We start from the raw sequence: 57,671 nt of genomic DNA, 5'->3' as shown, positions 1-57,671 counted from the left end.
CACATCGTAGAGCGTGTAGCTCCCCTCCTCTAGCCCCAGCAGATCGACCGGCAGGCTGAAGGTGGCCGTGCGCTTGCGCGCGCCGATCTTCAGCAGGCCCAGCATATGCGCGCCGCCGTAGCTGCGCAGCACCGCGAACACCTGGGGGTCGTCGCAGGGCACCGCGTTGTAGGCCGTGCTGCCGTGGCACAGCAGCGGGTGCCTGACGCGGGCATTCAGCAGCATCTGGATGAAGTCGCGGTCGCAGTCCTCCTGGCCGCAGCGGATGATCGGCACGAAGCCGCAGAACACCAGCCCGGCCAGCGCGATCCGGCTGAGCAGCGAGCCGCGCAGGCCATCGGCCAGCGGGTTGAGCAGCCAGGTGCGGTAGCTCTCCACAAAGGCGGCGCGGGCCACGCCCAGCGGCTGGATGAGCGCCGCATCCTCCAGCCAGCGGCCCAGCTCCTCGGGCGGCACGCGGTTGAGCGCGGCGTGCATAAACTGGTGGTGAACCAAGTCATCCACCACCATGTCGGTGGTGGCCTCGCCGGATGGCCCGCCCATGGTGGTGAGCAGAGCCGCATCGGGGCTGCGGGCCTGCAGGGCCGCGTGCAGCCGCCCGATGAACTGCACCAGCGCCATCGAGCCTGCGCTGGCGTCGGAGAGCTGGGGGGCCACCCAGGCCTCGCCCGAGCGGGGCAGGTAGGTGACGATGGCGCGGAAGCCATCCACCTGGTAGGCCTCGGCCTGGGCCAGCGACTGCTCGAACCAGTAGGCCTGCAGCTCGGGGTTGGCCCAGTCGAGCCGGTAGCCCTCGCCGCCCTCCAGCAGCTGCAGCGAGGCCGCGTCCTCCTCGCGCCAGAACCAGTCGGGGTGGTCGCGCACATAGGGCGAGTCGGGCGAGCAGCCGATCAGGGGCAGGTCGAGCACCACGCGCATGCCCAGGCGGTGGGCCGCATCGGTGAGCGCGCGCAAATCCTCGGCGCTGCCCAGCGCGGCGTCGATGCGCGCGAAGTCGCGGATGATGTAGGGGTTGCCGCCGTTCTGCCAGTTCTCATCCCACGCGCCGCCGTCGTCGGGGCGGGCGAAGGCCCAGATCGGCAGCAGCACCAGGGTGGTGATGCCCATGGCCCGGATCTCGCCCAGGCGGGCGCGCAGGCCTAGGAAGCCGCCGCACTGCCCGGCGTAGACCTCGTAGCACGCGGCCTCGCGCAGCCAGGCGGGCTGGCGCACCTGCGGCGCGCCGCCGAACAGCGCCACAGTGCGCCGGTACGAGGCCAGGGCCGACTGCCACGACTCGCGGAGCAGCAGCAGGTACTGGGTGCCCAGCTCCACCTGGGCATCCGCGCCCAGCCGCTCGGGCACTGTGATCTCGTGCACGAACGTGACCGCGCCGCTGCTGCCCTCGATCTGCGGGTCGGCCAGCTGGCGATGGCTGTCGAACCAGCACATCAGGGTCTCCAGGCTCTGCATGTCGTAGATCGCCAGCAGCCCCGGCCCGCCCATGGGGGCGAACTCGATGGTGCGGTTCATGTGGAAGCCGGGCGAGAAGAAGCGGCGCGGCACCACGCTGCGGCGCTGGGCGGCGGCCACCGAGAGCGGCAGGCGCGGGCGCACGCTGTTGCCAGGGGCCTCGAAGCGGCATGTCTCGACCTCGCCGATGCGCACCCACGGCACGATCAGGCGCAGGCCGCGCAGCCAGATCTCATCCTCGCTCACATTGTGGATGGTGGCCGAGCGCGCGATCAGGGTGCCGGTCACGTGGTAGCGGTCGGCGATCATCAGCGGGCCGATGCCGATCACGATCTCGATATCGAGCGCGTTGCCGCTCTGGCGCACGTGGTGGCGCAGATAGCGCACGAAGACGCGCTCGGCCAGCCACGCGCCATCGATCCCCACCTGCACATCGATGGCGGGCTGGGGCGGCCCGTAGCCCACCACGTTTGGCCCGCCCACCCGCCGCAGCACCCGCAGCCCACCATCATCCAGGGAGAACACCAGCTCCACCTCGTCGGTGCGGAAGGTGATATGCTGCCGATCCTGCGCGACGCTAACGTTTGGCATACGCGACCTGCGTCTTTTCTTCCTATGGCACTGTATCGTAGAATATTGCCTATGCGGTATTGTATCATACCGCCTTTTTGCAGAATCCTAGGAGAGACCTATGAGGCGTCTTACGGCGAGCCTTGCGCTCTGGGTGATGGTCGCGCTGCTGCTGGGCGCGTGCGGCGGCACCACCGACGCGACCCAGGCCGCGATCATCGAGGCGACGCGATCGTACCTTGCGAGTAATGCCCAGGTGGGCGATGTGTCGATCAAGGTGCAGAAGGTGGAGGACACCTACGCGCGCGTGCTGGTGGACCCCACCGACGACGACGCTGAGTCGGCAACGGTGTTCCTGAAGCAGCAGAACGGGGTCTGGCAGGTGCTGACGCTGGGCACCGCGTTCGACCGCGAGACCTACGATGAGCTGCAGATCCCGCCCGACCTGCGGGTGTAGCCCTAGCTGCCAGCGCGGCCCAGCGGCTCGGCCATGGCCAGCAGGGCCTGGCGGGCCGAGCCGCCCGGCAGCTGGCCCAGCAGCGCGGTCGCGCGCCCCAGCGCCTGGGCCGCATCCTGGGCGGCGCGGGCGGTGCCGCCAGTGCGGGCCTGCTCGGCCAGGCCCCAGGCGATCTGCTCGGCGCTAGGCTGCTGGGTATCCAGCAGGTCGAGCAGCGCCGCGTCGGCCCCGGCATCCACGGCATAGATCAACGGCAGCGTGATCACACCCGCCCGCAGGGCCGCGCCCGCGCCGCCCGCCACATCCGCCACATCCTGCGCCACCTGGTAGGCCAGCCCCAGCTCGCGCCCGAAGCGGCCCGCCAGCCCCACCTCCTGCGGGCCGAGGCCGCCGCACACCGCCCCCGACTTGGCCGCCGCCTCGAACAGCGAGGCTGTCCTGCGCTCGATCAGATCCATGTACTGCGCCACCGCCACATCCGCCGGGGCCGCCGCCATCACCGGGGCCAGCTCGGCCTCGCTCGTGGCCATCACGCTCTGCGAGAAGAACTCGATGATCTGGGGGTCGGGCGACTGCGCCATCTCGGTGGCGGCCAGCGCCAGCAGGAAATCGCCCATCATCAGGGGCAGGCCGCCATCCCAGCGCGGCTGCTCGTGCAGGGTGCCGCGCCGCCGCGCCGCGCCGTCGAGCATGGCCATGTGCACCTGCTGCACCAGCCGCAGCAGCTCGATGGTGGCGGCGGCGTGCAGGGCGTGGTCGCCCTGGGGCTGGCCAAGCCGCGCGGCCAGCAGCGTGAGCGCGGCCAGGATGGGCTGGCCGCGCCGGGGGCCGATATGGGCTTCTAGCGCGCGCGCCACCACCGGCTGCGACTCGATGTGCTGGCGGATGAGCGCATCGACCTGCGCGAGGTCGTCGCGGATGAGCTCGGGGATGTGGTGTTCGGTCATATGTTGCTCGGTCTATCTGTTTGTGATTCCTTCCTCCCATTGTATCAGGTTCTCTCGCCGCCCATGCCCTAGCTAGCGCCCGACGCAGGGCCTACGCGTTCTTGATTCACCGAAGATTCTCTAGCACGAAGACACGAAGGCGCGAAGGGTTCACTTTTTTCGAATCTTCGCGCCTTCGGTGGGTATTGATTGTCTTTTCCTTTGGTGCCCTAGAGCCTTGGTGGTAAACGAACCGGCGCTCTGTCGAGAAGGCGTAGACTCTAGCGCCCGACGATCGGCAGGTACATGCGGGTGCGCAGCTCCAGCGTGGTGTCGCAGGCGAACAGCTCGCCGCCGTAGAACAGGCAGACGCGCACGCCCGTGGCCTTGGGCGTGCCCAGGCCGCGCGTGGCGGTGCCCGCGCAGTAGGTGCCGCTGGTGGTGAACAGGCCGGTCCACAGCGCGAACGGCTTCTTGGCGCAGGCGCTGCCGCTGTTGCGCTCGTCCATGTCGGCCAGCATCCAGGCCGCGCCGCCGCTGTAGCTGCGGGTGCGCATGGCCTGCAGGTTCACCTCCACAAAGTAGGGCGCGGTGCCCTGGCAGCCCGCCGCCAGCGGCGCGAGCCGACAGCTTGGCGGCCCTTCGGTCCAGGCCGGGTCCTGGGGCTGCGGGTCGGTGGGGAAGCCGTACTCCTCCAGCAGCACCGGGCCCTGGTAGCCGTTGTAGCGCAGATCGTCGATCACGCCCGCCGCGCCGCCGCTATAGTTGTGCGGGGCCAGCGCATCCACCAGCGCGGCCAGGCTGCGCCCGTCGCTGGCGGGGCGGAAGTAGTCGAAGGCGGCGCGGGTGCCGTCAAAATCCTGCACCTCGCTCGATATGCCCGCCACCACCAGCACGCCCCTGGCCCGCGCGATCGCGGCCACCTGCGCAGTCCAGCCCACCGCGCCATCGATATAGGGCCGCGCCTCGTGCCCGCTAAAGTTGTCGAAGCAGTCGCGCCCGTCGCCGCAGTGGTTGTTGATCTCGTTGTCGCTGTTGAGGTAGGCGATCAGCGGCAGAGCCGAGCGCGCCGCGAAGTAGTCGAGCAGGCCCGCCAGCCAGGCCGCGCGCTCGGGCGTCATGGCCCAGTCGGCGCTGTTGTGGATGGAGATGCCCAGCCGCATGCCGCGCGAGGCCGCGCGCTGGGCGAAGTCGTAGAGCGTCTGGTGGCTGGTGGGCGTCACGGTCGCGCCATCCGAGCGGTAGGGCAGCGAGATGAAGATGCGCAGCGCGTTGGCGCGCAGGCCGCTCTGGGCGCGGTCGAGCCAGAAGTCGAGGCTGCCGTCGGCCACAGCTGCGGCGTAGTTGCCATCGTAGAAGGTCTTGTCGTTGATGCCGTAGGCTGGCAGGAAGAACTGCACGCCGCGCATGGCCCACGGCCCCACGCCATCGGCCAGCGCGCCGCCGCTGGCGCGGACCTGGCCGCACGCGCGGGGGTCGGCGCTGGCGCACGCGGCGCTGGGGGCAGCGCGGGTCGCCGCACGCGCGCCGAGCGCGGCCTCATCGCCCAGGGCCAGGGTGTGCGCCCCGGCCTCCTCCCAGCTGGCCAGCAGCTCGCCGCCGTAGCCGCCCTCCACGGCCAGCCGCACGGGCAGCGCCGCCGCCACGCCGCCGCGCTCGATCAGCCAGCCATCGCCCTCGGCGCGCACCCAGGCCGCCGCACCACCCCACAGCGCCAGGCTGTCGGGCTGGGCCTCCGCCAGCCGCTCGGTCGCGCCGCTGGCCAGAGCATAGCGAAACACGCCCTGCGGGCCGCCGGGCGCAAAGGCCCACAGCGCGCCGCCACCGACCAGCGCATATGAGACAAAGCCGCCGTAGCCCGCCGCGCCGCGCGCCAGCTCGGCATCGCGCCCGACCGCGCGCAGCACCAGCCGCCACACCGAGCGCTGGCCAGGGTCGCCGGGCTGCTCCTCGCTCCACAGCAGCGCGCCGCCCGCCGCCACGGGGCGGCGTCCCGACGCGCTCACCAGCACCTCGCCGCCATCCGCCAGACTGCGCGCCCGCAGCCCGTCGGCATCGGCGATATACAGCGTGTCACCATCCACCGCTAGGTCGGCGCGGCCAGCTAGCGTGGCCACCTGCCAAGTGCGCCCGCTGGCAATGTCGTAGCCCACCAGGCGGCGCTGCTCGCCGTTGGCCTCGGCCCACACCGCCGTGGCGGCATCGGCGGCCAGGCTCTCCAGCGGCGCGGGCGAGAGCGCCAGAGTCTGGCTGCCCGCGCCCGCGCGGTAGCGCGCCGCCGCGTACTGGTCGCCGCGCCGCTCAAGGAAGAAGATTCCCGCGTCGGTCACGGCGGGGTGGCCGACAAGCTGGGATGTTAGGATGCGCTGCTGGGGTGTGGTCTGGGCGGGCTGGGCCGGGGCTGGGGTGCCGAGCGCCGCCGCCATGAGGACAAGAAAAAACCGTTTCATCGCTTAAACCTCCGCCTGGGAGTGTAGGCGGGGCGATGCGCGATGTCAAATCGCGGCGGACAACCCGCAGAGCCTTGACGTTCTCACTCGGCAGAACGTTTTTACCGCCAAGGCTCCAAGACACCAAGGAAAAGAAAGCCCCATGGACGACGAGGCTACTGATCCCTACGTTGTTCGTTTGCCCCCATCTCATGCTTTTTGGGGAACGAATAACCCTGGGGCGATGCGCTCAGCTCGGCGATCAGGCGCTGGTAGGTGTGGAAGGCCGGCTTGGGCGTGTAGTCGTCGCGCATCAGGCCAAACTGGTAGAAGATGTCGGGGTTGCTGCTGTCGGCGTCGCGCAGGTCGAACAGCTCGTACTGCGCGATGTTGAGCGCCGAGCGGTGCTCGTAGACGATGCGGATGATCTGCTCCAGCACCTGGGCCTGGCGCTCGTACGAGCGGGTGGGGCTGGTCGGCCAGCCGTTCTCGGCGATGTGGATGGGCACGTGCGCCCCCAGCCCGGCGCGGGGCATCCACTGCTCGCGCAGGGCGTGCAGCAGCATAGGCAGCATCTGGCGCATATCGCCTGGCTCGCCATCGGGCGCGACGGGGTGGAACACGTCGGGGAAGCAGTCCAGCCCCACATAGTCCACCGCATCGGCGAAGGCCGCCCCGCCCAGCTGGCCGAGCTCGGCCCAGAAGGTGTCCTCGGGCTGGAAGGTGGGCACGGCGTTGAAGCCGATCAGCAGGCGGCCCAGACCCGCCGCGCGCGCCTCATCCTTGGCCGCCAGCACGCCGCGCACCACTGCCTCGCGCACGCGCGGCGTCGAGCCATCCAGCATCGGCAGGTTCAGATTCGGCTCCTCGCAGACCTGCACGGTGCGGCACAGCGGCCCCAGCTCGCGCACCTTGCGCCGCACAAATTGCATGAAGCCATCCACATCGCCGCTGCGCGACTGGAACTGCAGGACCAGATCAAGCGCGCGCCCAGGGCGCACCAGCAGCTCGGGCTGGGCGGGCGTGGCGATAATAGGCTTCTCCTCATCCGCATCGTGAAAGGCCTGGTAGGCGCGCAGCACAAACAGCGGCGCATCGCCCTGAAGCGCCGCCAGCGCCGCCTCGATCTGCTCGACGGACTCGGGCGCGCCCTGGGCCACTGCGCCGGTGTCGCTGCCGGTCGCACCGCCGGGGTAGATGCCGAAAATAAACGGTGTGTCGCTCATGGAGAACCTCCTGTCTGTAAAATGCGTACGATGTACGCAGCAAAATGAAGTATACGCGTACACTGTACGCCTGTCAAGACATCTATCCAGCAGATCTCATGCATTCTTGATACACCGGAGATTCTTCACCACGAAGACGCGAAGACGCGAAAACACGAAGACGCGAGATTTCTTACCGTTTTTCCCTCGCGCCTTCGTGTCTTCGTGGTAAAAGCGCTCTTTTGTTCCTTGGTGCCTTGGCGTCTTGGTGGTAAAAAATCCTCGGGAAGCGCTATAATAGCGCCATGCCACACGATGAGACACCACCCAACCTGATCTGGGAACGACCCAGCCGCGCCGGTCGCAGCGGCCTCAGCCGCGACCAGATCGTGCGCGCCGCCATGCTGATCGGCGACACCGAAGGGCTGGATGCCATCAGCATCCGGCGGATCGCCACCGACCTGGGCAGCGGCACCATGTCGCTCTACCGCCACATCGACAGCAAGGAAGATCTGCTCGACCTGATGCTCGACGCGGCATTTGGCGAGATCGGCCTGCCCGACCTGCCGCCCGCCGACTGGCGCGAGCGCAGCCGCCAGCTGGCCACCGCCACCAGGGCGGTCTACCTGCGCCACCCCTGGCTCACCGTGCTCACCATCAGCCGCCCCACCATCGGCCCGAGCTACCTGCGCTGGTTCGAGTGCTGGCTGGCCAGCTTCGCCGACCAGGGCCTCGACATCGCCACGGCCATGCAGCTGGTGGGCGTGGTGCAGGCCTATGTGGGCGGCGTGGTGGCCTACGAGGTGGCCGAGGCCGAGCATAGCCGCAGGCTGGACATGAGCGAGGAGGCCAAGCGCGCCGCCGCAACGCCCTATGTGCAGCGGGTGGTCGCGGGCGGCCAGCTGCCGAACTTCGCCCGCTTCTTCGCCGCGCAGGTGCAGCCCGACCCCGAGCAGAGCTTCGCCTTCGGGCTAGACTGCGTGCTGGCGGGTATCGCCGCCCGCTGCCCGCAGCTGGGGGGCTAGCCGTGCTGGGCGCGATAATCGGCGACATAGCCGGGTCGGAGTACGAGGCCCGCGCCACCAAGGACAATCGCGCACCGCTGCTGGGGCGCGATGCCCACTTCACCGACGACACCGTGCTAACGGTGGCGGTGGCCGATGCCCTACTGCACCGCACCCCGGCGCGCTGGCACATCATGGAGGGAAAAAGTGCACACGCCAGCTACGCCCAGCACATCCGCGCCTATGGGCGACGCTTCCCACACGCAGGCTACGGGCAACAATTCCAAGTATGGCTCGCCAGCGACGCGACGCGCGGCTACGGCAGCTACGGCAATGGCGCGGCCATGCGCGCCAGCCCGATCGGGCTGGCAGCCCCCAGCCTAGAGTGGGCTATGCGCGAGGCCCGCTGGAGCGCCGAGGTAACGCATAGCCACCCGCAGGGCGTGCGCGGCGCGCAGGCGGTGGCGGCGGCGGTGTTCCTGGCCCGCAGCGGCGAGAGCAAGGCCAGCATCCGCGCCCAGATCGCCCGCCGCTTCGGCTACCGCCTCGACACGCCGCTGGAGCGCATCCGCCCGGACTATCGCTTCGACAGCTCGGCCCAAGGCTCAGTCCCCCAGGCCATGATCGCCTTTTTCGAGTCCGAGGACTATGAGGACGCCATCCGCAATGCCATCTCGCTGGGCGGCGACAGCGACACCCAGGCATGCATCGCGGGCGCGGTGGCGCAGGCCTTCTACCGCAGCCTACCGCAGCCTTGGGTAGAAACCGTGCGCCTGCGGCTCGATAGCGGATTCCGCCAGGTGATCGACCTCTTCGCCCAGCGCTTCCCGCTCTAGCCGCGCAAAAAAAGAGGAGGGCCGAAGCCCCCCTCGTCAGAGACGCAGCCAGCCGGACGATCACGACCCGCCGCACTGCAGCGCATTGCCCGTGGGGCTGGAGGCGAACGTGATCACCAGCGACGTGCTATCGTTGAACACGATGGTGCGCACCTGCCGCGAGGTGGGGCCAGCCTCACCGCCCTGCGGGTTGCACTCTACAATCGTCTTGTCCTCCACATCGGCGATCCCGCCGTGGATCAGGCCCAGGAGCTGCTGCTGCGGGAAGGCCAGCTGCAGCGGCGAGAGCAGCCCGAGCACCAGCACCGCGATCACCGCGAGCAGCACTAGCACGAGCATCAGCAGCATCCCGTTCGGCCCCTTGCGGCGCGGTTTGGCAGCCTCCTTCCCCTTTTCCTGACCTTGGCCTTGGGCCGGCGCACCCTGCGTCATAGCAATCCTCCAAAATGCCGACTCTACGGCCTCTGCATCATTGTACTGCTGAAAATGACCGTCCAAACCAACCCGTTGACCCGCGCCTCCGCCGCAGCTAGGCGGCGTCGGCGCACCCCGCAACCATCGCGCGCACCACCACCAGCGTGATATCGTCGTGCTGCTCGTGGCTGCCGCTGTGCCCGGCCACCGCCTGCATCACCAGATCGCGCGTGGTGGTGGCGTCGGCGTCGGGCGGCACCTGGGCCAGCGTGCGCTCCAGCCGCTCGAAGCCAAACATGCGCCGCCTGCCGTCCAGCGCCTCGATCACGCCGTCGCTCAGCAGCAGCATGGTGTCGCCGGGGCGCAGCACCTCGGTGCAGTCGGCGTACTGCGCGGTGGCCACCGTGCCCAGCGGAAGCCCGGCGGTGTCCAGCCACAGCACCTCGCCGCTGGCGCGGCGGATGAGCGGCGGCACCGAGCCGCAGCCCACCGCGCACACACTCCAGCCCCTGGGCGTCTCGGTGAGCATGGTGTAGCACAGCGCGATGTTCATGCGGCTGCGCGTGGTGTAGGGCTGGATGGCCGCGTGCAGCGCCTGGGCCACTGCCACCGGCGGGGCCGCGCCCGCCGCCACGGTGTTCAGCGCCACCACCGCGCCGCTGAGCAGCAGCGCCGCCGCCAGCCCCTTGCCCGAGATATCGCCCACCGCGATGCCCAAAGCCCGCGCGTCCGCCGCATCCAGCGCCGCGCCGAAGGGGAAGTAGCCCACGAAATCGCCGCCCACCTCGGATGCGGGCAGCACGGTGGCGGCCACATCCAAGCCGGGCATGTGCGGCGGCGCGTCGGGCAGCAGCGCCAGCTGCATCTGCCGGGCGATCACCAGCTCGGCGGTGTCGTAGGCGTGCGCGCTCGGGCGCGGGCCGTGATCGGCGGCAGACCCGCCTAGGAAGCGCTGCTCAAGGATGCGCTGGGCGTGCGCCACCTCGATGCCGCGATGCAGCGCAAACAGCAGCAGCGGCTCGATCAGGTCGGGCACCCACCAGCGGCAGGTCAGCAGATCCTCGCGGGCCGCGAAGCGCAGGTACTCGCCCACATGGGCCGCCGCCTGATCGTGGTCGCCCAGCGCCAGGCAGGCGGCGGCGTAGTACAGGCGGCTGGTGGCGGCGTGGTAGAAGAAGCTATTGGCCTCGTGGATGGCGCTCACCGGGGCTAGCAGCTCCAGCGCGGCCTGCGGGTTGCCGCTCTTCAGCTCCACAATGGCTAGGAGCGTGGGCGCGTCGGTCGAGCGCCACAGGTCGTCGCTCACCTTGGCCAGCATCTCGCAGCTCCAGCGGGCCTCGGCCAGCCGATCCTGCCGGATCTGCAGCAGCGCCGGGCCTTCCAGCACCTCGCCCCAGCTGCCCGCCAGCTGGTAGGCCGCCATCGCCTGGTCGAGGTCGTTCTGGTCGCGCAGGATCTGGGCCTGCAGCCCCACCGCCCAGCGCCACAGCTCCTGGTGGTGCCAGGCCTCGGCCAGCCGCCGCGCCGACTCAACCGCATCGCGGGCCTCGGACAGGCGGCCCTGCCGCCAGAAGGCCAGCGCCAGCTCGTACCAGCACCACGGCCGAGCCGAGGCCAGATCCTCATCCTGCTGGGCTAGCGCCACAGCCTGCTCGGCGGCGGCGGTGGAGCGCCGGATCTGCCCGACGTAGTGGTAGCCCGCCGCGATGTTGCGCAGCATCTGCGCGCGACCGCTCAGCTGGAGCCAGGGGTCTTCCTCCAGATCGAGCGCGGCCAGCGCGGCCTCGCCCGCAGCGATGCTCTCGGCCACCTGCTCGGTGGCGATCAGGCAGAGGAAGCGGCCAAACTCGAACTCGGCGCGCAGATAGGGCCGCATGGCGCGGGCCAGCGCCTGCTGCGCCACCTCCAGCCCGATCTCGGCATCGCGGCTGTGGTAGCACAGCACCACGTGCTCGGCCAGCGCCCACAGCTCGCCCTCGCCATCATCCGCGTCGCGGAACAGGCGCACCGCGCGGTCGATCAGCTCGCTGGCCTCGCGGAAGCGGCTATGCAAGCGACACAGCCGCCGCCCCTGAAACAGCGCCAGCCAGGCGTCGGACTCGCAATGCTCGGGCTCGCTCTGGTCGATCTGCACCAGCAGCTCAGGCGGGTAGCGCCGCGCGCGCACGGCCTCACTTGCGGCATGGCTTAGTTGTGTGTGTTGTTTTGCCGTCATAGTGGGGCTATTGTACGATGCTGATTCGGAAGGGTCAAGGTAGACGCGAAGAGACAGATTCACCCCGAAGACGCGAAGGCACGAGGGGGCAAAAGAGCCAGCTTACCACCAAAACGCCAAGACTCTAAGGGAAGGAAGATCGATCAGGGAAGAGCAGTCTCCGCATTGCGAGCGCCAGACCACGGGGCGGGCATAGAGCCTGACCCATTGCTATGCGCCGCATGCATTGTTCGCGGGCCCAATCGTTGCAAACACAGCACCGACTCTTTTACCACCAAGACCCCAAGAAAAAAAGGGAGCCACGACCCACGAAGGCGGGGCGAAAAAAAGCGATAAAACCTTCGCGTCCTCGTGGTAAAGAATCTTCGGTGACGGAAGAACGCACAGGACCGGGACGCCACCCCAGCGCAGATTGACAATCGGCGGCAAGCTGCTATAATCATTTCGTCTTTTCCCGATTTGTAGATATGAAACCATGACACTCCACGAACCCGATCTCCAAACCTTTCTGAAGGCGCTGGCCAGCGAGACCCGCCAGTCCATCCTGATGCTGTTCGACACCAGCGAGTCGCTCTCGGTCAACCAGATCGCCGAGGCGGTCGGCATCGGCCAGTCCACCGCATCCGAGCACCTGGCCATCCTGCGGCGGGCGGGCGTGCTGACATCCACCCGCAGCGGCAAAGAGGTCTACTATCGGGCCGACTACGCCCAGATGATCCGCGCCACCGAGACCCTGCTGGCCTACCTGCGATCCTGCGCCAGCGGCTAGGCCGCGCCCGCAGCGCAATGGGGTCGGCTTTAGAAAACATATCGTCATATTGCGATTTTCCGATATATTGTAAAAAGGAGCACCTTTTGTTATGAGCACACCACCTGAGCGCATCCTTGTGATCGGCGCGACCGGCATGCTGGGCCGCCCTGTGGCCGAGCGGCTGCTGGCGGAGGGATTCGCCGTGCGCGCCCTGGCCCGCTCGCCCGAGCGAGCGAGCGGCCTGCTGCCCCACGGGGTCGAGATCGCCCCCGGCGATGTGACAGACGCCGACTCGATCCGCCGCGCCATGGAGGGCTGCGCGGGCGTGCACATCAACCTGCAGGGCGGCCCCGACGAGGCCAGCTATGAGCGGGTCGAGCACCAGGGCACCAGGGCCATTGCCCTCGCAGCGCGGGCGGCAGGGCTGCGGCAGCTCACCGCGATCTCGTCCTACACCACCGGGCCAGGCACCACCAGCACGCCCGACGCGCGGGCCAAGTGGCAGGCCGAGCAGGCCATCCGCGCTAGCGGCGTGCCCTACACCATCTTCCGCCCCACATGGTTTATGGAAAGCCTGCCGCTGTTCATCCAGGGCGGCGCGGCCATCCTGATCGGTCGCCAGCCGCACCGGCTGCGCTGGCTGGCCGCCGAGGACTACGCCCGCATGGTGGTGCAGAGCTACCGCACCGCCGAGGCGCTGGGCAAGGAGCTGTATATCTACGGCCCCGAGGCACTGACCATGCGCGAGGCGCTGGGCCGCTACACCGCCGCGCTCGCGCCCAAGGTGCGGACAGTGGGCATCCCCCTGTGGCTCGGCGCGGCGCTGGCCAGCATCGGCAGAAGCGACGAGCTGCGAGCCACCACCGCGCTTATGCGCCTCACCAGCCAGCACGGCGAGACGGGCGACCCCCAGCAGGCCCGCGCGCTGCTGGGCGCGGCGACCACAACCCTCGATCAGTGGCTCCGGCAGCGCGCCCAGCGGCACCCCGCAGCGGCAGGCCAGCCTGCGGCGGGCTGAGCACCACCACACAAAATGGCCCCGCCAGCGCGCACGCGCCGACGGGGCCAGAAAACCGCCCAAACGAAAACCTAGATCTGCGCTGGCACCAGCTCGTCGATCTGCCGCAGCTCCTCATCCGAGAAGGACAGATTGGCCAGCGCCGCCACGTTCTCCTCCACCTGCTGCACGCTCGACGCGCCGATCAGCACGCTGGTGACGGCGGGCAGGCGCAGGATCCAGGCCAGCGCCATCTGGGCCAGGGTCTGGCCGCGCTGCTTGGCCAGCTCGTTCAGCGCACCCAGGGCCGCGCGGCGCTCCTCGCTCAGGTTCTTGGCCACCCACTCCTTGCCCCAGCGCTCGGCGGCGCGGCTGAGCGCGGGGATACTGTCGCCCAGGTACTTATCGCTGAGCATGCCCGAGGCCAGCGGCGAGAACGGGATGATGCCGGTGCCCACGCGCTCGGCGTGCGGCACCAGATCCTTCTCGATCCGGCGGCCCAGCATGTTGTAGTAGGGCTGGTGGATGGTGATCTTCAGGTTCAGCTTGTCGGCCACGCGCACCGCCTCGGCGAACTGCGCGCCGCTGTAGTTCGAGAGGCCCACGTACAGCGCCTTGCCCTGCTGCACCAGCTGCTGAAGCGCGCCCAGCGTCTCCTCCACCGGCGTCTCGGGGTCGGGCCGGTGCGAGTAGAAGATGTCGAAGTACTCCAGCCCGGTGCGCTTGAGCGACTGGTCGCACGAGGCGATCATGTACTTGCGGCTGCCCCAGTTGCCATACGGCCCAGGCCACATCAGATAACCCGCCTTGGAGGAGATGATCAGCTCGTCGCGCGGCATCTCCCTAAAAACCTTGCCGCACACAATCTCGGCGTTGCCGGGCGGCGTGCCGTAGTTGTTGGCCAGATCGAAGTGGGTGATACCCAAGTCGAAGGCGCGCAGAATGCAGGCGCGCGCCACCTCCTCGCCACGGTAGCCGCCGAAGGTCTCCCACGCGCCCAGCGAGATCGCCGAGAGCAGCAGGCCAGTCCTGCCGCAGCGGCGGTAGGGCATCGAGTCGTAGCGGTCGGCGGCGGGTGTGTAGTCGCTCATTGGGGTTTGCTCCTCGTCATCGAGTCAGGGAAAGGGAAAAGGGCGACGCCGGAAGCCCAGCGCCGTTGATCAGGTTGCCGGTGCAGATATCGGCCCAGGCGTAGCGGGCGGCCACCGGCGCGGCCACGGCGGGGCTGCGCAGCTCCACCGCGTCGCCCGCGATGCTGGCCTGGGCCGGGGCGAACACGCCATCCGCGCCCGCCAGCTCGAAGCCCTGCGGCGCAGCGCCGTCGCTGGTGGCCAGCCCCTGGGCGCTGGCGAAGCGCACGGTGGCCAGCGCGCCGCTGGAACGCCCATCCAACACGGTCGGGCCGTCGCAGACAATGTTCTCGCCGTAGGCCTTGGCGCGGGACTGGAGGGCCAGGCGGCGGCCAACCTCGCGCTTGTTCAGGGGGTGGATGTCTTCGGCATCGCCGATGTCGAGCGCCACGGCCATGCCGGTCTCCGGCTCGGCCAGGGTCTGGCGCTGGGCCTCGCGCAGCTCGGGCCAGCCCGCGCCGCCGCGGTAGCCCGCCAGCTGCACCAGCAGGAAGGGGAACGCATCATCCCAGCGCGCCCGCCAGTCGCGGATCATGGCCGTCAGGTGCTCGCGGTAGGTCGCGTGGCTGCCCGTGTTCGACTCGCCCTGGTACCACAGCGCACCCCGCACGCCATAGGGCACAAGCGGCGCGATCATGCCGTTGAATAGCGCCGCCGGGCAATCCTGCTGGCGCAGCGGCGCGGGCATGTCCGGGTAGGTCGCAAACACCGAGGTGGGCACCTGCGCGATCTCGTGCTCGACCTGGTAGCGCCAGTCGCCCGCCAGCGGAAGCCGCTCGTCCGGCGCAGCGCTGGGCGCTAGCCACATGTCGCTGGTCGGGCCGTGGAATCCGCCCTCGCCAAAGTGGTCGAACACCCGCACGGCCACAGTCAGCCGCCCGCTGTGGGTGAGCAGCGCGGGCACCTGGTAGCGACGCGCGATCTGGTAGGCCTCGGGCGTGCCCTTGGGGTGCGCGCCCACCTCCACATCGTTCACGTAGGTGTGGTCGAAGTCGTCGATCACGCCCAGCGAGAGGGTGAGATCCTGGCCGCGCCACGCTGGGGGGATGGTGAGCGAGCGGCGGAACCAGACCACGCCGTTATGGCGCAGGCCGTGGCTCTGCCACAGCGCGGGCAGCGGCATGGCGGGCCAGCCGCTGTCGTCGTAGGCCGGGGCCGACCACCCCAGGCCGTAGGCGGCGTTGCCGGGGTCGGCGGGCAGCGCCTCGCGCTCCCACGCCAGCGCCGCCTGGCCGTGGGCCAGCCGCAGCTGCTCCAGCTCGTCGGGCGCAATGCGAAAGGGCGCGGTGGCCGCATCCAGATCGAGCAGCGGTGCCAGGGCCTCGGCGCTCGTCCACGGCTCGACCATGGTGCCGCCCCAGGATGTGCCGATCAGGCCCACCGGCACGCCCTGGGTCGCCAAGATCTCGACCCCGAAGAAGTAGGCCACCGCCGAGAAGCCCGAGGCGCTGCTGGCGTCGCACACGCGCCACTCGGCCTGCACGTCGGCCTGCGGCTCGTGGCTGGCGCGGTTGGGGATGTGCAGCAGGCGCAGGCGCGGGCGGTCGGCCTCGGCCAGGGCCTGGGGCGCACCCTCGGCGCGGTTCAGCGGGAACTCCATGTTCGACTGGCCCGAGGCCAGCCAGACCTCGCCGACCAGCACGTCGTCCAGCACCACCAGCTGGCTGCCATGGATGCGCAGCACGTAGGGGCCACCCGCCGGAAGCTCGGGGCAGCGCAGCAGAAAGCGGCCATCGGCAGCGGCGCGGGCCTGGGCCGTGGGCACATCGGCCCCATCCACCGCCAGCGTCACCAGCTGGCCGGGGGCATCGGTGCCCCAGATCGCATTAGAACGACCACGCTGGAGCACCATATGCCGTGAGAAGATCGAAGGAAGGCGGAGCATAGGAAAAACCTCCAGAAAAAACCTCGCCCCGGCTGCTCGGCCAGGGCGAGGGCGGGGGAAGCTAGCGCTTGGCCAGCGAGGGGTCGAGCGCCAGGTTGCGGCGGATCAGCTCGATGCGCTGCTGGACGACCGACGCCGAGCGGTAGGTGTCCGGCGGCGTGTTGGTCACATAGTCCACCAGCCGCTCGACGGTGGATGTGGCCACGTGGGTGCGCGTATCGGACGAGGCGTAGTAGATCAGCACATCGCCATTCTCGCGCTCGACCCAGCCGTTGGAGAACACCACGTTCGACACGTCGCCCACGCGCTCGATGCCCTCGGGGGCGATGAAGTAGCCGCCCGGCGCATGGGTCACGCGCCACGGCTCATCCAGATCGGTCATGAACATGTAGAGCACATAGCGCAGTCCCGCCGCGCAGCTGCGCACGCCGTGGGCCAGGTGCAGCCAGCCCCGCTCGGTGCGGATGGGAGCAGGCCCCTGGCCGTTTTTGCTCTCCTTGATCGTGTGGTAGGCCCGCGAGTCGACAATAATCTCGCGCTCGATCACCGCCGGGTCCATGGATGCCGAGAGGCCCCAGCCGATGCCGCCGCCCGACCCGGCGTCGATGAAGCCATCCTGCGGGCGGGTGTAGAAGGCGTACTTGCCATCCACAAAGCTGGGGTGCAGCACCACGTTGCGCTGCTGCGCCGAGGGCGTCTTCAGGTCGGGCAGGCGCTCCCAGGTCTTCAGATCCTTGGTGCGGGCGATGCCTGCCTGGGCCACCGCGCTGGAGAGGTCGCCGGGGGCAGCGCTGGGGTCTTTGCGCTCGGTGCAGAACACGCCGTAGATCCAGCCATCCTCGTGCTTGGTGAGGCGCATGTCGTAGACATTCACATCGGGATCGGCGGTCTCGGGCATCACCACCGGCTCATCCCAGAACCGGAAGCCGTCGACGCCGGTCTTGCTCTCGGCCACGGCGAAGAATGACTTGCGGTCGTAGCCCTCCACGCGGGCCACCAGGTAGATCGTGCCGCCCAGCTCGATCGCGCCAGCGTTGAAGGCGGCGTTGATGCCCATGCGCTCCATCAGGAAGGGGTTGGTGGCCGGGTCCAGGTCGTAGCGCCAGAACAGCGGCGCGTGCGCCCCGGTGAGCACCGGGTGGACATAGCGGGTATAGATGCCGTTGTCCCAGGTCTCGTCGACCGCGTTGGGTCGCTCGATCAGGCTATGGTGCGCAGCCAGCAGCTTGGCGTAGCGCTCGCTGAAGTGTGTGTTTGGCATAGTTCGTGTTCCTTCTGCGCCGAATACGTTCAGGCCAGGGCTAGTGTACCAGAACTTGCCGCCCGCGCAGCCGCCTGCGGCGTGTGCGTTTCGCAACGCGGGGGATGGAGGGGGAATGGTTACCACCAAGGATCCAAGGCCCCAAGGGACAAATGTGATTTCTTGATGATGGAGTGGTTGGCGGGCACGTGCCCTGCGCAGGCGGCGGCTCGGGGCAGGCCCTTCACGAGGTGTCGCTTGGGGGATGGTTCCGTGTCGACCCGACCGCTTGCGGCCTCGACATGATGGTTCCTCGTTGTTGCTTGGTGACTGCCCTGTGCGGGCGGCACCAAGGGCTCCGCGCCCTTGGAACCCCGCCAGGGGCGATGCCCCTCAGCAGGTGTCACTTTCATGAGTGGGGCCTCTGGATGCGGCACATGGTACAAAACCGCGTGCCGGGGCTTGCACGACCTTGGCGTACATCCAGCGCATTGGAATGCGGCTCTCATGCCACCGAACGGGCATCTTTGCCAAAAAGGCATGGGAACGCCCTGAAAAGTGACACCATGTGAGGGGCATCGCCCTCATATGGTGTCACTTTTCCCGTCGGCGCTGGGCGTTTTTTCCATCAGCGATGGCATTGGTCAATGTTTGGTGGGTGGATGCCCTGCGCGGGCAGCGCCTAGGGGCCAGCCCCTAGGAACCCCGCGAGGGGGCGTTGCCCCCTTCGAAACCCCCAATTTGTAGCATTCCTATGCTGAAATCAGGCATCTGGTGTTCGTGCATATGGCCAGTGTGCACGAGCGGCACCTTCGCCGCATGGGCCGGGTGGGCGAGATCGAGAATCTTACATGCGGTGCATGGGCACGCGTTCTCTCGTCATGTGCCGCATCCGAATGCTCCGCCAGAGAAAGTGACACCATGTGAGGGCGATGCCCCTTGGAAGCCCAATTTTGGGCGTTTCTGTGCTGGAAAACAGGCGGCTGATGTTCGTGCATATGGCCATCAAGACTCTCGCGACACCTTCGCCGCATGGGACAGGTGGGTAGGGCTGGCAATTCGCCAGTTTCTATGGCCTTTTTGCCCCTTGGCGTCTTGGTGGTAAATCGGTCCTCCTGTTCTCTTGGCGTCTTGGAGTTTTGGTGGTAAAAATCTTCGTGCCTTCGCATCTTCGTGGTAAAACGGTCCCCTTGGTGTCTTAGAGTCTTGGTGGTAAAAATCTTCGTGCCTTCGCGTCTTCGTGGTGAAAATCTCCGTGGTGAATCAGTCCTCTTTGCCACCCCGCCCGAGTTTGGGTATGATAGAGCCACCCGTACGACCGCCACCGCAGCCAGCCGCCGCGCTGGCCGCTGGCACATACCCCAGGGCATTAAAGGAGAACACCCATGCTTCGCCAAGCACAGAGCCTTCAGGACGAGATGGTACGCCTGCGCCGCGAGATCCACCGCCACCCCGAGCTGGCCTTCCAGGAGGTGCGCACCGCCCAGCTGGTGGCCGACACGCTGCGCGAGATCGGCGGGATCGACGTGCGGACGGGCGTGGGCAAGACCGGCGTGGTGGGCACGCTCTCCAGCGGCAGCGGCCCGGTAATCGGCATCCGCGCCGACATGGACGCGCTGCCCATCCTAGAGGCCAGCGGGGCCGAGTACAGCTCGCAGGAGGCGGGCAAGATGCACGCCTGCGGCCACGACGCCCACACCGCCATCCTGCTGGGCACCGCCCACCTGCTCAAGCAGCAGATGGCCGAGCAGGGCCTGAAGGGCACCGTCAAGTTCCTGTTCCAGCCCGCCGAGGAAGACTTGGGCGGCGAGGAGATGAGCGGCGCGCCCATGATGATCCGCGACGGCGCGCTGGAGGGGCTGGACGCCGTGATCGCCCTGCACGTCGACTCGACCGCGCCGCTAGGCGAGATCTCGCTGCGCGGCCAGTACGCCAGCGCCGCCGTAGATAGCTTTAAGGCCTGGATCACCGGCTCGGGCGGGCACGGCGCGTACCCCCACGAGACCACCGACCCGCTGTGGACGCTGGGGCCGGTGATGATGGCGCTGCACGGCATCGTGGCGCGGCGCATCAACCCCATGCAGCCCGCCGTGATGAGCCTGGGCGAGATCCACGGCGGCTCGGCATCCAACGTCATCCCCGGCGAGGTCTACATCCACGGCACGCTGCGCAGCTTCGACGCCCAGGTGCGCGAGCAGCTGCTGGCCGAGGTCGAGCGCGCGCTGGGCGTGGCGCGCGCGCTGGGCTGCGACTACCGCATCGAGGTCGAGCGCGGCTACCCGGCGGGCGCGAACGACCCGCGCGTGAGCGAGTGGATCGCGCAGGTGGCCCGCGACACCCTGGGGCCGGACAGCGTGGACACCACGCGCCTGGGCATGGGGGCCGAGGACTTCGCCTACATGACCCAGGCCGCCCCCGGCGCGATGTTCATGCTGGGCGCGGCCCTGCCCGACGGCGTGCTGCGCGCCCACCACACCGCGATCTTCAATATCGACGAGCGCGCCCTCAGCCACGGCGCGGCCATCCTGGCCGAGACCACGCGCCGCTTCCTAACGGGTGAGGTCAAGCTCTAGCGCAGGCCGAAGCGTAGGGGCGGACATGAGGTCCGCCCTACATCCCCCGCGCTACGCGCAACCCGCAGCGCCCGCTGGCCGTACTACCTGCAAGAAGCCACGCATATCGCAGGAGCACACGCCATGGACTCGCAGCCCCAGCCCGCCACCAGTGACACTATCCGCCTCGATGACCCCGAGGCCATCTGGGTGCGCATCGCCAACGCCGGTGTGCGGACCCGCCCCGACTTCGCCCATCCCGAGCAGTGGGTGGCCTGCGTGATGCACCACCAGACCGCCGCCTTCCCCACCCGCGAGGAGGCGGTATCCGCCGCCATTCTCTGGCTGGTCAGCTCGCTCCAGGCCGAGCGCCAGCGCCGCGAGGACCGCGAGAGCACCGACTGGCTGCGGGGGTTGTTCGGGTAAATACTCACGGCAGCAGGAAAACCGTTTTACCGCCAAGGGAAATGAAAGGGTACGAATACCACGAAGACACAAAGGCGCGAAGGGGAACCGTTTTACCACCAAGGCTCCAAGGCACCCAGGGAACAAGAAGCAAGAAAAACTGGCGAATCGCCAGCCCTACCCCCCCGGCCCATGCGGCGAAGGTGCCGCTACGGTTCTGATGGCCATATGCACGAACACCAGCAGCCAGGAGAACAGCATCGGAATGCCTCAAATTGGGGGTTCCAAGGGGGCGTAGCCCCATGGCGGGGTTGCTAGGGGCTGGCCCCTAGCCGCCGCCCGCGCAGGGCACGCACCAACCAATCAAGCCGCTTCATTCACCACAAAGGCGCAAAGGCCCAAACGAAAAATCTCTATGATCGCCGCATTAGCCACCACCTGAGCACGCCCATGCACATCACACCCGCACAAATCGAAGACGCCCCGGCCATCCTGGCGCTCCAGCGCCGCGCCTTCCAGCGCGAGGCCGAGCTGTACGGCAGCGCCGACATCCCGCCGCTCACCCAGAGCCTGCCCGAGCTAGAGGCCGAGCTGGCCACGTGCGTTGCGCTGGTCGCCCGCGATGTGGAGGGCGGGCCGATCCTCGGCGCGGTGCGCGCCAGCCAGCGGGGCGGTGTGGTGGCCATCGCGCGGCTGATGGTGGAGCCGGGGGCGCAGGGGCGCGGCATCGGCACGCGGCTGCTGGCCGCCATCGAGGCCCAGTTCCCCCACGCGCGGCGCTACGCGCTGTTCACTGGGCAGCGCAGCCAGGCCAACATCCGCATGTACCAGCGCTGCGGCTACCGCATCGCCCGCGAGCAGCAGGTGGATGCGGCGCTAACCCTGGTGCACATGGAGAAGCTGCCCGCCACCATCGAGCCGGGGCAGGTCGCCGCGCTGTTCAACCTCCTCCACGACGGCTACATCGCCGCGCACCGCGCCCATACGGGCGGCGCGCTCACGCTCACCGTGGCGATCCCCTACCTGGCCGAGCGGATCGCCCCCGGCTACACCGCGCTCGCCGTCACGCTGCTCGACGCCAGCGGCGTGCGGCTGCTGCCCTGGGCCAGGCCCGGCAACCCCGCGCCAGTGCCCACAGCCGACCTCGGCCCAACCCTAGATGACCAGCCCGACATCCTCAGCGCCACTCAGATCGAAGGCATAGACGCCATCCTGCTGCGCTACGACGGCCCGCCCGATGACGGCTGCTACCTGCTCATCCCGCCCACGCCCGCCCGCGTGCGCGACGAGGCCGGGCGCTGCTACACATTCGACGAGCTGGCGAAGATCGCCGAGGGGTACTGGCAGAAGTTCGCAAATCCCGCCTCAGGGGAGTAACCGCCGACGGGGAGTAGGACCGTTTTACCGCCAAGGCTCCAAGACGCCAAGTTTCAGAAGGGTAACGTGTTGATGCGACTGGTAGCGTAGAGCCAGGCCCTTCACGCCATAGCGATTAAGCCAATCGAGGACAACTCATCGCAAGATAGATGCAGGCAGAAAAATTATTACTCACAAAATCATACTACGCTAAAACTATCGCTTGACAATAATGATACGCTTTAGATGATTATATAGCTCACATATGATGAAGGGAGATGTTCCATGATATCCCGATCACAGGCAGCTTTTCACCTTCACAACAAATTAGAACGATATCTACAGCAAAAGAATGTTGATTATACTATTGACAAAGATGGCGATATCGTACTACAGCAAGGAAGCACGCAAGTTTTTGTAAGGGCCGTCGACTGGAGTGAATCTCAAACTGTGGTAAGGCTATTTTCACCCATTAGCCTACAAATAACCAGGTTTTCTAGTGAGATCGGCCAGAGAATATTAGAAGAAAACTATAAGCTGCTGTTTGGAAAATTCTCACTTGATACAAACAACAAAACGATATGGTTCGAGCATGCGCTGCTCGGTGACTATATCGATCCTGAAGAGTTCATCAGCGCTATTGTAGCCATAGCTATGACAGCCGATGAGTATGATGAGATGATCTCAAATATGGTTGGTGGAAAACGCGCTATTGATCTCTAACGTGTCTTTTCAAGCAGGGCAGTACGAAAGCATGCATAGGGGCGGGCCGCGTATCCGCCCCATCGAAAACATCACCCGCATCGTAGCGCCGACTCAGCGGCCCACATCACGCCGCCGCCGAATCCTCCCGCACATGGTGGCGCTCGCCGCCCAGCATGCCCACGGCCCCGGCCAGCGCCATCACCCCCACGATCGCGAACAGCGTGGACGAGCCGTAGTCGCGGTAGATCGCCCCGCCCGCCGCGCTGGCCAGGGCGCTGGCCACCCCGCCCATGGCCATGCCCAGCAGGCTCTGGGCCGTAGCCTCGAAGCCCTTGGGCGCGAGCCGCTGGGCCTCCACCACGCAGGCGATCCAGAAGCCGCCGAACGAGATGCCGTGTAGCACCTGCGCGGTCAGCACCCACTCGGGGCTGGGCGCGGCGATGTAGATCAGCATGCGCAGCGCGTAGAGCAGCCCGCCCACCACCAGCAGCGGCCTCGCGCCCCAGCGCCGCAGCACCATGGGCGAGACCGCCATCACCACCAGCTCGCTCACGCTGGCGATAGTGAGGGACATGCCGATCTGGCCACCGGTTGCGCCGCGGTCGCTCAGGTACAGCGGCAGGAAGCTGATGATCACCGAGCTGCAGCAGCCCACCAGAAACACGCAGCCCAAGAAGCGCCGCCAGCGACCGTCGCGGGCCAGCGAGCGCAGCGCGCCGCGCATGTTCACCGGCACCAGCTCGGCGCGGGGCAGGGCCAGCGCCACCACCGCCGTGGCCAGCGCGAAGGCGGCGTAGCCGGGGAAGATCACCCAGTAGCCATAGCGCTCGACCAGCCAGCCGAACAGCGACGTGTTGACCGACCAGCCGACCGCGCCCCACAGCCGCTGCGCGCCGTAGGCGTCGCGGTCCGCGCCCAGCAGCGCCATGGTGGCGCTGTCGGCCAGGGCTACGATCGGCGCGCTGAATAGGGCCACCAGCAGCGAGAGCAGGAGCAGCAGCGCGAAGCCCTGGGCGTAGGCCAGCAGCACCACCGGTGGGATGGAGAGCACCAGCGTGATCGGCAGCAGCGCGCGGCGCAGCCGGAACGCGTCGGCCAGCATGGCCCACAGCGGCCCGGCGAACAGCTGCACCACACCCGAGACCGCAGCGATCAGGCCGATCTGGGCTAGGTCGAAGCCGATGGTGCGGTAGTAGAGGCCGGTGAAGGGCGTAAGCGCCCCGATTGAGGCAAACCAGAAGAAGTAGAACGCCTTGGGCGCAAGCAGGCGCGGGTTGATCATGGCTGGCTTTCTGCTGACAACAAGCCTATTTCCAAAAGACTCTTTACCACGAAGACGCGAAGGTTTTTACCACCAAGACTCCAAGACCCCAAGGAAAGAAAAATAGAAATGGCGAGTCGCCAGCTTTACCCACCCGGCCCATGCGGCGAAGGTGTCGCTCATGGTTTGATGGCCATATGCACGAACAATAGCTGCCAGGGGACGTTACGGGAACGCTCAACATTGGGGGTTCGAAGGGGGCGTAGCCCCATCGCGGGGTCACTAGGGGCTGGCCCCTAGTCGCCGCCCGCGCAGGGCATCCACCCACCAACCAACAACGACCACCATCGCTTATAGCACGCCAGCGGTGAACCCCGCGAGGGGACATCCATCTAGCAAACGAACGGAACCAAACTCACCTCGAAGGCACGAACCTATTCACCGCCAAGGCTCCAATAGTCCAAGAGAGCCAGAGAGACACATCAACGCAGAACAACTTCATCTCTGCAGCCCGAAGCACTCGCCCTGCAGCCCGAAGCACCCGCCCTGCACAAAAAAGCGCGGCGCAGCCCGCAGGCCACGCCGCGCCCGCGCTAGGCCAGCGCCTGCGTGGCCGAGCGCACCCGCGCGATCGCCCCCTTGGCCAGCGCCGCGTGGGCCAGGGCGGGGTCGGCCCCGGCCTGCATCATGCCCAGCAGCACCCCGCCGATCACCGGCGGCGCGTCGAGCCGCACCAGCCGCGCGCGCGGGGCCAGCGCCAGGATGTCCTGGCGCATCGGGTCGATCAGCAGCTCGCCGCCGTTAAACAGGCTGCCCACCATCACCACATCGAAGGCATCCCGCTGCATGTCCAGCTGGCGGATCACCCCGCAGGCCAGGTCGGCCAGCTGCTGGCCCGCCCACGCGATCACGGCCTGGGCCACGGCGTCGCCGCCGCGCGCCGCCGCAAACACCAGCGGCGCGGCCCCTGGCCCCACGTGCAGGCGGCCCACCGCCAGGCCCTCCAGCAGGTCGAACACGTCGCCAGCGCCCGCGTAGCCCACCAGCGCCTCGGTCAGCGCCGTGGACGGCCCGCGCCGCGACCAGGCCCGCGAGACGGCCTGCACCGCCTTGGCCACCAGCTCGCCCGCGCCGCCGTACTCGTCGAAGCGCGGCCCCTCGCCGGTGACGCGGCCCTCGCGGCCATGGCGGTCGCGCCCGCGGCAGTTGTTGCTGGTGCCAGCCACCACCGCCACGCCCCACGGCTCGCTGGCCCCGGCCACCAGGCCGATCACCGCGTCGTTCACCAGATCCAGCGGGGCATCCAGGCCCAGCGCGCGGCGCATGCGCTCGCACAGCGGCTGGTGCTGGCTGGGCCAGTCGTAGCCGCCCATGCCCACGCCCACGCTCGCGATCTGCCCGATCGACAGGCGGGCCTCGGCCAGAGCCTGGCCCACCGCGCCGCGCAGCGCCAGATCCAGCCCCTCCAACCCCACCGACTCGTGGTTGCCCGCGCCCGCGTGGCCGAAGCCCAGCACGCGGCCAGCGGCATCGGCGATCATGGCGTGGCTCTTGGTGCCGCCGATGTCTACGCCCAGAAAGTAGCCGCTCATGACGCGAAGAATGCGGGCAGGTAGCGGCGGTTCACCGTCAGCATATCGTCCAGCACCGCCTGCACCTTATCCGACTCGGGGCCGAGCGGGTGGGCCAGCAGCGCCTCGTAGGCAGCCTTGCGGTCGCCGTAGACAGCGGCCTTGGCGGTCAGCTGCTCGTACGATTTCACCTGGGCCACCAGGCCGAAGCTCGCGGGCGGCAGCGGCTCGGCGGCCAGCGGCGTGATACCCGAGCGGCGCACCACGCAGGGCAGCTCCATCACCCAGTCGGCGGGGTAGCCGGGCACCGCGCCGCCCTGGCGCGTGTTCACCACGTGGATCTCGCCCAGATCGTTGTAGTGGGCGTTCAGCAGCTGGGTGGCGGCGGTGGAGTAGTAGGCTCCGCCGCGCTGCATCAGGCCCTCGGGCGGCTCGTGGCGGTCTGGCTCGGCGTACTGGCGCAGCAGCTCGTCCTCGATCTTCATCACCGCCTCGGCGCGCGAGGGCGGCCAGCTCTGCTGCTCGGCCAGGCGCGTGCTGGTCTGGTGGAAGTAGGACATGTAGTAGCTGGGGATCATCTGCTGCACCTCCATGGTGCGCAGGTCGGCGTGGGGGTCGTTCTGGGCGCGCTGCTCGGCCATGTAGGCCTGGAAGGCCTGCGGCCACACATCCTCGCCATCGACCGTGAAGCCGTAGTGCCACGACAGGTGGTTGAGGCCCAGGGTCTTCAGGCTGGCGCGCTCGGGTGCGATCTGTTCGCCCAGATTCAGCAGCCGCAGCAGCGTCATCTTCATATTGATCGGGATGTTGCACAGGCCCACGGCGGGCACATCCGGCGCGTAGGTGGCCAGCGCCTCGGTCACAAGGCCAGCCGGGTTGGTGAAGTTCACCAGCAGGCCGCCGGGGGCCAGCTCGCGCATGTCGCGGGCGATCGAGAGGATGACCGGGATGGTGCGCAGCGCCTTGGCCATGCCGCCCACGCCGGTGGTCTCCTGGCCGATCAGGCCGTGGCGCATGCCCAGGTACTCATCCTCGCGGCGGGCGGGCATGTGGCCCACGCGCAGCTGGGTGGTCACATACGTCGCGCCGCGCACCGCCTCGCGCTGGCTGTCGGTCAGCACCACGCGGAAGGGCGCGCCGTGGGCCTCGGCCATGCGCTGGGCGAAGCCGCCCACCACCGCCAGCCGCTCGGCGTCCACATCCATCAGCCACAGCTCGCGGATGGGCAGGCTCTCGCTGCGCTCCAAAAAGCCCTTCAGCAGCTCGGGGGTGTAGGTCGAGCCGCCCCCGATCACAGCAACTTTCATGGGTCTATGCCTTTCATTGCATGCCGCCTGCGGCACCGCAGCCGCAGGATCGGCGAAGGATAAGCTCGGTGGGAAGCAGGGTCAGCGGCAGCATCTGGCCGTGCTCGATGCCGTGGATGATCTGGGCCACCGCGCGCTGGCCCACCTGCTCGGTGGGGGCGTGCACGGTGGTGAGCGGCGGCTGAGTGTAGGGCGAGAGCGGCGAGTCGTCGAAGCCGACCACGGCCACATCCTCGGGCACGCGCCTGCCCGCCTGGGCCAAAGCCCGCAGCGCGCCGCGCGCCGAGTCGTCGTCGCAGGCGAACACGGCGGTGAAATCCAGCCCCGCTTCTAGCCAGGCCGCCACGGTGGCGCAGGAGGCGGCCTCGTCGAACAGGCCCGGCCCCACCAGCGCCGGGTCGGCGGCGATGCGGTGCTCGGCCAGCGCGGCGTGGTAGCCCTGCTCGCGCCAGTACGAGTCCTCGCTGCCCTGGGGGCCGGTCAGCATGGCGATCCGGCGGTGGCCGTGGGCCTCGATCAGGTGGCTGACCACCAGGTGCGCGCCGCGCTTGTTCTCGATCGTGATCAGCGGGATCGAGAGATCCGGCCCGCCGTTCTGGTATAGCAGCACCATCGGGATGCCGGTGGCGCGGATGCTGCGCAGCTCGGCAGGGCTGGCGCTGGTGTTGAAGATGATCAGGCCGTCGGCGTTATGTCGCCCCACCTGCGGCGGCGCATCGGGCGAGTCGCGCACCGAGACCACCACGGTGTAGCCTGCCCGCCCAGCGCTCACCGTGATGCTGCGTAGCAGCGGCCAGAAGAAGTCGTTGTTGATGTCGGGCAGCAGCAGGCCCAGGGCGCGGGTGCGCCCGCGCGCCAGGCTCTTGGCCGCCATCTGGGGCACATAGCCAAGCTCGGCCACGGCGGCCAGCACGCGGGCGGCGGTGGGCTCGGCCACCGGCACGCTGCGGTTGAGCACGCGGCTGACGGTGGAGATCGAGACCCCGGCGCGCTGGGCGACCATGTCGATCGTGGCTGGCTGTGGGTCGGACATAGCCGCTCCTTCACGGGTAAATGCAAGCGCTTTCAGAAAGCGCTTGCATGATAGCACGCATCACGAAGCAATGCAAGAGCCAGCCGCGTCCATCAGGGAAGCAGGCTGATCTGCGCAGGCGGCGCGCAGGGGCTAGCCCCCTCAACAGGTGTCACTTTCATGAGCGGGGCATTGGGATGCGGGATGCGCGGCAAGACCGCATGGCGAGGATGATCGGTGGCCATTACGGGTAATGGTTAGGCATGCGCATGATGGAATTATGGCCGTAGGGGCGGACCTGGTGTCTGCCCACGCCGTGGTCATCGTGCCCATCGGAGGGTCGTTCGATGATGCCGATGAAGCGGCGCCGCGTTCATTGGAACGCACCGTGAGCATCGGGTCGCGTTCCGATGAACGCGGCGCATCGCGATGGGGCGGACACCAGGTCCGCCCCCTACACCCGTGGTGAATCATTGCGATCATCGGGTCGGATACGATGATCGCAATGCCGTGCATCGGCCATCGATCGGGCATGGGTGCCAAAAAAACCTTACGACGTGGTACAACGTGACACCATATAAGGGCCAGCCCCTAGGAACCCCACCAGGCGGCATCGCCCCCTTGGAACCCTCAATCTTGAGCGTTCTGATGCCGATTGCTGGCGGCTAGTGTTCGTGCATATGGCCATCAAAACACGAGCGGCACCTTCGCCGCATGGGCCGGGTAGGTAAGGCCGGATTCTCGCCATTTTCTATCACCGTTTATTCTCTTGGAGCCTTGGTGGTGAAGCGGTTCTTTCTTCTCTTCGCGTCTTCGCGCCCTCGTGGTATGTATCCCCTTGGTGGTGAAAATCGGGTATGCCGCATCTAGAGGCCATGCCGCCATTGCCTAGGCATAGGCCCCAAGGGCAAGATAGGCAAGATTGCCGTATGCCGCACCACAGCCAGCATATACACTCGTCGTAATCCACAAAAATAAGTTTAGTGAACAGACAAACTCAACAGGCCGATGTCGGTACTCATCGAAAAGGCGACTCGCCAACACACTAAAACCCATAACAGCACCCTGGTGCTGCGCGCGATCTACGAGCAGGGCGGCATCAGCCGCGCCGAGATCGCCCGCATGACCAGCCTAACCCGCGCCACGGTCTCCGAGGTCGTGGGCGAGCTGATCGAGCGCGGCCTGGTGGTCGAGACCGGCCACGGCCCCAGCAACGTGGGGCGCACGCCGGTGATGCTCGACATCGACGCCGACGCCCGCCACATGATCGGGCTGGACGCGGCGGGCGGCGAGCTGCGCGGCGCGCTGGTGAACCTGCGCGGCGAGCTGCGCTACGAGCAGGCCGCCCCGCTGCCCGAGGCCGGCGGCGAGGCCGCGCTCCAGTCGCTCTACGCGCTGATCGATGCGCTGATTGCCCGCACCGACCGCCCGCTGCTGGGCATCGGGCTGGGCACCCCCGGCCTGATCGACCCCAGCGGCGAGGTGCTGCGCGCCGTCAACCTGGGCTGGCAGAACCTGCCGCTGCGCGCCGTGCTGCGCCAGCGCTACGACCTGCCGGTCTACCTGGCCAACGACAGCCACCTTGCGGCGCTGGCCGAGCAATCGTTTGGCGGGCACGAGCTGGGCGAGAATCTGGTGGTGCTGCAGGTGGGGCGCGGCATCGGCGCAGGCATCGTGCTGGGCGGCAGGCTCTTCTCGGGCGACACCGGCAACGCGGGCGAGATCGGCCATATCGTGGTGAGGGAGGACGGCCCGCGCTGCCGCTGTGGCAACGATGGCTGCCTAGAGGCCGTGGCCAGCAGCCGCGCGATCACCCGCCGTGCCAGCCAGCTGGCCGGGCAGACCTTCCAGAGCCTGCAGGATGTGGCCCAGGCCAGCGCTGCAGAAAACCCCGCCGCCCGCCGCGCCATCCACGAGGCGGGCAGCGCGCTCGGCATCGCGGTGGCGCAGATCGTGGGACTGCTGAACATCCGCCGCGTAGTGGTGGCTGGCCCGGTCGCCGCGCTGGGCGACGGCCTGCGCGACGCCATCACGACATCGCTCACCACCCGCCTGATCGGCGCGCTGGCCAAGGATGTGCGCATCAGCATCGGCGGCATCGGCCCCGACGCGGTGCTGCTGGGCGCGAGCGCACTGGTGCTTTCTTCCGAGCTGGGGCTGCCGCTGCTGCGCCGCCCCTAGTCACCGACGACCACACGAGGAGCCGCCTATGCCTCTCAACATCGAACAGACCATCGGCCAGAAGCTCATGATCAGCTTTGACGGCATCACGCCGCCCCCAGAGCTGATCGAGCGGCTAAGCCAGCAGCATGTGGGCGGTGTCACCCTGTTCCGCCACTGGAATGCGGGCAGCCCCGCGCAGGTGCGCGCGCTCACCGAGGCCATCCAGCAGGCCGCCGCTGCGGCAGGCCAGCCGCCGCTGCTGATCGCCGCCGACCAAGAGGGCGGGCAGCTGGTGGCGATCGGCGGCACCACGCCCTTCCCCGGCAACATGGCGCTGGGCGCGACCGACAGCGCCGACCTGGCCGAGCGGGCTGGCCACGCTATGGGGCTAGAGCTGGCGGCGGTGGGCGTAAATGTAAACTACGCGCCATCCTGCGATGTGAACGTGAACCCGGCCAACCCGGTGATCGGCGTGCGCTCATTTGGCGAAGATCCGGCAGCCGTCGCGCGGCTCACCAGAGCCATGGTGCGCGGCATGCAGGCCGCAGGCGTGGCCGCCACCGCCAAGCACTTCCCCGGCCACGGCGATGTCGCCAGCGACACCCACCACGGCGCGGTGCTGGTGCCCCACGACCGCCAGCGGCTCGATCAGGTCGAGCTGCCGCCCTTCGCCGCCGCCATCGAGGGCGGGGCCAAGCTGATCATGACGGCCCACCTGGGCGTGCCCGCCTACGACGAGGCCGCCCTGCCCGCCACGCTCTCGCGCCCGATCATCCGCGACTTGCTGCGCGAAAAGCTGGGCTTCGGCGGCGTGGTGATCAGCGACGCCATGAACATGGGCGCGATCGCCCAGGGCGGCAACAAGCAGGTGGACATGATCGCCGCCGTGGCCGCAGGCCAGGATCTGCTGCTGCTGATGGAGGACGAGGCGACGGTCGACATGATATACCGCTCGCTGGTGCACGCCGCCCAGCGCCAGCTGCTCGATCTGGCCGACCTAGCCGCCTCGGCGGAGCGCGTGCTGGCGCTGAAGCGCTGGGTGCAGCAGCAGAGCCAGCCGTCGCTGGGCGTGCTGCGCAGCGATGAGCACCTAGCCCTGGCCCGCGAGATCGCCGAGCAGTCGGTGACGCTGGTGCGCAACGACAGCAGGCTGCTGCCGCTGCGGCCCGCCCCCGAGCAGCAGATCGCCGTGGTGGTGCCCGCCATGCGCGACCTGACGCCTGCCGACACATCCTCCTACGAGTCGTGCAGCCTAGCCGACGCGGTGCGCCGCCACCACGCCAACACCGCCGAGGTGCAGGCCCCCGCCGACCCGAGCGAGGTCGAGATCGCCGCGCTGTGCGCCCAGGTGGCCCAGGCCGACATCGTGGTGGTGGCCACCATCAACGCCTTTATGCAGCCCGGACAGGCCGCCCTGGTCAAGGCCCTGCTGGCCAGCGGCAAGCCCGTGGCGGTGGTTGCCCTGCGCCTGCCCTACGACCTGGCCGAGTTCCCGACCGCGCCCGTGTTCGCGTGCAGCTACGGCGTGCAGGAGCCATCGCTCCATGCGCTGGCCGCCGCGCTGTTTGGCACCATCCCTTGGAAAGGACATCTCCCCGTATCGATCCACGGCCTCTACGATCGCGGCCACGGCATCGCGGGGTAAAGGAATACACTATGAGCGTCTACACCGAGATCTGCGAGCAGCCCGAGGTTCTGGCCGCGCTGCTGCGCGAGCAGTGGCCCGCCGTCCAGGAGGCCGCCAAGGCCATCCGCTCGCGCGATATCGCCTATGTCTTCCTCTCGGCGCGCGGCACCTCGGCCCACGCCGGGTTCTACGCCCAGTACCTCTGGGGCATGTATAACCGGCTGGTGGTCGCGTCGGCCTCGCCGTCCATGTTCACCCGCTACCAGGCCGCGCCCGACCTGAGCCGCGCGCTGGTGCTGGGCATCTCGCAGTCGGGCGAGTCGCCCGACATCGTCGAGGTGGTGGCCGAGGGCGCGCGCCAGGGCGCGCTAACCATGGCGATCACCAACGCGCCCGGCTCGCCGCTGGCCCAGGCCGCCGACTTCACGCTGGATGTGCGCGCCGGGGCCGAGAAGGCCGTGGCCGCCACCAAGAGCTACACCGCCCAGCTGCTCACCATCGCCATGCTCTCGGTGGCGCTAGATGACCCCAGCGGCGAGCGCCGCGCCCAGCTGGGCCGCGTGCCCGAGGCCGCCGCCGCCGTGCTGGCCCACGAGGCCGTGCTGCAGGAGATCGCGGCCAAGTTCCGCCACATGGAGCGCTGCCTCATCCTGGGGCGCGGCTACAACTTCGCCACCACGCTCGAGTGGGGCCTGAAGATGAAAGAGATGGCCTACGTGGCCGCCGACCCCTACTCCAGCGCCGAGTTCCAGCACGGCCCCGCCGCGCTCGTCACCCCTGGCCTGCCGGTGTTCGCCACCGCCCCCCAGGATGCGGTGTACGAGGATGTGCTGGGCCTGCTTGAGCGGCTGGTGGCCCAGCAGGCCCAGCTGGTGGTGCTCTCGGATGACGAGCGCGCGCTCAGCCTCACGCAGGATTCCATCCGGCTGCCCGCGCTGCCCAGCTGGCTCAGCCCGCTGACCGCGATCATCCCGGCGCAGATCTTCTGCTACCACCTAACGGTGGCCAAGGGCAACGACCCCAACATGCCGCGCGGCCTCAACAAGGTCACGCGCACGACCTAGCGCACCCCAGCGCGGCGGGGCCACGCGCCCCGCCTGCGCCCCGGCGCTGCCCGCCGTCGGTGGTGAAGCCTTCTTGTGTGGAGATCCGGCGAAACTATGCAACAGACACAGCTCGCAGACCTAACAGATGCCTACGATCATATCTACCTCTCGCCCCATCTGGATGACGCGGTGCTCTCGTGCGGCGGATCGATCATCAACCAGCGCAGCCGCGGCGAGCGCGTGCTGGTGATCACGCTCTGCACCGCCGCGCCGCCGCCCGAGGGGCCGTTCAGCGAGCTGGCGCAGGAGTTCCATCGGTTCTGGGCGCTGCCGCCCGAGCAGGTGGTGGCCGCGCGGCTGGATGAGGACGCCGCCGCCATGGCGCGGATCGGTGCCGACTACATCTGGGCGGGCTTCCTCGACGCGATCTACCGCCGCCCCGACGCCTACACCACCCGCGAGTCGCTCTTCGGCACGCCCGTGGCCGACGACCCGCTGCGGCCCGCGCTGGAGGGCTACATCGCCGAGGTGCGCCGCCGCGCCCCGCGCGCCGCGCTCTACGCGCCGCTCGGCGTCGGCTTCCATGTCGACCACCAGATCACCCACAGCGCCGCCCTAGCCATCGCGGGCGATGCGCTCACCCTCTACGAAGATTTCCCCTACGCCATGTACGCTGGCGCGGTTGAGACCCGCCAGAGCGCGCTGACCACGCCGTTTCAGCCGCATGTCGTGGCGATAGATACCACGCTCGCGCCGAAGATCGAGGCGATCGCCGCCTACAGCAGCCAGATCGACGAGCTCTTCCGCACCGAGCCGATGCCCCAGGCCGTCCGGGCCTACCACACACGGATCGCAGGCGCCCACGGTGCCGCCGAGCGTATCTGGCGCGGGTCTCCTGCGCCTCAAACCTATCGGGTACCGCAGTAGGGCGCTAGGCCAAAAGCAGCTGTTAAAGAAAGGAGCGTGGGAAGACTGGGTGGTTCATGCACACCGCCGCGGGCGGCTTCCGCCTGCGCAGACTTCGCCCCTACTCGCGTGACTCACATATCGTCTTAGTCAAACACGAATGGAGCAACACGTATGAACGCTCTTGCAAAGTGTCGTATGTTCTTTGCCGTCCTCATGATGCTGGCGATCTTCAGCACGTTCACCCTGCCCGCCGCCGCCGCCGCCCCCGCCTGGGATGGCAACTACCACGCCTACGCTGTGGGCGACGTGGTGAGCTACCAGGGGTCAGAGTACCGCTGCATCCAGGCCCACACCTCGCTGTCCGACTGGACGCCCGCCGCCGTGCCCGCGCTGTGGGAGAAGCTGACCACCTCGGCCACGGCCACGCCCAAGCCCGCCACGGCCACGCCCAAGCCCGCCACGGCGGTGCCAACCGCCACGCCCAAGCCCGGCAGCACGGCCACAGCGGAGCCTACGGCCACAGCCAAGCCCGCCACGCCCACCAGCGTGCCCTCGGGCAGCAAAAAGTTCGTCGGCTACTTCACCGAGTGGGGCATCTACCAGCGCAACTACCTGGTGAAGAACATTGTCACCAGCGGCTCGGCCAGCAAGCTGACCCACATCAACTACGCCTTCGCCAACGTCGCCAACAGCCAGTGTGTGATCGGCGACGCCTACGCCGACTATGACCGCGCCTTCACCGCCGCCGAGAGCGTGGACGGCGTGGCCGACAGCTGGGATGGCTCGTTGCGCGGCAACTTCAACCAGCTGCGCAAGCTCAAGGCCGCCTATCCTAACATCAAGGTTCTGATCTCGCTGGGCGGCTGGACATGGTCGAGCGGCTTCTCCGACGCCGCCCTGCCCGCCAACCGCGCCGCGTTCGTGAAGTCGTGCGTCGACCTCTACATCAAGGACTCGCGCTGGGCGGGCGTGTTCGACGGCATCGACATCGACTGGGAGTACCCGGGCGCGTGCGGCAACACCTGCAACTACCGCCCCGAGGACACCGCCAACTTCACCGCGCTGCTGGCCGAGTTCCGCAGCCAGCTGAACGCCGTGCGCTCGGGTCTGCTGCTCACCATCGCCGCGCCCGCCGCGCCCGATAAGATCAGCAAGATCGAGGTGGCAAAGATCAGCCAGTCGCTCGACTTCATCAACCTGATGACCTACGACTTCCACGGTGGCGGCTGGGAGAACCAGACCAACTTCCAGTCGAACCTCTACACCCCCGCCGCCGACCCAGCCACCGGCAACACCCGCATCAGCGTGGACTCGGCGGTGAGCAGCTGGATCAACGCGGGCGCACCGGCCAGCAAGCTGGTGGTGGGCGTGCCGTTCTACGGGCGCGGCTGGAGCAACGTGCCCAGCGCCAACAACGGCCTCTGGCAAACGGGCAGCGGCTCGCCCGCTGGCACCTACGAGGCCGGCTACGAGGACTACAAGGTGCTGAAGACCAAGGGCTACACCCGCTACTTCAATAGCGAGGCCCAGGCCGCCTGGCTCTACAGCAACGGGATCTTCTGGACCTTCGACGACCCGGCCGTGATGGCAGCCAAGATGAGCTACATCAAGTCCCGGGGCCTCGGCGGCGCGATGTTCTGGGATCTGAGCGGCGACACCGCCAACGGCGAGCTGATCACCGCGCTCTACAACAACCGCTAGAAGTCCACCCGCTCCGCCCGGCAGCTGTCGGGCGGAGCGGCATTCGTTCATCCCGTCACAAGCTATCTGTGATAGAAGTATCATCCCCGCCACCCTCTCCCCACACACCTGGCTAATCGTAAGGCAGCGCACACCACTGGCAAAAAACGAGAACGGGCAGCGCAGCCCAACGAACGAGCACCACAACTGGACAACCGCCGCATGTCGGGGCTACAATACGCTATATCCCTTGTCCGCAGTGCGATGCTAACTATGTCAATTCCCTTCTCCACCCATCCAGCGCCAACGCCGCTGCCCATACCCATCACCGCGCTGATCGGGCGCGCCGCCGAGCTAGAGGCGATCTGCGCCATCCTCGGCGACCCGCAGACGCGCCTGCTGACCCTCACCGGGCCGGGCGGGATCGGCAAATCGCGCCTGGCGCTGCACGCCGCCCAGCGGCTCGCGCCCAGCTTCTCCAACGGCGTGATCTACGCGCCGCTGGCCAGCATCGCCGACCCAGGCCAGGTGGTCACCGCCATCGCCCGCGCCATGGGCCTGCGCGAGCCCGACGAGCGCGCCGCGCGCCAGCGCGTGCTGGATGAGCTGGCCCCCGCCCGCACCCTGCTGCTGCTCGACAACTTCGAGCAGATCCTCGACGCCGCGCCGCTGGTGGCCGAGCTGCTGGGCCAGTGCCCCACGCTCACCATCCTGATCACCAGCCGCGTGGTGCTGAACCTGGCGGGCGAGCGCCGCTACGCCGTGCCGCCGCTGGATGTGCCCGCGCCGCTGCTGGATGTCGACCAGCTGGCCCAGAACGCCGCCGCCAGCCTGTTCATCGAGCGCGCCCGCGCGGTGCGCCCCGAGTTCGTGGTCTCCACCGAGACCTCGGCCACCATCGCCGCGATCTGCCAGCGGCTGGAGGGGCTGCCTCTGGCGATCGAGCTGGCCGCCTCGCGCCTGAACCTGCTGTCGATCCACGCGCTCTACGAGCGGCTGGAAAGTCGGCTCGACCTGCTGACCAGCGGCCCGCGCGACCTTCCGGCCCACCAGCAGACTCTGCGCAAGACGATCGCGTGGAGCTACGATCTGCTCTCGCCCGAGGAGCAGGCGATCTTCGCCCAGCTGGGCGTGTTCGTCGGCGGCTGGTCGATCGAGGCCGCCGAGGCCGTGGCGCTGCTGCCGCCCGATGCGCCGCCCACCCCCATGCTCGACACGCTCTCGTCGCTGCTCGACAAATCCATGCTCATCCGGCTTGACGGCCCCGATGGCCAGCCGCGCTTCACCATGCTCGACACCATCCGCGAGTTCGCGCTGGAGCAGCTGGCCCACGACGACCTGCCCGGCGCCGCCGCCCGCCACCACCGCTACTACACCCAGCTGGCCGAGCAGGCCGGTGCCCTGCTGGTCGGCCCGGCGCAGCGCCGCCTGCTCGACCAGCTGGAGCAGGCCCACAGCAACATCCGCGCGGCGCTGGCCAAGGCCCGCGCCGACGGCGACGCCGCCAGCATCGCCCGCATCGGCGGGGCGATCTGGCGCTTCTGGCACATCCACGGGCATGTCAGCGAGGGCCGCGCCTGGCTCGATCTGGCGCTGCAGAGCGCCGATCTGGCCCCCGCCGTGCGGGCACGGGCGCTGATCGGCGCGGGCTGGCTGGCCAACGTGCAGTCGGCCTTCGGCCTGGCCGAGCGCTACTTCGCCGAGAGCCTGCAGATCCACCGCGCGCTCGGCGACCAGGCCGGGGTGGGGCTGGCGCTCAGCGGGCTGGGGCGCATGGCCCACATGCGCGGCGACGCCGCCGAGGCCAGCGCACTCTACGAGCAGAGCCTGGTGCTGCTGGAGGCCAGCGGCGCGCAGGAGGAGGTGGCGTGGACCTTCATCCGCCTGGGGATCATCGCGCTGGAGCGCGGCGATGCCGCAGCCGCCCGCGCCCGCTTCGCCGAGAGCCAAGGGCTGTTTGCCCACGCCGGGTTCGCCTGGGGCGAGACATGGGCCACAGCCTACCTGGGCGACGCCGCCCGCGCCGAGGGTGCCGCCGCCGAGGCCGCAGGCCACTACCAGCGCGCCCTGGCCGCCTTCGACACCATGGGCGACCGCGAGAGCAGCGAGGATGTGCGCGCCCGCCTTGAGCAGATCGAGTCGCCGCGCCTAGCCCACGCCGCCGCCCAGGCCATCGCCCCCGACGCGCTGACCCCGCGCGAGCTAGAGGTGCTGCGCTTTGTCTCCACCGGCATGACCGACGCACAGGTGGCCGCCACCCTGGTGGTCAGCCCGCGCACAGTGCACGCCCACCTGCGCTCGATCTACGGCAAACTGGGCGTCTCCACCCGCAGCGCCATGACCCGGCTGGCGGTGGAGCAGGGCCTGGTCTAGCCCAGCGGGTACTCCAGTTCGATCTCATCGCGGATGGGGATGCCGTCGTCGCCGGACAGTGGGATGGAGGGCTTGAGCGCGCGGGCCGCCTCCACCGCGCCAGGGTAGAGCGCGGCCAGCCGCCAGCCGCGCCGCTGGTAGAAGCGCAGCGCGCGCGTGTTGTCGTTGGTAGTGATCAGCCACAGCCGCGCGAGCCCCTGGGCGCGGGCCAGCCCAACGATCGCACCCAGCAGCGCGGTGCCGATGCCCTGGCCCTCGCGCAGCGCATCGAGCGACATCACCTCGCACGCGCCGCCCTCCACCCGGTAGCTCAGCAGCCCGACCCACGCGCCCGCCGGATCTTCGGCCACAAACGCGCTCAGATCGCGGGCGTGGTGGATGACCCCACGGGTCACCATCAGCGGTGCGCCCCAGTGTTCTTGCCAGAACGTCGTAAGGCATTCCTGCTCGCTGGGAAGCAGCGGGCGAAGCGAAAAAAAAGCGGTGGTATGCACAACTCTCGCCTTTGTACTATTTGACACGAAGCTGTTATAATGGTACAGTAAGCCCCGAAATACAGCCTCCTTAGCAAATCTGTGCATCTGCTACCAGATACTGGAAAGGTGCAAATTGGCCATGCCCCCGCTGACTGAGCATATTGTACTACGCGATCTGGACATCCCGAACATCGCCGATTTCGATGTCTACCTCCAGCATGGGGGGTATGAAGCGTACCGTATGGCGGTGACTGAGAAGACACCCGCCGATATCATGACGATGGTGAAGGACGCCGGGCTGCGCGGTCGTGGCGGCGCGGGCTTCCCCACCGGCGTGAAGTGGAGCTTCCTCCCCAAGGATGTGTTCCCACGCTACCTGCTCTGCAACTGCGACGAGAGCGAGCCGGGCACCTTCAACAACCACCAGATCATCGACCGCAACCCCCACCAGCTGATCGAGGGCATCGCGCTCTCGGCCTACGCGATCGAGTGCCACACGGCGTTCATCTACATCCGCGGCGAGTTCGCCGCCGCCGCCCGGCGGCTTGACCAGGCCATCGCCAGCGCCTACGAGAAGGGCTTCCTCGGGAAGAACATCTTCGGCAAGGGCTACGACCTGGACATCTACGTCCACCGCGGCGCGGGCGCGTACATCTGCGGCGAAGAGACCGCGCTGATGGAGTCGCTCGAAGGCAAGATCGGCCAGCCCCGGCTCAAGCCGCCCTTCCCGGCGGTGGCCGGCCTGTACGCCAAGCCCACGATCATCAACAACGTGGAGACGCTGGCCAACGTGCCGATGATCATCGGCAAGGGCGTGGCTTGGTACCGGCAGTTTGGCACCGAGAAAAGCCCTGGCACCAAGGCCTTCTCGCTGTCGGGCCACGTGAACCGGCCCGGCAACTACGAGATCCCCTTCGGCGTGTCGCTGCGCGAGCTGATCTACTCGCCCGACTACGGCGGCGGCATCCGCAACGGCAACAACGTGAAGATCGTCATCCCGGGCGGCGCTTCGGCCCCCTGGCTCACCGCCGACAAGCTCGACATCACGCTCGACTACGAGGGCGTGGCGGCGGCTGGCTCCATGCTCGGCTCCGGCGCGGTGATCGTGCTGGACGAGACGGTGAGCGCGGTGCAGCTGGCCTACAAGATGGACGAGTTCTTCAAGCACGAATCGTGCGGCAAGTGCACGCCCTGCCGCGAGGGCACGTGGTTCCTCACCAGCGTGCTGCACCGCGTGTCCGAAGGCCACGGTCGCCCTGGCGACATCCCGCTGCTGCACGATCTCTACAACCAGATGGCGGGCAACTGCTTCTGCCTGCTGGGCGAGAGCGCGGTCAGCCCCATCCGCTCGGCGCTCAAGCTCTTCCCCGAGGAGTTCGAGGCGGCGATCAAAAATGCAACCCCGGCCTCCAGCAGCCGCCACGCGCCCATCCCGCTCGTGGTCGCCCGCTAGGGGTCGTTCTCTTGGCTCATGGCGAAGGATGTGATACCCAGGCTCAGCCGCCTCTGTCTCCCATCCTTCGCCTTCGTTCGTAGGCGAGAGCATCATGATAAGAAGGACGAATGACGTAGAGCGAAGCCTGCCCCGTGGGCTTCATTGTGCGTTGCTCGTCCTTCGTCAGTGCTAGAAATCGAGATACACCATGCCCGATGTAACCGTGACAATCGACGGGACCACTATCCGTGTCCCCGCTGGCACGAATATCGTGGATGCGGCCCGCCTCGGCGGGGTGGCGATCCCGGTGTTCTGCTACCACCCGAAGATGAAGCCGGTCGGCATGTGCCGCATGTGCCTCGTCGAGGTGTACACCCCCAAGGTCGACCCGGCCACCCGCCAGGTTGTGATGGGCGAGGATGGCAAGCCGGTGCTGGCCCTGATGATGAACAAGCTCCAGACTGGCTGCACAACCCCCGTCTCCGATGGCATGGTGGTGAACACCGTCTCCGACCGCGTGAAGTTCGCCCAGAAGGGCGTGCTGGAGTTCCTGCTCTCAAGCCACCCGCTGGACTGCCCGGTGTGCGATAAGGGCGGCGAGTGCCCGCTGCAGAACCTGACGATGCAGTGGGGCCCCGAGACCTCGCGCTTCGACTACAGCGACAAGATCCACTTCCAGAAGCCCATCCCGCTGAGCGAGGTGATCTACCTCGACCGCGAGCGCTGCATCCTCTGCTCGCGCTGCGTGCGCTTCGAGGACGAGATCGCCGACGACAATGTGCTGGGCTTCGACAACCGCGGTCGCAAGTGGGAGATCATCTCGAAGAGCCAGCCCGGCTTCGACTCGAAGTTCTCGGGCAACACCACCGACATCTGCCCGGTGGGCGCGCTCACCTCCGCCGACTTCCGCTTCAAATCCCGCGTCTGGGAGCTGAAATCCACCCCGCAGGTCTGCAACCTCTGCCCGGCTGGCTGCAACACATCCGCCGACACGCGCCACAACGAGCTGAAGCGCATGATGCCGCGCGAGAACGATGCGGTGAACGAGATCTGGATGTGCGACAAGGGCCGCTTCGGCCAGCGCTACAGCGAGCAGCCGGATCGCCTGACCACCCCGCTGATCAAGCGCAATGGCCAGCACGTCGCAGCGACATGGGAGGAGGCCTACGCTCTGATCGGCGAGAAGCTAGGCGGCCTGAGCGGCGCGCAGGTGGCTGGCCTGGCTGGCCCCAAGCTCTCGAACGAGGACTTCTTCTTCTTCAACCGCCTGTTCCGCGAGGTGCTGCAGTCGAGCAACCTCGACCACCGCAGCGGCGGCCCCGCCGACCTGCCGATCGATGACCAGCCGCGCCAGTTCGGCGTGGGCAAGGGCACCGACCTGAGCAAGCTGGGCAAGGGCACCGCCGTGCTGGTGCTGGGTGCCGACCCCGAGGAGGAGGCCTCGATCTACCAGCTGCGGCTGCGCGGCATCGCCCAGCGCGGCGGCGACCTGACGGTGGCCAACGGCTACCCGACCAAGCTGGAGCGCAGCGCCACCCGCAAGGTGCGCGTGCGGCCCGGCAGCGAGGCCCAGCTGGCCCTGGCGCTCATCCACGCCGTGCTGGATGAGAAGCTGACCAACGCCGAGTTTGTCACCAATCGCCTGCGCACCAACGACGACTACCGCCGCGTGCTGGGCGCGAACTCGTTCGAGAGCCTGGTGGCCGCCACCGGCCTGGCCGCCGATGTCATCCGCGCCACAGCCCGCGCCTTCGCCAGCGCCGAGAACGGCATCATCGTCTACGGGCGCACCGCCGCCGCCGACCCGGCCATCCCGCAGGCGCTGGCCGCGCTGGCCGCGCTCACCGGCAAGGTGGGCAAAGCCAACAGCGGCCTGATCGCCCTGCGCCCCGGCGGCAACTTCCGCGGCGCGCTGGACTTCGGCATCCGCCCCGACATCGCCGCAGGCGGGCTGAGCGCCGCCGAGGTCTGGAAGAACGCGGGCGGCAACGTGAAGGCGGCCTACATCGCCGCGCTCAACCCCGCCGCCGACAACCCGCAGATCGCCCAGGCGCTGCAGAACCTCCAGTTCTTGGTGGTGCAAGACCTGTACCTGACCGAGACCGCGCAGTACGCCGACGTGGTGCTGCCCGCCGCCGCGCCGATCGAGCGCGATGGCACCTACACCAACGCCGAGCGCCGCGTGCAGCGGTTCCGCCAGGCCCGCCCCACCAGCCTGCCCGCCGACTGGCAGAGCTTCCAGGCGGTCGCCCAGGCCGTGCTTGAGCGCACGCCAGTGGCCGTGGGGGCCGCTGCGCCCGCCAAGAAGGGCGGCAAGCCCACCAGCACCGTGTCCTACGATGCGGCCAAGGGCTGGGGCGCGCTGATCGCCGCCGATGTGAACGCCCAGATCGTCAGCAGCGTGCCCAGCTACGCGGGCACCAGCTACACGGCGCTCTCCAACAGCCGCGGCTCGTGGGGCCGCCAGCCCAACGAGGCCTTCTACTACGACGGCACCTCCTACGAGAACACCGAGGGCGTGGGCATCCAGCTGGCCGCCACCGCCGAAGAGGCCAAGGGCATCTTCCAGATCGGCCTAGCCCAGCCGCAGGGCGGCAGCGCCGACGCGGGCAAGCTGACGCTCATCCCGGTGGCGCGCGCCTACAGCGGCGGCAGCTGGGTGCGCGGCTCGAAGCTGGCCAGCCGCCAGGTTCCGGCCCACGTTATCCTCAGCACCGCCGACAGCGGCAGCCTGAACGTGGGCCTGGGCGAGCTGGTCACGGTCACATCCGCCGCAGGCAGCGTGACGCTGCCGGTGCAGATCGAGACCGGGCTAGACGCGGGCGCGGTGCTCATCCCCGATGTGGCGGGCGCAAACCTGGGCGCGGTGCTCACCGGCGCGCACACGGCGGTGAGCCTGGCCAAGGCGGAGTAGGAATGGCGCTGGGGGCCTGCCTTGGCCCCCAAGCGCTTCTTTTCGCGCCTGGCCGACAGGCTAGCGCCAGAAGCCATATGTGGCGGCCAGCCTCCCACACCTCACCGTGAGCGGGAGGCCCCAGAGGGCAGGAATAGAATCTATGGATTGGATCTACATTATCGTCCTGATCGTCAAGTGCATCATCATCACTCTGGGCGCGACGACGATCTTCGCCTACTTCACACTGTTCGAGCGCAAGACGCTCGCGCGGATGCAGAACCGCATCGGCCCCAACCGCGCAGGCTACATCCCGCTGCCCGGCGGGCGCAAGCTGCTCAACGGCTTTCTCCAGCCGGTGGCCGAGGCCGGCAAGCTCTTCTTCAAAGAAGATGTGGTGCCGCTGATGGCCGACAAGTGGGTCTACATCCTGGCCCCGGCCTTCGCCGTCATCCCGGCGATCATCATCTGGGCCACGCTGCCGCTGGGCTGGTGGCCCGGGCCGTGGCAGGATAACTGGCTCCAGGTGGCCGACATCGACGTGGGCGTGCTCTACATCCTGGCGGTCACCTCGCTGGGCGTGTATGGCCTGGCCATCGCGGGCTGGTCTTCCAATAGCAAGTACTCCATGCTGGGTGGCGTGCGCGCCTCGGCCCAGGTCATCTCCTACGAGCTGGCGCTGGGCCTAGCGGTGCTGGGCGTGGTGATGCAGGCGCAGTCCTTCCGCACCTCCGAGATCGTGGCGGCGCAGCAGGGCATGTGGAACATCATCCCGCAGATCCTCGGCTTCGTGATCTTCTTGGTGGCATCCACCGCCGAGGTGGTGCGCTCGCCCTTCGACCTCGTTGAGGCCGAGCAGGAGCTGGTGGGCGGCTACAACACCGAGTTCGGCTCAATGAAGTTCGCGCTGTTCTTCATGACCGAGTATATCAAGCTCGTGGCCATGAACGCGGTGTGCGCCATGCTGTTCCTAGGCGGCTGGACATTCCCCGGCCTGGAGATCGGCGGCGTGGTGGCCACCGGCCTGAACGGTGCGCTGGGCCAGATGTTCGGCCAGGCTGTGTTCGGTATCATCACCCTGGTGGTCTTCCTGCTGAAGACCTTCGCGCTCTCGTTCTTCGCCGTGTGGATCCGCGCCACCATCCCGCGCACCCGCTACGACCAGCTGATGGACCTGGGCTGGAAGGTGCTGCTGCCGCTGGCGCTGGTCAACATCGCGATCATCGCGGTGACCAACGTGGCCTTCCCCGACAATACGCTGGCCGTGGCCGGGGTGGGCTTCGTGGCGGGTATCATCGTGCTCGCCGTTGTCACCTCGCAGACCAAGTCGAGCAAGCCGAAGAGCCAGGTGACCCTGGTGCGGAAGACGAGCTAGTTACACATCACGGGTGTCGGCCAGGCCCTGCCCGCGCGGCGAGCCTGGCCGATGCCTGCCAGAGGGAAAAAGATGATTGGAGCATTCGTCAAAGGGCTGAGCACCACCTTCAAATACCTGTTCCGCAAGCCCGTCACCGTGCAGTACCCCGAGGTCAAGCGCCCCGTGCGCGAGCGATTTCGCGGGCGGCACGAGCTGAAGCGCTTCGAGAACGGCATGGAGCGCTGCATCGGCTGCGCGCTCTGCGCGGCGGCCTGCCCCGCCGACGCCATCCTGGTGGTGCCCGCCGAGAACGACCCCCAGAAGCCCAACTCGCCCGGCGAGCGCTACGCGGCGCGGTACGAGATCAACATGCTGCGCTGCATCTTCTGCGGCTACTGCGAGGATGCCTGCCCCACCAACGCGATTGTGCTGGAGCACCAGTACGAGCTGTCCTTCTTCGAGCGCGGCAGCTCGATCTACACCAAGGACATGCTGCTGATCCCCGCCGACAAGGGCCACGGCGAGATCCCGCCCATCCTTCAGCAGCTGGATCGTCGGCCTAGCCCGCCCGCCCAGATCGATTTGTAAGCGGAGAAGCCAGGAGCCAAGAGCGCGCTCTTGGCTCTTGAGTGCTGCGAGAAACTATGGAAATCGCTGTTTTTATCATCACGGCCATCATCGCGCTGATCGGGGCGGTCGCCATGCTCACCGCCCACAACGCGGTCCACAGCGCGCTGTTCCTGCTGCTGAACTTCGGCGCGATCGGCGTGCTGTACCTGCTGCTCCAGGCCCCGTTCCTCTTCATCACCCAGCTGATCATCTACGCCGGCGCGATCATCGTGCTGTTCCTGTTCGTGGTGATGCTGCTGGGGGCCGAGACCGACGAGCCGGCCAAGGATAGCACGCCCTGGCAGCGCCCCGTGGCGCTGGTGCTGGCGGCGGTGCTGCTGGTCGAGGCCATCTCGGTATTTCTGTTCCGCGTCAATGTGACCCAGGTGGCTGCGAAACCTGATTTCGCCTCGCCCGAAAATGTGGCCAAGGCCCTTTTTACCGATTACCTGTTCCCGTTCGAGATCACCTCGGTCATCCTACTGGCGGCGGTGGTGGGTGTGGTGGTGCTGAGCCGCCGCATCAGCCGCGAGCACGCCCGCGAGATCGCGCAGGAGTCGCCGGATCTCACGCAGCTTCCGGAAAGGCGGTAGGACCATGATTCCAACGCACTACGTGGTCATGCTGGCTGCGGCGCTCTTCATCATCGGCGCGCTGGGCGTGCTGATCCGCCGCAACACCCTGATCGTCTTTATGTCGATCGAGCTGATGCTTAACGCGGCCAACCTGGCGCTGGTGGCCTTCGCCCAGGCCCGGCAGGATGTCAGCGGGCAGGTGCTGGTGTTCTTTGTGATGGTGGTGGCCGCCGCCGAGGTCGCGGTCGGCCTGGCGCTGCTGGTCGCTATCTTCCAGAGCCGCAAGACGACCGATATCGACGAGGTGCGCTCGCTCAAGGGCTAGCCGCCTCGGCCGCCATGCTTTCGCAATGTGTATTTTGTTTGGGGAACCCAGATGTCTAATCTGACCTGGATCGTTCTACTGATTCCTGCATTCCCGCTGCTCGGCTTCCTGCTGAACACCTTTGTGATCCGCGAGGAGCGCACGGCGGGCCTGCTGGCCAGCACCATGACCGGGCTGGCCTTCCTCGCCACCCTGCTGGCCAGCGCTGTGCTGGCCCAGCAGCCCGAGGGCCAGCGCATCCTCGTGAACCTGTACAGCTGGTTCAGCATCGGGGATTTCAGCGTCTCGGTAGGCGTGCTGTTCGACCAGCTGACCGTGGTGATGGCGCTGCTCGTCACCGGCGTGGGCACCCTCATCCACGTCTACTCGATCGGCTACATCCACGGCGACAGCCGCGCCGTCCGCTTCTTCGCCTATCTGAACCTGTTCATCTTCATGATGCTGGTGCTGATCATGGCGAATAACATGCTGCTGCTCTTCCTCGGCTGGGAGGGCGTGGGCCTCGCCTCGTTCCTGCTGATCGGCTTCTGGTTCGAGCGCAAGTCGGTCGAGCCGGGGATCGTGCCTGCGGGCGCGGCGATCAAGGCCTTTGTGATGAACCGCGTCGGCGACGCTGGCGTCATCCTGGCCATGCTGCTGCTCTTCACGCACTTTGGCACGCTGGCCTTCTACGACGGCGGCAATGGCTTCCTAGAGAAGCTGGCCAGCTACGGCGGCAACATCGACATGGGCGCGTTCGGCAGCATGAGCGTGGTGGGCATCATCGGCCTGCTGCTGTTCGTGGGCGTCACCGGCAAGTCGGCCCAGCTGCCACTGTTCACCTGGCTGCCCGACGCTATGGCTGGCCCCACGCCGGTCTCGGCGCTCATCCACGCGGCCACCATGGTCACATCCGGCGTGTACCTGATGGCCCGCAACCGCACCCTGTTCAGCAGCATCGGCACGCTGGACAGCTGGGTGCCCGGCATGATCGTGGCCTTCGGCCTGTTCACCGTGCTGATCGGCGCGGTCAGCGCGATCGCGCAGTGGGACATCAAGCGCGTGCTGGCCTACTCCACCGTCTCGCAGCTGGGCTACATGGTGGTGGCCGCCGGTATGGGCGCGACCACCACGGCCATGTTCCACCTGCTGACCCACGGCTTCTTCAAGGCCCTGCTGTTCCTGGCCGCCGGGTCGGTCATCCACGCCACCCACGACATCCAGGACATGCGCCACATGGGCGGCCTGCGCACCAAGCTGCCGCTCACCTTCCGCGCCTTCGCGGTGGGCGGGCTGGCGCTGGCGGGTATCTTCCCCTTCGCCGGGTTCTGGTCGAAGGATGAGATCATCGCCGCCGCCTGGTTCGGCACCGCCGAGACCGGCCATGTGGGCAACCCCACGCTCGCCGTCTTCCTGATCATCGCCGCCATGCTCACGGCCTTCTACGTTGGCCGCCAGCTGGCCCTGATCTTCTGGGGCACCCAGCGCGACACCAGCTACCACCCGCACGAGAGCGGCAGCCTGATGACCACCCCGCTGATCATCCTGGCCGTGCTCACCGTGCTGGGCGGCGCGATCAACATGCCCGGCCTAGCCCCGCTGCACCACTACCTTGAGCCGGTGCTGGGCGAGGCCGCCGAGGAGTACACCCTGGGCAACGGCATCCTGGCCGTCGTCACCCTGCTGCTGTCGGCTGGCTCACTGTTTGGCGGCTGGTGGCTCTACGCCCGATCCGACTGGGCCGCGCGCATCCGCCTGGGCAAGACCGACCCGCTGTACCACTACACCGGCGACATCTGGACCGCAGCCGAGCACGGCATCGGGATCGACTGGCTCTACAGCTATGTCTTCGCCCGCCCGTACAACGGCTTCTCGGCCTGGGTGGGCGAGGTGTTCGACCAGCAGGGCATCCAGGGCGTGCTAGTGGAGGGCCTGGGCAAGCTGGTCGGCGCGCTGTCGCGCGGCTTCCGCTCGCTCCAGAGCGGTATGATCCGCAACTATGTGTTGGTGTTCTTCGGCGGCGTTGTGCTGCTGCTGGGGTACTTTGTGCTTCGGTAGACATTCGGCATGCAGCAGGCGGCAGCATGCCGTTTTGCGCAGCGCTGGGCGCTGCATGCCGAACAGGAGTAGGTTGTGATTGGTCTCCCACTTATCTCGCTGGCGCTCTGGCTGCCGCTCGTCGGCGCGCTCGCGCTGCTGTTTCTGCCCAAGGAGCAGCCCCAGCTGGCACGCACGGTCGCGCTGGTCTTCGGCTTTGTCACGCTGGTGATCGCCGTGGTGGCCGCCGCGCTCTTCGACAGGAGCGCCCCCGGCTTCCAGATGATCGACGCGTTCGACTGGATCCCAGGCCTCGGCATCCGCTACGCGGTCTCGCTCGACGGCGTGAGCATCTGGTTCTTCCTGCTGGCGGCGCTGCTCACCCCGGTGGCGCAGCTGGCCTCCGGCGCGTTCATCCAGCGCGATGTGCGCGGCTTCCAGGCCCTGCTGCTGGCGCTGGAGTTCTCGGTGCTGGGCACCTTCGTGGCCCAGGACATGTTCCTGTTCTACATCTTCTTTGAGCTGACGCTGGTGCCCACCGCGCTGCTGATTGGCCGCTGGGGCGGCGAGCAGCGCGTGAAGGCCGCCACCCAGTTCTTCCTCTACAACTTCGGCGCGTCGCTGTTCATGCTGGTGGCCATGATCGGCCTCTACCTGACGCACGCCGCCCAGACAGGCCTGGCCACCGGCGACATCGCCGTGCTGATCGACAGCGTCGCCACCGGCAAGCTCAGCCTCGACACCACCATGGCGCGGCTGCTGTTCGGCGGGTTCTTTATCGCCTTCGCGGTGAAGATGCCGCTGTGGCCGTTCCACACCTGGCTGCCGCTGGCCCACGCCGAGGCCACCGACGACGGCTCGATCGACATCCTGGGCCTGCTGCAGAAGACCGGCGGCTACGGCCTCATCCGCTTCGCCGTGCAGCTGCTGCCTGCGGCCACCGCCTGGGCCGCGCCTGCGGTGGGCGTGCTGGCCGTGATCAGCATCCTCTACGGCGCGGTGGCGGCCTACGCCCAGCGCGACATCAAGCGCGTGCTGGCCTACTCCACCGTCAGCCACATGGGATTCGCCATGCTCGGCATCTTCGCCATGAACGCCCTGGGCATCACCGGCGCGATCACCATGATGCTGGCATCCGGCCTGGCCACCGGCGCGCTCTTCCTGGTGAGCGCCGCCATCGTGGCGCGGCGCGGCACCCGCGACGTGAAGCAGCTGGGCGGCCTGTGGCTGCCCGCCCCCATCCTCGGCGGGCTGGCGCTCACAGCGGTGTTCGGCTCGATCGGCCTGCCCGGCCTGATGGGCTTCGCGGGCGAGTTCACCGTGATGCAGGGCACCTGGACATCCAGCGCGCTCGGCCCGGCCTACATCATCGTGGGCGTGATCGGCGTCATCCTGGCGGCGGCCTACCTGCTCACCATGTTCCGCCGCGTGTTCATGGGCGAGCTTCGCCCCGCCAACGAGGGCTTCACCGACCTCACCGGGCGCGAGATCGCGCTGCTGGGCGCGCTGGTGGCCCTGGTGGTGATCATCGGCATCTACCCCAACATGGTGTTCGCGCCGATGCAGGCCACCCTTCAGCAGATCGCATCTGGCGTCTCTCAGGCGCTAGCATTGAAATAAGACGGCCAGCGAGCGAGAAGCATTATGTCAGAAAAACTCCCACTTCCCCTGTTTGAAAACATCGGCGTGGTGCTGCCGATGGCCATCGCCTTCGGCTGGGCGATCATCCTGCTGGTGATCGACCTGTTCGTGGCGGACAAGCGGGCCGTCGGCTGGCTGGCCGTGCTGGGCCTGGCCGCATCCGCCGTGGCGGCGATCATCCAGCCCACTGGCACCGAGGGCACCTTCCTCAACGCCGAGAGCAGAGCGCCCATGATCGGCCTCGACCCCTTCGCCCAGGGCATCGTGCTGGTGGCGCTGGGCGTGGCGATCATCACCGTGCTGCTGGCGCTAGAGTACCTGCCCCGCCAGGGCATCGAGCGCGGCGAGTTCTACCCGCTGGTGATGCTGGCCACCGGCGCGATCATGCTGCTGGCCCAGGGCCAGGATCTGATCGCGCTGTTCCTGGGGCTGGAGCTGCTGTCGATCATCCTCTACATCCTCGCTGGCTTCGCCCACGCGCGGGTGGCCTCCGAGGAGGCGGCGATCAAGTACCTGATCTTCGGCGGCTTCGCCACCGGCTTTCTGGTCTTCGCCATCGCCCTGATCTACGGCGCGACCGGCAAATCGAGCCTGGGCGAGATCGCCGCCGCCAGCGCGCTGCCGACCTTCACCGCCAGCGACAACCTGCTGCTGCTGATCGGCATCGGCCTGCTGATCGTGGGCTTCGGCTACAAGGTCTCCATGGCCCCCTTCCACATGTGGACGCCCGATGTCTACGAGGGCTCGCCCACGCCGGTCACCGCCTTCATGTCGGTCGCCGTCAAGGCGGGCGCGTTTGCGGCGCTGGCCCGGCTGCTGGTCTTCGCCTTCGGGGCGCAGGCCGCCGTGTGGCTGCCCATCCTGGCCATCACCGCCGCGCTCACCATGCTGGCGGGCAACATCGGCGCGGTGGTGCAGACCAACGTCAAGCGCATGCTGGCCTACTCCAGCGTGGGCCATGCTGGCTACATCCTGCTAGGCGTGATCGGCGCTGGCGCGACCGCCGCCAACCGCGAGCTGGGCCTGCAGAGCGTGGTCTTCTACCTCGTCACCTACGCGCTCTCCAACATGGCCGCCTTCGGCGTGCTGATCGCGCTAGAGCGCCGCGGCGAGGCCGCCTGGAGCCTGGATGACCTCTCGGGCCTGTTTGGCCGCTCGCCCTGGCTGGCCACGGCCATGACTCTGGCCATGCTCTCGCTGGCGGGCGTGCCGCTCACCGCAGGCTTCGTGGGCAAGCTCTACGTGTTCTCGGCGGTCTGGTCGGGCGGCCTCGGCTGGCTCACCCTGATCGGCGTGGCCACCTCGGCGATCTCGGCCTTCTTTTACCTGCGCGTCATCCTGCGTATGTTCACCAGCGAGCCATCGCGCGAGGTGCAGACCTTCACCGGCACCGGCCTGCGCGTCGCCCTGGTGGTGGCCGCCGTCGGCATCCTGCTGGTGGGCGTGCTGCCCGGCCTGGTGGTCAGCTTTGTGCAGCACGGCGGCGTGGCCCTGGGCCTCTAGCTCCCACCCTACAGCACACAGCAAAACCGCGCGCCCAGCTGGGCGCGCGGTTTTGCTATACCCTCTGTTGGGCGGCCTACTTGTGGCCGGTGGCCGTGTAGATCACTACGCCGCTGCCGCCGTACTTCGAGGCATCGATCGCCCCCACCACCATCGAGGTGCCGCTATGCTCGTAGCCCTCGATCAGGATACCCTGCGCCGCATCCAGCCCCGGCGAGCGCATCGAGCGCGTCCAGCCGTTCTGGTCCTTGAACTTCGCCTCATAGTACGCCTGCACCGCCTCCAGCGAATCGGTGGTGGTGTAGACCTTCTGCTCCAGCGACTCGGCCTTGATGCCGCGCTCGGTCATCGAGGCCGGCACCGTATTGCGCCAGGATGTGATCAGCGTGTCAACAGTCGATGCGCCCGTGGTCTCGACCACCTTGCTATTCGGCGGCACCGCCACCGTCAGATCGGCAGCGCCACCGCAGGCGGTCAGAACCAGCGCAACACACAGCATCGGAAAAAACGCACGTCGCATCGGAAACCTTCTGTCTAAAAACCTTATACATCGCCTCAGATGCCGATAGTGTACCATATCTTGCCCATGGCCCCGCGCTCAATCCACCTTGCCTGACGGCCCCAGAAGAAGAAATTTCAGCCCGCCTCCTGCGCACCGCACTACCGCCCTGGTGGTGATCATGGCCAGCAAAACCCCAGCGGCACCTTCGCCGGATGGGCTAGGTGGATGGAAAGCCCTCGTTGAGCGCTCACCCGCCTTCCTCAAGCGCTCACCCGCCTTCCTCAAGCGCTCACCCGCCTTCCTCAAGCGTTCACCCACCTTCGTCAAGCGTTCACCCACCTTCGTCAAGCGCTCACCCGCCTTTGTCGACCGCTCACCCGCCTTTGTCGACCGCTCACCCGCCTTCGTCAAGCGCTCACCCGCCTTCGTCGACCGCTCACCCGCCTTCGTCGACCGCTCACCCGCCTTCGTCGACCGCTCACCCGCCTTCGTCAAGCGCTCACCCGCCTTCGTCGACCGCTCGCCCACTTCACCCACCCAGCCCATGCGGCGAAGATGTCGCTTGTGTATTGATGGCCATATGCACGAACATCAGCAGCCAGCTTTCAGCACAGGAACACTCAAAATTGAGGGTTCGAAGGGGGTCACACCCCCTCGCGGGGTTACTAGGGGCTGGCCCCTAGTCGCCGCCCGCGCAGGGCATCCACCCACCAAACAAGCACCACCGCCATCACTGATGACAAACCCGTCAAAACGTGACGCCATGTGAGGGCTGGCCCCTAGTCGCCGCCCGCGCAGGGCATCCACCCACCAAACAAGCACCACCGCCATCACTGATGACAAACCCGTCAAAACGTGACGCCATGTGAGGGCTGGCCCCTAGGCACCGCCTGCGCAGGGCATCCACCCACCAAACACAAGCAGCCATCATCATCGAGGCCGCAGCCGGTCGGCCCGACCGCGCAACCCACAAAGCATCGCCTATGGTCGGGCCGACGCAGGAAAGCAAAAAAGCTACCCCCCAGAAGCCGACCGCGCCGCCCGCTGCGGCCCAGCCTCGCGCCACGAAAGCAGCCCAATCGCCGCCAGCAGCAGCATCGCCCCCAGGCCGCCCGCCGCGCTCAGGCGCTCGCCGAACATCGCCCAGGCCAGCGCCGCCGCCGTCAGCGGCTCGATCAGCGTGATCACGCTGGCCGCCGTGGCGCGCACCCCGCGTATGCCGAAGAAGAACAGCACATAGCCCAGCGCCGTCGGCAGCAGCCCCAGGTGCAGCAGCAGCCCCCAGGCCAGCGGCGGCAGATCCACCACCAGCCCCTGGGCCAGCGCACAGGGCAGCAGCAGCAGCGCGCCGAACCCAAACCCGAACGCCACCGGCTGGATGGGGTGGTAGCGCCCCGCCTGCGCCCGCCCGATCAGCGCGATGCCCGCGTAGCCGACCGCCGAGCCGACCGCCAGCGCCACACCCAGCAGCACCGCCCCCGGCTCGCTGGGCAGGCCAGCCCCGCCGCCCGCCAGCAGCGCGGTGCCGCCCAGCGCGCAGGCCAGCGCCAGCACCACCCTGCGCGTCAGCGGCTCGCCGAACAGCCACACGCTAGCCAGCGCCACCACCACCGGCGCGACGCACAGCGTCACCACCACCGCGATCGACACCCCCACAAACGGGATGGCCGAGAACAGGCACACCTGGTAGGCCGCCGTCAGCGCCCCGATGCCCGCAAACAGCCACCAGTCGCGCCGCCGCACCGCGAACATCCGCCGCCCCAGCAGCAGCCAGCCAGCCGCCAGCAGCACCGGCGCGGCGATCGCCAGCCGAAAGAAGCCCACCGTCAGCGCGTTGGCCTGCGACATCCCGTAGATCAGCTGGGTCGCCACGCCCACCGTCCCCCACATCGCCGAGGCCAGCACAATCATCAGCACGCCAGCCCCCACCGAGGCCCGCGCCGCAGGTCGCATATTGGATCGCATAGGTTTTCTCCCCTGTCGTTGGTAGCACAACACACCGCGCAGCACGCGCGGCCACATGTCAGCAGCGAACATCAGACAGGGGCACGCCGAGGCACGGGTCAGCAACCCGCGCAGGTCAGGGGGCACCTGCCGCCGCTAGGCGACAGCTGGAGGGGGAAGCGGGCCGTGGATCATCGGGGGCATGGGTGGTCTCTCGGCTAGTGGCGAGCACAGCGCCCGCGCTCTCCCATTGTACACGAGAAAAGCGAGGTGAGGAATACTGCTCAAAAAAAGACCAAGGCTCCAGAAATGTGGAGCCTTGGAATCAAGAATCTTGGAGTCTTGGAGCCTTGGTGGTAAACCTGCCTTGCTAGAACGTGCGGGCGAAGGCAGCCAGCGCGTGGTAGAGCTGCACAAGGCTGTCGATCTCCACCCACTCCTCATCGGAGTGCAGACCGTAGCCCACCGGCCCCAGGCACACGGCGGGCGTGCCCTTCGCGCTGTAGAAGCGAGCGTCGGTCGAGAAGTGCTCGCGGTAGAACCCGGCGGGCTTGCCCGTGACACCCTCCACCGCCGCCGCCAGCCGCTGCACCAGCGGGTGGTCGGGCGCGGTATCCAGCGGCGGGCCGCTGCGCACCAGCCGCACCTCGGCGGTGGGGAAGCACTCTTGGAGCGCCGCCACCACCTGCTCGGGGGTCTCGTCGGGGATATGGCGCACATCCAGCGTCAGCAGCACGCGCTCGGGCAGGCGGTTGCTGGCCTCGCCGCCCTGGATGAGGGTTGGCACCGAGGTGGTGAGCCAGGCCGCCTCGTCGGGGGTGGGGTAGCGCCGCTCCATGGCCACCAGGCCATCGCGCAGCTCGGCCAGGGCATTTGCGCCCGCCCAGGGCCGCGAGCCGTGCGCGGGTGTGCCGTGCAGCTCCACCTCCACCCACAGCACACCCTTGTGGGCGTAGCAGATCTCCAGGTCGGTCGGCTCGGCGGCCAGGAAAAACTGGCAGTCCCAGCCCTGCGCGGCCAGCGTGCCCGTGCCAAAGTCCCCGCCGATCTCCTCGTCACTCACAAACTGGAAACCCACATCGGGGCGCTCGGGCAGCGCCGCCAGGTCGCGCAGCAGCCGCAGCAGCACCGCGCCCGAGCCCTTCATGTCCTGGCTGGCACGACCGTAGATCCGGCCATCGCGCAGCTCGGGCGTGAACTGCGCCGGGCGCCCGGGCACCACATCGAGGTGCGCGTTCAGGAACAGCGCGGGCGTCTTGGTGTCGCGCAGCGTGGCTACCAGGTGCGGCTTGCCGCCATACTCGCCTCGGTGCAGAAACACGCCGGGGATGGCGCGGGCGTACTCCTCGGCATAGTCGATCGCCGCACGCAGCTGCTCGGGGCTATCGGCCACCGACGGGATCAGCATCAGGTCGCAGGTCAGCCGCACCAGATCATCGTGTAGTTCGGAAGCCATACCTTCTCCTCGAAGGCGGGCCACGGTGGCCCGCTAGACCTCAACATAGATCGGATTCGTGTACACCCAGGCGCGGCCACGGCGGTAGGCCTCCAGGCGGTACACGCCCGCCTGCGTCACGGTGTGGCGCAGCAGGCGCAGGCCGCGCGCCGCCACTCGGCCATTGTAGATCAGCTGCACATCGGCGTCGCAGCCCATGTCGGCGTGGAAGGTCAGCGGCAGATCGCGCCGTGTAGCCGTATCGCCCATCATAAAGCGCCTGCCGCCGTACTCGGCGTAGAACGACAGCGATGGGCACTCGCCCAGCAGGCGGTTGGCGAAGTACAGCCGCCCCTCGCCGATCGCCTGGTAGATCTGGGCCTTGGCCCGCGCCGCATCCGGCGAGAGCGGGTCGCGCAGCACCACATAGTTGGTCAGCGTGCCGAAGATCCAGCGGTAGGGCAGCACCGTCACCTCGCCCCAGGGGGCCTGGCGCTTAAACGCGTGGGCATCCACGCCCGCCACGCCGAAGGTGCGCTTCCCGCTCTGGTTCAGCTGATCCCACCAGTCGAGCGTGGCTGGGGTTGGCCCGCTGATCCCCAGGCGCGGCATCAGCACCATGGGGATCTGGTTCCACTCAGTCAGCTGCTCGCCCCAGTCGCTCATGGCATTCCACAGCTCGATGCCAAACGGCCTGCCGCCGCGCTGCGTCGGCCCATCGATCTGCCAGTCATCCCAGCGGTAGATATCCTTGAACTTGCTCTTGACGACCTCATCGGGGTGCGCGATGATACCGAAGCCACCCTGCTGGTACACCACGTCGATAAACTGCTGCGGCGGAAGTGTTCTATCCACCACCGCATCCAGGTTCAGCGCCAGGAAATGGTTGCGATCCGGCGTGATCTCATGCTCGACCAAGGTCAGCACCTCGTGGTGCCAGCCCTGCTCGGGCCGCCCAGCCAGCGTGTCGTGGTCGGTGATGATGATCCAGCGCAGGCCTGCCTCGCGGGCCGCCTGCACCAGATCGGCGACCGTGCCCGTGCCATCCGAGTGGATGGTGTGCATGTGCAGCGCGCCAGGGTAGCAGTACATAGGCACCCGAGCTTCTTTTCAGTTCGTCTGATCAGGTTGCCCTAGTATAGCAGCACTTTGGCCGATTGTTAACAGAGACACCGGGGGTCACCATGCTCCTCGAAGATTTTCGCGCGCCGCCGCAGCGCCGCTGGCGCAGCACCGCCGTGGGCGGGGGCCACCTCGCCATCCTGCCGCACGGCCTGCGCCTGCTCACCTTGGGGGCCAGCCCGCGCGCCTACAGCGATGCCCAGATCGACGATTACGCCCAGCTGCGGCGGCGCGATTTCCCCTGGCGTCCGCCGCTCACGCTCACGCTGCGCGCCAGGGCCAGCGGCCCGCTGCTGGGCACAGCGGGCTTCGGGTTCTGGAACAACCCCTTCTCGCCGCTGGGCGGCGCGCCCGCGCTCCCGGCGGCGCTGTGGTTCTTCCACGCCTCGCCGCCGTCCGACATGCCGCTGGCCCAGGGCGTGGCAGGCCAGGGCTGGAAGTGCGCCGCGCTCGACGCCACCACCGCCCGCGCCATGCGCTGGGCCGCGCTGGCCCCCGCCGCCATGCTGCTCTGCCGCTCGCCGCGCCTGCGCCAGCGCATCTGGCCACCCATCCAGCGCGATCTGGCCATCAGCGAGCGCCCTATAGCCGCGCCCAGCGACCAGTGGCGCACCTACAGCATCCAGTGGGGTCTGGGCAGCGCCCGCTTCCTCTGCGATGGCCAGCTGCTGCACCAGGCTGACCAAGCGCCGCGCGGCCCGCTCGGCTTCGTGGCCTGGGTCGACAACCAGTGGGCCGTCGCCACGCCCTGGGGGCGCTTCGGCTGGGGGCTGCTAGATGCTCCCGCGCCGCAGTGGCTCGACCTGGCCCACATCCGCATTCAGCCCCACGACCAGCAGCCATGGCACAGCAGTTGCTCTTGATCGCCCAGGTAGGCAAGGAAGGAGCGAACCATGATCCGCTGCCCCAAGTGCGACAACGAAACCCGCACCACCAAGCTCGTAACCGCCATGGGCGATGTGTTCGTGGCAGGCACCATCGGAACCGACCCGCAGCCGATCAGCGCGCAGGTCTGTTCGGCGTGCGGCTACGTCGAGCTCTACGCTCCCCAGACATTCGAGCAGCCAGAGAAGCCGCTGAGCGAAAGCGAGGTCATCGAGATCGCGCCCGCCGCTGGCACAGTTCCTGCTATCTAAGAGCAGCATATCGGCACACTACCCAAGGAGAACATGGCCATGGCACTCTTTCTTCTATCGGTCGCTATCGGTCTTGTGATCGGGATTCTCTCGCTCTGGCTGCTCCATAGCTGGGAGCCGAAGCTCCCGCAGAACCCAGCGAGCTACCCAAAGCGTCACATATAAGAATACGCAGACGCTGCCGCATCCACGGCAGCGTCTACACTTATGTCGCGCTAGGCGCTGCCAAACATTTGGCAGCGCCTACTTTTATGACATCGTGAAAAAAGCCTGGATCTAGCATCCAGCAACGCTATCAGGTATACTATCTGCACACCTTTTGATTCAATAAGGAGCGCTGCTCGGATGCTTGAAGAACAACCTATCCCACCTGGGGCCGATATCAGCTGGCTGCAAGATCAGCTGGTCGAATGTCACAAGACCATCCGCACCCTGCTGCGCCAGCTCAGCAAAGAGCAGGCCCGCCACGCCGAGACCCAGCGCGCCTACCAGCTGACGGTGGCAAATCTGCTTGAGGCCACCCGCGAGAGCAGCAAGATCGCCCGCGAGCGCGACGAGTGGAAGGCCCAGGCCCAAAACGGCACCCGCACCATCAGCATCAGCAATCTGCCCCTCCGCCTCTCCGCCGAGGAGGCCAGCGCGGTGCGCAAGGCCATGGCCCGCCTGCACCACCCCGATGTCGGCGGCGACCCCGAGCGCATGAAGCTCTGGAACAGCCTGCTCGACCCGCTAGAGCAAGCCGCCTAGCGCCCGCCTTACGCCCATTTGACAAAAAGCGGGGTGGGTGCTATAGTACGCCCCGTTGCGAGCGGCGCCGCCGCCCGGAACCCGAACAACTGAAACCGTCTCGAACCGCTCCGGCGAGTCGATTTGACAAAATCGCTCGGCGGTGGTACGATACACAGGTTGCTCAATCAACACCCGCGACCATCTGAAGGTCTCGCCCTCGCGGCAGACCCAACAGCTACAGAGTTTCTGGCTCGACAATTTGCACCCTCGGGTGCCAGGGGTTGAGGTTCACCCTCAATCGCCTGGTTTTTTATCGCCAAGACTCGGTCGCCTTGCACCTGTACAACTGAATCGTGATGATGAGGTGAGCCAAAACTATCGCCCGTCCTGGGTGGCACAGCAGTGCTACACCAGCGATGAAGAGTTTGATCCTGGCTCAGGACGAACGCTGGCGGCGTGCCTAATGCATGCAAGTCGCACGCGGTGCCTTCGGGC

The 57,671-nt window shown here is 67.8% G+C and carries 45 protein-coding genes, 1 rRNA gene and 1 pseudogene (1 of these 47 running past the window's edge); 29 read left to right on the top strand and 18 right to left on the bottom strand.

Going from position 1 to position 57,671, the window contains the following annotated elements; all coding sequences use genetic code 11:
- A protein-coding gene (locus F8S13_20980; GenBank protein ID KAB8141000.1) for a hypothetical protein crosses the window boundary here: on the bottom strand, positions 1-2,043 show its 5' portion. The gene continues 249 nt to the left of window position 1, outside the view; only the first 2,043 of its 2,292 coding nucleotides appear in the window; it begins with the start codon at positions 2,041-2,043; the stop codon falls past the left edge of the window.
- A gap of 100 nt (positions 2,044-2,143) precedes the next feature.
- Here F8S13_20980 and F8S13_20975 point away from each other — a divergent pair, with 100 nt between their 5' ends.
- Positions 2,144-2,479, top strand: coding sequence for a hypothetical protein (locus F8S13_20975; protein ID KAB8140999.1), 336 nt, complete (start codon positions 2,144-2,146; stop codon positions 2,477-2,479).
- Positions 2,480-2,481: 2 nt separating this feature from the next.
- Here the strand turns inward: F8S13_20975 and F8S13_20970 are convergent, their stop codons facing one another.
- The 3 genes and pseudogenes from F8S13_20970 to F8S13_20960 form a co-directional block, all read right to left on the bottom strand.
- Positions 2,482-3,426: a polyprenyl synthetase gene (locus F8S13_20970; GenBank protein KAB8140998.1), complete on the bottom strand. Its 945-nt coding sequence runs from the start codon at positions 3,424-3,426 to the stop codon at positions 2,482-2,484.
- A 260-nt stretch (positions 3,427-3,686) separates the two neighbouring features.
- Positions 3,687-5,855: a hypothetical protein gene (locus F8S13_20965; protein KAB8140997.1), complete on the bottom strand. Its 2,169-nt coding sequence runs from the start codon at positions 5,853-5,855 to the stop codon at positions 3,687-3,689.
- 236 nt (positions 5,856-6,091) lie between these two features.
- Positions 6,092-7,060 (bottom strand): annotated as a pseudogene (locus F8S13_20960) (hypothetical protein).
- Positions 7,061-7,344: 284 nt separating this feature from the next.
- On the opposite strand from F8S13_20960, the gene F8S13_20955 reads away from it, so the two are divergent.
- Both F8S13_20955 and F8S13_20950 read left to right on the top strand, forming a co-directional pair.
- Positions 7,345-8,064 carry a TetR family transcriptional regulator gene (locus F8S13_20955; GenBank protein ID KAB8140996.1) on the top strand — a complete coding sequence of 240 codons (720 nt, stop codon included), beginning with the start codon at positions 7,345-7,347 and terminating at the stop codon, positions 8,062-8,064.
- A gap of 2 nt (positions 8,065-8,066) precedes the next feature.
- Positions 8,067-8,879, top strand: coding sequence for an ADP-ribosylglycohydrolase family protein (locus F8S13_20950; protein KAB8140995.1), 813 nt, complete (start codon positions 8,067-8,069; stop codon positions 8,877-8,879).
- Positions 8,880-8,939: 60 nt separating this feature from the next.
- On the opposite strand, the gene F8S13_20945 is transcribed toward F8S13_20950, so the two are convergent.
- A complete protein-coding gene (locus tag F8S13_20945; GenBank protein KAB8140994.1) occupies positions 8,940-9,227 on the bottom strand; it encodes a hypothetical protein in 288 nt (95 codons plus the stop codon).
- A gap of 181 nt (positions 9,228-9,408) precedes the next feature.
- A complete protein-coding gene (locus F8S13_20940; GenBank protein KAB8140993.1) occupies positions 9,409-11,508 on the bottom strand; it encodes a SpoIIE family protein phosphatase in 2,100 nt (699 codons plus the stop codon).
- Between the two features lie 475 nt (positions 11,509-11,983).
- Between F8S13_20940 and F8S13_20935 the strand changes: the two genes are divergently transcribed.
- Complete coding sequence (locus F8S13_20935) at positions 11,984-12,277, top strand: winged helix-turn-helix transcriptional regulator (protein ID KAB8140992.1); 294 nt, start codon at positions 11,984-11,986, stop codon at positions 12,275-12,277.
- Between the two features lie 91 nt (positions 12,278-12,368).
- Entirely contained in the window at positions 12,369-13,277 is a 909-nt protein-coding gene (locus F8S13_20930; GenBank protein KAB8140991.1) for an NAD(P)H-binding protein, read from the top strand.
- 71 nt (positions 13,278-13,348) lie between these two features.
- On the opposite strand, the gene F8S13_20925 is transcribed toward F8S13_20930, so the two are convergent.
- From F8S13_20925 to F8S13_20915, 3 genes are all read right to left on the bottom strand, one after another.
- The gene (locus tag F8S13_20925; GenBank protein ID KAB8140990.1) at positions 13,349-14,347 is read right to left on the bottom strand and encodes an L-glyceraldehyde 3-phosphate reductase; all 999 of its coding nucleotides are present in this window, start codon (positions 14,345-14,347) and stop codon (positions 13,349-13,351) included.
- A gap of 16 nt (positions 14,348-14,363) precedes the next feature.
- Positions 14,364-16,271: a 9-O-acetylesterase gene (locus F8S13_20920; protein ID KAB8140989.1), complete on the bottom strand. Its 1,908-nt coding sequence runs from the start codon at positions 16,269-16,271 to the stop codon at positions 14,364-14,366.
- A gap of 61 nt (positions 16,272-16,332) precedes the next feature.
- Positions 16,333-17,532, bottom strand: a complete 1,200-nt coding sequence (locus tag F8S13_20915) for a glycosidase (protein KAB8140988.1) — start codon at positions 17,530-17,532, stop codon at positions 16,333-16,335.
- 1,364 nt (positions 17,533-18,896) lie between these two features.
- Between F8S13_20915 and F8S13_20910 the strand changes: the two genes are divergently transcribed.
- The 4 genes from F8S13_20910 to F8S13_20895 all read left to right on the top strand — a co-directional run bounded on the left by F8S13_20910 (position 18,897) and on the right by F8S13_20895 (position 22,547).
- Complete coding sequence (locus F8S13_20910) at positions 18,897-20,084, top strand: amidohydrolase (protein ID KAB8140987.1); 1,188 nt, start codon at positions 18,897-18,899, stop codon at positions 20,082-20,084.
- A gap of 123 nt (positions 20,085-20,207) precedes the next feature.
- Positions 20,208-20,489: a hypothetical protein gene (locus F8S13_20905; GenBank protein KAB8140986.1), complete on the top strand. Its 282-nt coding sequence runs from the start codon at positions 20,208-20,210 to the stop codon at positions 20,487-20,489.
- A gap of 429 nt (positions 20,490-20,918) precedes the next feature.
- Positions 20,919-21,845, top strand: a complete 927-nt coding sequence (locus F8S13_20900) for a GNAT family N-acetyltransferase (protein KAB8140985.1) — start codon at positions 20,919-20,921, stop codon at positions 21,843-21,845.
- A 264-nt stretch (positions 21,846-22,109) separates the two neighbouring features.
- On the top strand, positions 22,110-22,547 hold the full coding sequence (locus F8S13_20895; protein ID KAB8140984.1) for a YbjN domain-containing protein: 438 nt from the start codon (positions 22,110-22,112) through the stop codon (positions 22,545-22,547).
- Positions 22,548-22,653: 106 nt separating this feature from the next.
- Here the strand turns inward: F8S13_20895 and F8S13_20890 are convergent, their stop codons facing one another.
- From F8S13_20890 to F8S13_20875, 4 genes are all read right to left on the bottom strand, one after another.
- Positions 22,654-23,811 (bottom strand): MFS transporter, encoded by a 1,158-nt coding sequence (locus F8S13_20890; protein KAB8140983.1) that lies wholly within the window; start codon positions 23,809-23,811, stop codon positions 22,654-22,656.
- Between the two features lie 572 nt (positions 23,812-24,383).
- Positions 24,384-25,382, bottom strand: a complete 999-nt coding sequence (locus F8S13_20885) for an ATPase (protein KAB8140982.1) — start codon at positions 25,380-25,382, stop codon at positions 24,384-24,386.
- Positions 25,379-26,668: a 6-phospho-beta-glucosidase gene (locus F8S13_20880; protein ID KAB8140981.1), complete on the bottom strand. Its 1,290-nt coding sequence runs from the start codon at positions 26,666-26,668 to the stop codon at positions 25,379-25,381. Before F8S13_20880 ends, F8S13_20885 begins: the two co-directional genes overlap by 4 nt.
- A gap of 13 nt (positions 26,669-26,681) precedes the next feature.
- Complete coding sequence (locus F8S13_20875) at positions 26,682-27,701, bottom strand: LacI family transcriptional regulator (protein ID KAB8140980.1); 1,020 nt, start codon at positions 27,699-27,701, stop codon at positions 26,682-26,684.
- A 987-nt stretch (positions 27,702-28,688) separates the two neighbouring features.
- On the opposite strand from F8S13_20875, the gene F8S13_20870 reads away from it, so the two are divergent.
- The 6 genes from F8S13_20870 (at position 28,689) to F8S13_20845 (ending at position 37,478) form a co-directional block, all read left to right on the top strand.
- Positions 28,689-29,861, top strand: coding sequence for an ROK family transcriptional regulator (locus F8S13_20870; protein KAB8140979.1), 1,173 nt, complete (start codon positions 28,689-28,691; stop codon positions 29,859-29,861).
- Positions 29,755-31,488 (top strand): glycoside hydrolase family 3 protein, encoded by a 1,734-nt coding sequence (locus F8S13_20865; protein KAB8140978.1) that lies wholly within the window; start codon positions 29,755-29,757, stop codon positions 31,486-31,488. Before F8S13_20870 ends, F8S13_20865 begins: the two co-directional genes overlap by 107 nt.
- A gap of 11 nt (positions 31,489-31,499) precedes the next feature.
- On the top strand, positions 31,500-32,534 hold the full coding sequence (locus F8S13_20860) for an SIS domain-containing protein (protein KAB8140977.1): 1,035 nt from the start codon (positions 31,500-31,502) through the stop codon (positions 32,532-32,534).
- Between the two features lie 96 nt (positions 32,535-32,630).
- On the top strand, positions 32,631-33,443 hold the full coding sequence (locus tag F8S13_20855; protein ID KAB8140976.1) for a PIG-L family deacetylase: 813 nt from the start codon (positions 32,631-32,633) through the stop codon (positions 33,441-33,443).
- 153 nt (positions 33,444-33,596) lie between these two features.
- On the top strand, positions 33,597-35,126 hold the full coding sequence (locus tag F8S13_20850) for a chitinase (GenBank protein KAB8140975.1): 1,530 nt from the start codon (positions 33,597-33,599) through the stop codon (positions 35,124-35,126).
- Between the two features lie 201 nt (positions 35,127-35,327).
- Positions 35,328-37,478: a LuxR family transcriptional regulator gene (locus F8S13_20845; protein ID KAB8140974.1), complete on the top strand. Its 2,151-nt coding sequence runs from the start codon at positions 35,328-35,330 to the stop codon at positions 37,476-37,478.
- On the opposite strand, the gene F8S13_20840 is transcribed toward F8S13_20845, so the two are convergent.
- Positions 37,475-38,059, bottom strand: a complete 585-nt coding sequence (locus F8S13_20840) for a GNAT family N-acetyltransferase (GenBank protein ID KAB8140973.1) — start codon at positions 38,057-38,059, stop codon at positions 37,475-37,477. The genes F8S13_20845 and F8S13_20840 overlap by 4 nt on opposite strands.
- Positions 38,060-38,093: 34 nt before the next feature.
- Between F8S13_20840 and nuoF the strand changes: the two genes are divergently transcribed.
- From nuoF to F8S13_20795, 9 genes are all read left to right on the top strand, one after another.
- Positions 38,094-39,407, top strand: coding sequence for an NADH-quinone oxidoreductase subunit NuoF (gene nuoF, locus F8S13_20835; protein ID KAB8140972.1), 1,314 nt, complete (start codon positions 38,094-38,096; stop codon positions 39,405-39,407).
- Between the two features lie 190 nt (positions 39,408-39,597).
- A complete protein-coding gene (nuoG, locus tag F8S13_20830; protein ID KAB8140971.1) occupies positions 39,598-42,303 on the top strand; it encodes an NADH-quinone oxidoreductase subunit NuoG in 2,706 nt (901 codons plus the stop codon).
- Positions 42,304-42,445: 142 nt separating this feature from the next.
- Positions 42,446-43,657, top strand: coding sequence for an NADH-quinone oxidoreductase subunit H (locus F8S13_20825; GenBank protein KAB8140970.1), 1,212 nt, complete (start codon positions 42,446-42,448; stop codon positions 43,655-43,657).
- A 72-nt stretch (positions 43,658-43,729) separates the two neighbouring features.
- Positions 43,730-44,227, top strand: a complete 498-nt coding sequence (nuoI, locus tag F8S13_20820; protein KAB8140969.1) for an NADH-quinone oxidoreductase subunit NuoI — start codon at positions 43,730-43,732, stop codon at positions 44,225-44,227.
- A 56-nt stretch (positions 44,228-44,283) separates the two neighbouring features.
- Entirely contained in the window at positions 44,284-44,841 is a 558-nt protein-coding gene (locus F8S13_20815; protein ID KAB8140968.1) for an NADH-quinone oxidoreductase subunit J, read from the top strand.
- A 4-nt stretch (positions 44,842-44,845) separates the two neighbouring features.
- Positions 44,846-45,148: an NADH-quinone oxidoreductase subunit NuoK gene (nuoK, locus tag F8S13_20810; GenBank protein ID KAB8140967.1), complete on the top strand. Its 303-nt coding sequence runs from the start codon at positions 44,846-44,848 to the stop codon at positions 45,146-45,148.
- 51 nt (positions 45,149-45,199) lie between these two features.
- On the top strand, positions 45,200-47,185 hold the full coding sequence (nuoL, locus tag F8S13_20805; GenBank protein KAB8140966.1) for an NADH-quinone oxidoreductase subunit L: 1,986 nt from the start codon (positions 45,200-45,202) through the stop codon (positions 47,183-47,185).
- A gap of 75 nt (positions 47,186-47,260) precedes the next feature.
- Positions 47,261-48,784 (top strand): NADH-quinone oxidoreductase subunit M, encoded by a 1,524-nt coding sequence (locus tag F8S13_20800; protein ID KAB8140965.1) that lies wholly within the window; start codon positions 47,261-47,263, stop codon positions 48,782-48,784.
- Between the two features lie 24 nt (positions 48,785-48,808).
- Complete coding sequence (locus tag F8S13_20795; GenBank protein ID KAB8140964.1) at positions 48,809-50,308, top strand: NADH-quinone oxidoreductase subunit N; 1,500 nt, start codon at positions 48,809-48,811, stop codon at positions 50,306-50,308.
- Positions 50,309-50,384: 76 nt separating this feature from the next.
- Here the strand turns inward: F8S13_20795 and F8S13_20790 are convergent, their stop codons facing one another.
- On the bottom strand, positions 50,385-50,828 hold the full coding sequence (locus F8S13_20790) for a hypothetical protein (GenBank protein KAB8140963.1): 444 nt from the start codon (positions 50,826-50,828) through the stop codon (positions 50,385-50,387).
- 160 nt (positions 50,829-50,988) lie between these two features.
- On the opposite strand from F8S13_20790, the gene F8S13_20785 reads away from it, so the two are divergent.
- Positions 50,989-51,579 carry a hypothetical protein gene (locus F8S13_20785; protein ID KAB8140962.1) on the top strand — a complete coding sequence of 197 codons (591 nt, stop codon included), beginning with the start codon at positions 50,989-50,991 and terminating at the stop codon, positions 51,577-51,579.
- A gap of 245 nt (positions 51,580-51,824) precedes the next feature.
- Here F8S13_20785 and F8S13_20780 read toward each other — a convergent pair whose 3' ends face one another.
- From F8S13_20780 to F8S13_20770, 3 genes are all read right to left on the bottom strand, one after another.
- The gene (locus tag F8S13_20780) at positions 51,825-52,763 is read right to left on the bottom strand and encodes a DMT family transporter (protein KAB8141088.1); all 939 of its coding nucleotides are present in this window, start codon (positions 52,761-52,763) and stop codon (positions 51,825-51,827) included.
- Positions 52,764-53,124: 361 nt separating this feature from the next.
- Positions 53,125-54,210, bottom strand: coding sequence for a M20/M25/M40 family metallo-hydrolase (locus tag F8S13_20775; protein KAB8140961.1), 1,086 nt, complete (start codon positions 54,208-54,210; stop codon positions 53,125-53,127).
- A 33-nt stretch (positions 54,211-54,243) separates the two neighbouring features.
- Positions 54,244-55,281, bottom strand: a complete 1,038-nt coding sequence (locus F8S13_20770; protein KAB8140960.1) for a phosphotransferase — start codon at positions 55,279-55,281, stop codon at positions 54,244-54,246.
- Positions 55,282-55,373: 92 nt separating this feature from the next.
- Here F8S13_20770 and F8S13_20765 point away from each other — a divergent pair, with 92 nt between their 5' ends.
- From F8S13_20765 to F8S13_20750, 4 genes are all read left to right on the top strand, one after another.
- The gene (locus F8S13_20765; GenBank protein ID KAB8140959.1) at positions 55,374-56,174 is read left to right on the top strand and encodes a hypothetical protein; all 801 of its coding nucleotides are present in this window, start codon (positions 55,374-55,376) and stop codon (positions 56,172-56,174) included.
- 30 nt (positions 56,175-56,204) lie between these two features.
- Positions 56,205-56,447, top strand: coding sequence for a hypothetical protein (locus F8S13_20760; GenBank protein ID KAB8140958.1), 243 nt, complete (start codon positions 56,205-56,207; stop codon positions 56,445-56,447).
- 345 nt (positions 56,448-56,792) lie between these two features.
- Positions 56,793-57,194, top strand: a complete 402-nt coding sequence (locus tag F8S13_20755) for a hypothetical protein (GenBank protein KAB8140957.1) — start codon at positions 56,793-56,795, stop codon at positions 57,192-57,194.
- A gap of 397 nt (positions 57,195-57,591) precedes the next feature.
- Positions 57,592-57,671 (top strand): 16S ribosomal RNA (locus F8S13_20750); the annotation flags it as partial.

This window comes from Chloroflexia bacterium SDU3-3, assembly GCA_009268125.1.
In the GTDB taxonomy this organism is placed as follows: domain Bacteria; phylum Chloroflexota; class Chloroflexia; order Chloroflexales; family Roseiflexaceae; genus SDU3-3.
This window is presented reverse-complemented; position numbering and strand designations above follow the sequence as displayed.

What these genes read in the sequence shown, in the direction of transcription:
- F8S13_20850 (KAB8140975.1), top strand. Translation starts at nt 33,597, where the DNA reads ATGAACGCTCTTGCAAAGTGTCGTATGTTCTTTGCCGTCCTCATGATG.
- F8S13_20885 (KAB8140982.1), bottom strand. Translation starts at nt 25,382, where the DNA reads ATGAGCGGCTACTTTCTGGGCGTAGACATCGGCGGCACCAAGAGCCAC.
- nuoK (KAB8140967.1), top strand. Translation starts at nt 44,846, where the DNA reads ATGATTCCAACGCACTACGTGGTCATGCTGGCTGCGGCGCTCTTCATC.
- F8S13_20965 (KAB8140997.1), bottom strand. Translation starts at nt 5,855, where the DNA reads ATGAAACGGTTTTTTCTTGTCCTCATGGCGGCGGCGCTCGGCACCCCA.
- F8S13_20845 (KAB8140974.1), top strand. Translation starts at nt 35,328, where the DNA reads ATGTCGGGGCTACAATACGCTATATCCCTTGTCCGCAGTGCGATGCTA.
- F8S13_20865 (KAB8140978.1), top strand. Translation starts at nt 29,755, where the DNA reads ATGTGCGCATCAGCATCGGCGGCATCGGCCCCGACGCGGTGCTGCTGG.
- F8S13_20825 (KAB8140970.1), top strand. Translation starts at nt 42,446, where the DNA reads ATGGATTGGATCTACATTATCGTCCTGATCGTCAAGTGCATCATCATC.
- F8S13_20855 (KAB8140976.1), top strand. Translation starts at nt 32,631, where the DNA reads ATGCAACAGACACAGCTCGCAGACCTAACAGATGCCTACGATCATATC.
- F8S13_20875 (KAB8140980.1), bottom strand. Translation starts at nt 27,701, where the DNA reads ATGTCCGACCCACAGCCAGCCACGATCGACATGGTCGCCCAGCGCGCC.
- F8S13_20795 (KAB8140964.1), top strand. Translation starts at nt 48,809, where the DNA reads ATGTCAGAAAAACTCCCACTTCCCCTGTTTGAAAACATCGGCGTGGTG.
- F8S13_20860 (KAB8140977.1), top strand. Translation starts at nt 31,500, where the DNA reads ATGAGCGTCTACACCGAGATCTGCGAGCAGCCCGAGGTTCTGGCCGCG.
- F8S13_20785 (KAB8140962.1), top strand. Translation starts at nt 50,989, where the DNA reads ATGGCCAGCAAAACCCCAGCGGCACCTTCGCCGGATGGGCTAGGTGGA.
- F8S13_20770 (KAB8140960.1), bottom strand. Translation starts at nt 55,281, where the DNA reads ATGTACTGCTACCCTGGCGCGCTGCACATGCACACCATCCACTCGGAT.
- F8S13_20910 (KAB8140987.1), top strand. Translation starts at nt 18,897, where the DNA reads ATGCTTCGCCAAGCACAGAGCCTTCAGGACGAGATGGTACGCCTGCGC.
- F8S13_20915 (KAB8140988.1), bottom strand. Translation starts at nt 17,532, where the DNA reads ATGCCAAACACACACTTCAGCGAGCGCTACGCCAAGCTGCTGGCTGCG.
- F8S13_20935 (KAB8140992.1), top strand. Translation starts at nt 11,984, where the DNA reads ATGACACTCCACGAACCCGATCTCCAAACCTTTCTGAAGGCGCTGGCC.
- nuoI (KAB8140969.1), top strand. Translation starts at nt 43,730, where the DNA reads ATGATTGGAGCATTCGTCAAAGGGCTGAGCACCACCTTCAAATACCTG.
- F8S13_20880 (KAB8140981.1), bottom strand. Translation starts at nt 26,668, where the DNA reads ATGAAAGTTGCTGTGATCGGGGGCGGCTCGACCTACACCCCCGAGCTG.
- F8S13_20940 (KAB8140993.1), bottom strand. Translation starts at nt 11,508, where the DNA reads ATGACGGCAAAACAACACACACAACTAAGCCATGCCGCAAGTGAGGCC.
- F8S13_20765 (KAB8140959.1), top strand. Translation starts at nt 55,374, where the DNA reads ATGCTCCTCGAAGATTTTCGCGCGCCGCCGCAGCGCCGCTGGCGCAGC.
- F8S13_20840 (KAB8140973.1), bottom strand. Translation starts at nt 38,059, where the DNA reads ATGCACAGATTTGCTAAGGAGGCTGTATTTCGGGGCTTACTGTACCAT.
- F8S13_20895 (KAB8140984.1), top strand. Translation starts at nt 22,110, where the DNA reads ATGATATCCCGATCACAGGCAGCTTTTCACCTTCACAACAAATTAGAA.
- F8S13_20870 (KAB8140979.1), top strand. Translation starts at nt 28,689, where the DNA reads ATGTCGGTACTCATCGAAAAGGCGACTCGCCAACACACTAAAACCCAT.
- F8S13_20925 (KAB8140990.1), bottom strand. Translation starts at nt 14,347, where the DNA reads ATGAGCGACTACACACCCGCCGCCGACCGCTACGACTCGATGCCCTAC.
- F8S13_20775 (KAB8140961.1), bottom strand. Translation starts at nt 54,210, where the DNA reads ATGGCTTCCGAACTACACGATGATCTGGTGCGGCTGACCTGCGACCTG.
- F8S13_20930 (KAB8140991.1), top strand. Translation starts at nt 12,369, where the DNA reads ATGAGCACACCACCTGAGCGCATCCTTGTGATCGGCGCGACCGGCATG.
- F8S13_20945 (KAB8140994.1), bottom strand. Translation starts at nt 9,227, where the DNA reads ATGCTGCTGATGCTCGTGCTAGTGCTGCTCGCGGTGATCGCGGTGCTG.
- nuoL (KAB8140966.1), top strand. Translation starts at nt 45,200, where the DNA reads ATGTCTAATCTGACCTGGATCGTTCTACTGATTCCTGCATTCCCGCTG.
- nuoG (KAB8140971.1), top strand. Translation starts at nt 39,598, where the DNA reads ATGCCCGATGTAACCGTGACAATCGACGGGACCACTATCCGTGTCCCC.
- nuoF (KAB8140972.1), top strand. Translation starts at nt 38,094, where the DNA reads ATGCCCCCGCTGACTGAGCATATTGTACTACGCGATCTGGACATCCCG.
- F8S13_20760 (KAB8140958.1), top strand. Translation starts at nt 56,205, where the DNA reads ATGATCCGCTGCCCCAAGTGCGACAACGAAACCCGCACCACCAAGCTC.
- F8S13_20790 (KAB8140963.1), bottom strand. Translation starts at nt 50,828, where the DNA reads ATGCGACGTGCGTTTTTTCCGATGCTGTGTGTTGCGCTGGTTCTGACC.
- F8S13_20815 (KAB8140968.1), top strand. Translation starts at nt 44,284, where the DNA reads ATGGAAATCGCTGTTTTTATCATCACGGCCATCATCGCGCTGATCGGG.
- F8S13_20905 (KAB8140986.1), top strand. Translation starts at nt 20,208, where the DNA reads ATGGACTCGCAGCCCCAGCCCGCCACCAGTGACACTATCCGCCTCGAT.
- F8S13_20970 (KAB8140998.1), bottom strand. Translation starts at nt 3,426, where the DNA reads ATGACCGAACACCACATCCCCGAGCTCATCCGCGACGACCTCGCGCAG.
- F8S13_20920 (KAB8140989.1), bottom strand. Translation starts at nt 16,271, where the DNA reads ATGCTCCGCCTTCCTTCGATCTTCTCACGGCATATGGTGCTCCAGCGT.
- F8S13_20780 (KAB8141088.1), bottom strand. Translation starts at nt 52,763, where the DNA reads ATGCGACCTGCGGCGCGGGCCTCGGTGGGGGCTGGCGTGCTGATGATT.
- F8S13_20900 (KAB8140985.1), top strand. Translation starts at nt 20,919, where the DNA reads ATGCACATCACACCCGCACAAATCGAAGACGCCCCGGCCATCCTGGCG.
- F8S13_20955 (KAB8140996.1), top strand. Translation starts at nt 7,345, where the DNA reads ATGCCACACGATGAGACACCACCCAACCTGATCTGGGAACGACCCAGC.
- F8S13_20890 (KAB8140983.1), bottom strand. Translation starts at nt 23,811, where the DNA reads ATGATCAACCCGCGCCTGCTTGCGCCCAAGGCGTTCTACTTCTTCTGG.
- F8S13_20975 (KAB8140999.1), top strand. Translation starts at nt 2,144, where the DNA reads ATGAGGCGTCTTACGGCGAGCCTTGCGCTCTGGGTGATGGTCGCGCTG.
- F8S13_20755 (KAB8140957.1), top strand. Translation starts at nt 56,793, where the DNA reads ATGCTTGAAGAACAACCTATCCCACCTGGGGCCGATATCAGCTGGCTG.